This is a genomic window from Acinetobacter sp. YH12072, from assembly GCF_013419565.1.
Classification (GTDB): domain Bacteria; phylum Pseudomonadota; class Gammaproteobacteria; order Pseudomonadales; family Moraxellaceae; genus Acinetobacter.
In genome coordinates this window covers 1-57,671 of record NZ_VOZV01000019.1, presented here as the reverse complement: position 1 = coordinate 57,671, position 57,671 = coordinate 1, and the positions used below count along the sequence as shown (strand labels likewise).

Annotated in this window: 56 protein-coding genes and 1 pseudogene (1 of these 57 running past the window's edge); 25 read left to right on the top strand and 32 right to left on the bottom strand. The window is 42.3% G+C overall.

All coding sequences use genetic code 11. The features are described 5' to 3' along the window. Positions 1-184 carry the 5' portion of a hypothetical protein gene (locus FTU19_RS09795; RefSeq protein WP_159124437.1) on the bottom strand. 140 nt of this gene lie to the left of the window's left edge, so the window shows 184 of its 324 coding nt (coding positions 1-184); the start codon lies at positions 182-184; its stop codon lies off the left edge, out of view. 104 nt (positions 185-288) lie between these two features. Beyond that, the gene (locus tag FTU19_RS09790) at positions 289-651 is read right to left on the bottom strand and encodes a hypothetical protein (protein WP_081402667.1); all 363 of its coding nucleotides are present in this window, start codon (positions 649-651) and stop codon (positions 289-291) included. Between the two features lie 220 nt (positions 652-871). On the opposite strand from FTU19_RS09790, the gene FTU19_RS09785 reads away from it, so the two are divergent. The 3 genes from FTU19_RS09785 (at position 872) to FTU19_RS09775 (ending at position 2,168) form a co-directional block, all read left to right on the top strand. Further along, positions 872-1,105: a hypothetical protein gene (locus FTU19_RS09785; protein ID WP_034171084.1), complete on the top strand. Its 234-nt coding sequence runs from the start codon at positions 872-874 to the stop codon at positions 1,103-1,105. A 156-nt stretch (positions 1,106-1,261) separates the two neighbouring features. Further along, positions 1,262-1,636, top strand: coding sequence for a DUF2750 domain-containing protein (locus FTU19_RS09780; RefSeq protein WP_180130941.1), 375 nt, complete (start codon positions 1,262-1,264; stop codon positions 1,634-1,636). A 100-nt stretch (positions 1,637-1,736) separates the two neighbouring features. Continuing rightward, positions 1,737-2,168, top strand: a complete 432-nt coding sequence (locus FTU19_RS09775; RefSeq protein WP_125279146.1) for a CBS domain-containing protein — start codon at positions 1,737-1,739, stop codon at positions 2,166-2,168. A gap of 140 nt (positions 2,169-2,308) precedes the next feature. Here the strand turns inward: FTU19_RS09775 and trpB are convergent, their stop codons facing one another. The 9 genes from trpB to FTU19_RS09730 all read right to left on the bottom strand — a co-directional run bounded on the left by trpB (position 2,309) and on the right by FTU19_RS09730 (position 10,024). Beyond that, complete coding sequence (trpB, locus tag FTU19_RS09770; RefSeq protein WP_179992995.1) at positions 2,309-3,514, bottom strand: tryptophan synthase subunit beta; 1,206 nt, start codon at positions 3,512-3,514, stop codon at positions 2,309-2,311. A 107-nt stretch (positions 3,515-3,621) separates the two neighbouring features. Next, positions 3,622-4,809: a VWA domain-containing protein gene (locus tag FTU19_RS09765; RefSeq protein ID WP_159124439.1), complete on the bottom strand. Its 1,188-nt coding sequence runs from the start codon at positions 4,807-4,809 to the stop codon at positions 3,622-3,624. Between the two features lie 13 nt (positions 4,810-4,822). Continuing rightward, positions 4,823-5,674: a MoxR family ATPase gene (locus tag FTU19_RS09760; RefSeq protein WP_180130938.1), complete on the bottom strand. Its 852-nt coding sequence runs from the start codon at positions 5,672-5,674 to the stop codon at positions 4,823-4,825. 21 nt (positions 5,675-5,695) lie between these two features. Continuing rightward, complete coding sequence (locus FTU19_RS09755) at positions 5,696-6,079, bottom strand: hypothetical protein (RefSeq protein WP_180003755.1); 384 nt, start codon at positions 6,077-6,079, stop codon at positions 5,696-5,698. A 21-nt stretch (positions 6,080-6,100) separates the two neighbouring features. Beyond that, on the bottom strand, positions 6,101-6,406 hold the full coding sequence (locus FTU19_RS09750) for a YcgL domain-containing protein (protein WP_004783715.1): 306 nt from the start codon (positions 6,404-6,406) through the stop codon (positions 6,101-6,103). A 129-nt stretch (positions 6,407-6,535) separates the two neighbouring features. Continuing rightward, positions 6,536-7,678, bottom strand: coding sequence for an HRDC domain-containing protein (locus FTU19_RS09745; protein WP_179992997.1), 1,143 nt, complete (start codon positions 7,676-7,678; stop codon positions 6,536-6,538). A gap of 190 nt (positions 7,679-7,868) precedes the next feature. Continuing rightward, complete coding sequence (gene recR / locus FTU19_RS09740; RefSeq protein ID WP_125279141.1) at positions 7,869-8,465, bottom strand: recombination mediator RecR; 597 nt, start codon at positions 8,463-8,465, stop codon at positions 7,869-7,871. 13 nt (positions 8,466-8,478) lie between these two features. Further along, positions 8,479-8,808 carry a YbaB/EbfC family nucleoid-associated protein gene (locus FTU19_RS09735; protein WP_004783723.1) on the bottom strand — a complete coding sequence of 110 codons (330 nt, stop codon included), beginning with the start codon at positions 8,806-8,808 and terminating at the stop codon, positions 8,479-8,481. Between the two features lie 28 nt (positions 8,809-8,836). Beyond that, positions 8,837-10,024 (bottom strand): O-succinylhomoserine sulfhydrylase, encoded by a 1,188-nt coding sequence (locus FTU19_RS09730; protein ID WP_180012914.1) that lies wholly within the window; start codon positions 10,022-10,024, stop codon positions 8,837-8,839. 142 nt (positions 10,025-10,166) lie between these two features. On the opposite strand from FTU19_RS09730, the gene FTU19_RS09725 reads away from it, so the two are divergent. From FTU19_RS09725 to FTU19_RS09680, 10 genes are all read left to right on the top strand, one after another. Continuing rightward, positions 10,167-11,264 carry an alpha/beta fold hydrolase gene (locus FTU19_RS09725; RefSeq protein WP_034171075.1) on the top strand — a complete coding sequence of 366 codons (1,098 nt, stop codon included), beginning with the start codon at positions 10,167-10,169 and terminating at the stop codon, positions 11,262-11,264. 55 nt (positions 11,265-11,319) lie between these two features. Next, entirely contained in the window at positions 11,320-12,192 is an 873-nt protein-coding gene (locus tag FTU19_RS09720; protein WP_166134859.1) for an NAD(P)-dependent oxidoreductase, read from the top strand. 82 nt (positions 12,193-12,274) lie between these two features. Then, positions 12,275-12,541 carry a YARHG domain-containing protein gene (locus tag FTU19_RS09715; RefSeq protein ID WP_159124442.1) on the top strand — a complete coding sequence of 89 codons (267 nt, stop codon included), beginning with the start codon at positions 12,275-12,277 and terminating at the stop codon, positions 12,539-12,541. A gap of 31 nt (positions 12,542-12,572) precedes the next feature. Then, on the top strand, positions 12,573-12,986 hold the full coding sequence (locus FTU19_RS09710; RefSeq protein WP_159124443.1) for an HIT family protein: 414 nt from the start codon (positions 12,573-12,575) through the stop codon (positions 12,984-12,986). 336 nt (positions 12,987-13,322) lie between these two features. Then, complete coding sequence (locus FTU19_RS09705) at positions 13,323-14,375, top strand: porin (RefSeq protein ID WP_159124444.1); 1,053 nt, start codon at positions 13,323-13,325, stop codon at positions 14,373-14,375. Positions 14,376-14,727: 352 nt separating this feature from the next. Then, positions 14,728-14,919 (top strand): cytochrome oxidase putative small subunit CydP, encoded by a 192-nt coding sequence (gene cydP / locus FTU19_RS09700; protein WP_004783737.1) that lies wholly within the window; start codon positions 14,728-14,730, stop codon positions 14,917-14,919. Continuing rightward, positions 14,919-16,505: a cytochrome ubiquinol oxidase subunit I gene (locus tag FTU19_RS09695; protein WP_125279135.1), complete on the top strand. Its 1,587-nt coding sequence runs from the start codon at positions 14,919-14,921 to the stop codon at positions 16,503-16,505. The genes cydP and FTU19_RS09695 overlap by 1 nt, the downstream gene beginning before the upstream one ends. Then, positions 16,502-17,647, top strand: a complete 1,146-nt coding sequence (cydB, locus tag FTU19_RS09690) for a cytochrome d ubiquinol oxidase subunit II (protein ID WP_159123152.1) — start codon at positions 16,502-16,504, stop codon at positions 17,645-17,647. Before FTU19_RS09695 ends, cydB begins: the two co-directional genes overlap by 4 nt. Before the next feature lie 24 nt (positions 17,648-17,671). Next, the gene (gene cydX, locus FTU19_RS09685) at positions 17,672-17,773 is read left to right on the top strand and encodes a cytochrome bd-I oxidase subunit CydX (protein WP_004783742.1); all 102 of its coding nucleotides are present in this window, start codon (positions 17,672-17,674) and stop codon (positions 17,771-17,773) included. A 3-nt stretch (positions 17,774-17,776) separates the two neighbouring features. Then, positions 17,777-18,079 (top strand): cyd operon YbgE family protein, encoded by a 303-nt coding sequence (locus FTU19_RS09680; RefSeq protein ID WP_159123153.1) that lies wholly within the window; start codon positions 17,777-17,779, stop codon positions 18,077-18,079. A gap of 48 nt (positions 18,080-18,127) precedes the next feature. Here the strand turns inward: FTU19_RS09680 and FTU19_RS16320 are convergent, their stop codons facing one another. The 7 genes from FTU19_RS16320 to FTU19_RS09645 all read right to left on the bottom strand — a co-directional run bounded on the left by FTU19_RS16320 (position 18,128) and on the right by FTU19_RS09645 (position 24,807). After that, positions 18,128-18,487, bottom strand: coding sequence for a hypothetical protein (locus FTU19_RS16320; protein WP_257225445.1), 360 nt, complete (start codon positions 18,485-18,487; stop codon positions 18,128-18,130). A gap of 137 nt (positions 18,488-18,624) precedes the next feature. After that, a complete protein-coding gene (gene rodA, locus FTU19_RS09670; protein ID WP_125279132.1) occupies positions 18,625-19,764 on the bottom strand; it encodes a rod shape-determining protein RodA in 1,140 nt (379 codons plus the stop codon). Positions 19,765-19,864: 100 nt separating this feature from the next. After that, entirely contained in the window at positions 19,865-20,578 is a 714-nt protein-coding gene (gene ispD / locus FTU19_RS09665) for a 2-C-methyl-D-erythritol 4-phosphate cytidylyltransferase (RefSeq protein ID WP_166134870.1), read from the bottom strand. Then, positions 20,547-20,936, bottom strand: coding sequence for a septum formation initiator family protein (locus tag FTU19_RS09660; protein WP_373684944.1), 390 nt, complete (start codon positions 20,934-20,936; stop codon positions 20,547-20,549). The genes ispD and FTU19_RS09660 overlap by 32 nt, the downstream gene beginning before the upstream one ends. A 7-nt stretch (positions 20,937-20,943) precedes the next feature. Continuing rightward, on the bottom strand, positions 20,944-22,233 hold the full coding sequence (gene eno / locus FTU19_RS09655; protein ID WP_034171067.1) for a phosphopyruvate hydratase: 1,290 nt from the start codon (positions 22,231-22,233) through the stop codon (positions 20,944-20,946). Between the two features lie 44 nt (positions 22,234-22,277). Next, a complete protein-coding gene (gene kdsA / locus FTU19_RS09650; RefSeq protein WP_004783756.1) occupies positions 22,278-23,135 on the bottom strand; it encodes a 3-deoxy-8-phosphooctulonate synthase in 858 nt (285 codons plus the stop codon). Positions 23,136-23,166: 31 nt separating this feature from the next. Continuing rightward, positions 23,167-24,807, bottom strand: coding sequence for a CTP synthase (locus tag FTU19_RS09645; RefSeq protein WP_104426986.1), 1,641 nt, complete (start codon positions 24,805-24,807; stop codon positions 23,167-23,169). Between the two features lie 228 nt (positions 24,808-25,035). Here FTU19_RS09645 and FTU19_RS09640 point away from each other — a divergent pair, with 228 nt between their 5' ends. Then, positions 25,036-25,491 carry a hypothetical protein gene (locus tag FTU19_RS09640; protein WP_373684945.1) on the top strand — a complete coding sequence of 152 codons (456 nt, stop codon included), beginning with the start codon at positions 25,036-25,038 and terminating at the stop codon, positions 25,489-25,491. Positions 25,492-25,552: 61 nt separating this feature from the next. On the opposite strand, the gene FTU19_RS09635 is transcribed toward FTU19_RS09640, so the two are convergent. From FTU19_RS09635 to FTU19_RS09625, 3 genes are all read right to left on the bottom strand, one after another. Beyond that, complete coding sequence (locus FTU19_RS09635; protein WP_166134882.1) at positions 25,553-26,659, bottom strand: YheT family hydrolase; 1,107 nt, start codon at positions 26,657-26,659, stop codon at positions 25,553-25,555. Between the two features lie 69 nt (positions 26,660-26,728). After that, positions 26,729-27,139, bottom strand: coding sequence for a nuclear transport factor 2 family protein (locus FTU19_RS09630; RefSeq protein WP_180130935.1), 411 nt, complete (start codon positions 27,137-27,139; stop codon positions 26,729-26,731). 182 nt (positions 27,140-27,321) lie between these two features. Beyond that, the gene (locus FTU19_RS09625) at positions 27,322-29,346 is read right to left on the bottom strand and encodes an NADPH-dependent 2,4-dienoyl-CoA reductase (protein WP_180130932.1); all 2,025 of its coding nucleotides are present in this window, start codon (positions 29,344-29,346) and stop codon (positions 27,322-27,324) included. A 166-nt stretch (positions 29,347-29,512) separates the two neighbouring features. On the opposite strand from FTU19_RS09625, the gene FTU19_RS09620 reads away from it, so the two are divergent. The 4 genes from FTU19_RS09620 (at position 29,513) to FTU19_RS09605 (ending at position 32,719) form a co-directional block, all read left to right on the top strand. Continuing rightward, positions 29,513-30,061 carry a PadR family transcriptional regulator gene (locus FTU19_RS09620; protein WP_166134890.1) on the top strand — a complete coding sequence of 183 codons (549 nt, stop codon included), beginning with the start codon at positions 29,513-29,515 and terminating at the stop codon, positions 30,059-30,061. 14 nt (positions 30,062-30,075) lie between these two features. Continuing rightward, positions 30,076-31,008, top strand: a complete 933-nt coding sequence (locus tag FTU19_RS09615; RefSeq protein WP_180130929.1) for an alpha/beta fold hydrolase — start codon at positions 30,076-30,078, stop codon at positions 31,006-31,008. Between the two features lie 19 nt (positions 31,009-31,027). After that, on the top strand, positions 31,028-31,732 hold the full coding sequence (locus FTU19_RS09610) for a Sir2 family NAD-dependent protein deacetylase (protein ID WP_180130926.1): 705 nt from the start codon (positions 31,028-31,030) through the stop codon (positions 31,730-31,732). Positions 31,733-31,819: 87 nt separating this feature from the next. Beyond that, positions 31,820-32,719 carry a LysR substrate-binding domain-containing protein gene (locus FTU19_RS09605; RefSeq protein WP_166134896.1) on the top strand — a complete coding sequence of 300 codons (900 nt, stop codon included), beginning with the start codon at positions 31,820-31,822 and terminating at the stop codon, positions 32,717-32,719. A 295-nt stretch (positions 32,720-33,014) separates the two neighbouring features. Here the strand turns inward: FTU19_RS09605 and map are convergent, their stop codons facing one another. After that, positions 33,015-33,809 carry a type I methionyl aminopeptidase gene (map, locus tag FTU19_RS09600; protein ID WP_180130923.1) on the bottom strand — a complete coding sequence of 265 codons (795 nt, stop codon included), beginning with the start codon at positions 33,807-33,809 and terminating at the stop codon, positions 33,015-33,017. 352 nt (positions 33,810-34,161) lie between these two features. Between map and brnQ the strand changes: the two genes are divergently transcribed. Together brnQ and FTU19_RS09590 are read left to right on the top strand one after the other, a co-directional pair. Continuing rightward, positions 34,162-35,448 (top strand): branched-chain amino acid transport system II carrier protein, encoded by a 1,287-nt coding sequence (brnQ, locus tag FTU19_RS09595; protein WP_180130920.1) that lies wholly within the window; start codon positions 34,162-34,164, stop codon positions 35,446-35,448. A 593-nt stretch (positions 35,449-36,041) separates the two neighbouring features. Then, the gene (locus FTU19_RS09590; protein WP_004783783.1) at positions 36,042-36,257 is read left to right on the top strand and encodes a hypothetical protein; all 216 of its coding nucleotides are present in this window, start codon (positions 36,042-36,044) and stop codon (positions 36,255-36,257) included. Between the two features lie 108 nt (positions 36,258-36,365). Here the strand turns inward: FTU19_RS09590 and FTU19_RS09585 are convergent, their stop codons facing one another. Beyond that, positions 36,366-36,824, bottom strand: a complete 459-nt coding sequence (locus tag FTU19_RS09585; protein ID WP_166134903.1) for a hypothetical protein — start codon at positions 36,822-36,824, stop codon at positions 36,366-36,368. 117 nt (positions 36,825-36,941) lie between these two features. Here FTU19_RS09585 and FTU19_RS09580 point away from each other — a divergent pair, with 117 nt between their 5' ends. Next, complete coding sequence (locus FTU19_RS09580; protein ID WP_180130917.1) at positions 36,942-37,808, top strand: alpha/beta fold hydrolase; 867 nt, start codon at positions 36,942-36,944, stop codon at positions 37,806-37,808. Between the two features lie 152 nt (positions 37,809-37,960). Here the strand turns inward: FTU19_RS09580 and gltS are convergent, their stop codons facing one another. The 6 genes from gltS to FTU19_RS09550 all read right to left on the bottom strand — a co-directional run bounded on the left by gltS (position 37,961) and on the right by FTU19_RS09550 (position 45,735). Further along, positions 37,961-39,184 (bottom strand): sodium/glutamate symporter, encoded by a 1,224-nt coding sequence (gene gltS, locus FTU19_RS09575; protein ID WP_166134908.1) that lies wholly within the window; start codon positions 39,182-39,184, stop codon positions 37,961-37,963. Positions 39,185-39,491: 307 nt separating this feature from the next. Continuing rightward, positions 39,492-41,228, bottom strand: coding sequence for a hypothetical protein (locus FTU19_RS09570; RefSeq protein ID WP_166134911.1), 1,737 nt, complete (start codon positions 41,226-41,228; stop codon positions 39,492-39,494). A 168-nt stretch (positions 41,229-41,396) separates the two neighbouring features. Beyond that, positions 41,397-44,036 (bottom strand): bifunctional aconitate hydratase 2/2-methylisocitrate dehydratase, encoded by a 2,640-nt coding sequence (locus FTU19_RS09565; RefSeq protein WP_004783803.1) that lies wholly within the window; start codon positions 44,034-44,036, stop codon positions 41,397-41,399. Positions 44,037-44,333: 297 nt separating this feature from the next. Next, on the bottom strand, positions 44,334-44,603 hold the full coding sequence (locus FTU19_RS09560) for a hypothetical protein (RefSeq protein ID WP_180104218.1): 270 nt from the start codon (positions 44,601-44,603) through the stop codon (positions 44,334-44,336). A 213-nt stretch (positions 44,604-44,816) separates the two neighbouring features. Further along, positions 44,817-45,176 carry a hypothetical protein gene (locus FTU19_RS09555; protein ID WP_004783806.1) on the bottom strand — a complete coding sequence of 120 codons (360 nt, stop codon included), beginning with the start codon at positions 45,174-45,176 and terminating at the stop codon, positions 44,817-44,819. Between the two features lie 112 nt (positions 45,177-45,288). After that, the gene (locus tag FTU19_RS09550) at positions 45,289-45,735 is read right to left on the bottom strand and encodes an I78 family peptidase inhibitor (RefSeq protein WP_180130915.1); all 447 of its coding nucleotides are present in this window, start codon (positions 45,733-45,735) and stop codon (positions 45,289-45,291) included. Between the two features lie 453 nt (positions 45,736-46,188). Here FTU19_RS09550 and xseA point away from each other — a divergent pair, with 453 nt between their 5' ends. Then, positions 46,189-47,460 carry an exodeoxyribonuclease VII large subunit gene (xseA, locus tag FTU19_RS09545; protein WP_180130912.1) on the top strand — a complete coding sequence of 424 codons (1,272 nt, stop codon included), beginning with the start codon at positions 46,189-46,191 and terminating at the stop codon, positions 47,458-47,460. After that, on the top strand, positions 47,450-47,644 hold the full coding sequence (gene xseB / locus FTU19_RS09540) for an exodeoxyribonuclease VII small subunit (protein WP_005235956.1): 195 nt from the start codon (positions 47,450-47,452) through the stop codon (positions 47,642-47,644). The genes xseA and xseB overlap by 11 nt, the downstream gene beginning before the upstream one ends. A gap of 107 nt (positions 47,645-47,751) precedes the next feature. Here the strand turns inward: xseB and FTU19_RS09535 are convergent, their stop codons facing one another. Beyond that, on the bottom strand, positions 47,752-52,275 hold the full coding sequence (locus FTU19_RS09535) for a translocation/assembly module TamB domain-containing protein (RefSeq protein WP_180130909.1): 4,524 nt from the start codon (positions 52,273-52,275) through the stop codon (positions 47,752-47,754). Positions 52,276-52,313: 38 nt separating this feature from the next. After that, complete coding sequence (locus FTU19_RS09530; RefSeq protein WP_180130906.1) at positions 52,314-55,070, bottom strand: autotransporter assembly complex family protein; 2,757 nt, start codon at positions 55,068-55,070, stop codon at positions 52,314-52,316. Between the two features lie 174 nt (positions 55,071-55,244). Here FTU19_RS09530 and FTU19_RS09525 point away from each other — a divergent pair, with 174 nt between their 5' ends. Further along, positions 55,245-56,564, top strand: coding sequence for an MFS transporter (locus tag FTU19_RS09525; RefSeq protein ID WP_180130903.1), 1,320 nt, complete (start codon positions 55,245-55,247; stop codon positions 56,562-56,564). A 3-nt stretch (positions 56,565-56,567) separates the two neighbouring features. Further along, a complete protein-coding gene (gene coq7, locus FTU19_RS09520) occupies positions 56,568-57,203 on the top strand; it encodes a 2-polyprenyl-3-methyl-6-methoxy-1,4-benzoquinone monooxygenase (protein ID WP_004783823.1) in 636 nt (211 codons plus the stop codon). A gap of 352 nt (positions 57,204-57,555) precedes the next feature. Here coq7 and FTU19_RS09515 read toward each other — a convergent pair. Beyond that, a pseudogene (locus FTU19_RS09515) lies at positions 57,556-57,671 on the bottom strand (IS30 family transposase); the annotation flags it as partial.

Here is a 57,671-nt window from a genome sequence, read left to right as displayed (position 1 = left end):
GCAAGCTCTGCTGTTCTGCAAGTTGCAGAAGCAAATTAAATTGGGAAGTCGTCAGTGGACGATAAATGGCAAATGTGGCCAGGCATAAGATTAATGCCACAATGAAAATAACAACCGCATTATAAATCTGTTCAAGCTTAATTTTATTCAGAAAATCGCTTAATTTTTTGCTATCTATAGCCATACACTACCTCAAGTTGCAGCTAGTGTATGGCTGGGCCCCATGAAGTTCAAGTCAAAGATTGAATGACCAGTATAAATACACATCTCGATATGACTATAAATCGGTTAGGATTTCAACAATTCGTACACACTCCAGGCAATGACCATAGCCACCAGACCTAAAACCAGTAAAATTGCAAACTTGCTTAAGCCGGCTTCTGCTTCAGGTGGATGCAGTCGATCTTCATCTGCAATTCGGACCAATTCATCATTATAGTGACTATAAAACTCTGCACGCTGGGTTTCGTCCAGAGCGCGGGTAAAATCATAAACTTCTTTACGTTGAGCCAGACTGTAATCACCTAGATGGGTATATTTGTCATAAATTGCCTCATCCAGTTTTTTACGGTGTACATGCGCCAATTCTGTAATCTGACTGGCTGTTGGGGGCATATCAAAACTGAGCCCTTCAAGAGTTCTTTGCATCATGTTGTTCTCCTTTTCTTTTGTTCTATTGTTAAAATCTATACCAACCAAACTTCCAAGTGTGTATAGTTTGATCGTACAAACTATAAATTAAGTAAACAGGAAAGCTGATATAGTTGACTTTTCCATTATTCTGTAATATTAGTTTAATAATATTAAGTTATATTTGTATTTAGACTTAAAAGTCTATCCGAAATCATAATTAAAATTAAGGAGTTTTTATATTATGCAGAATATCTCTCAACATGATTTGGAACATCTGTATGCAGATGCAGTGAATACCATTCAATCGCAAATGAACTTTGTCGATGCAGTAAAACAATTAGAAGATGCAGCGCGCGCCGGTCACGGTAAAGCAGCTCTCTTTTTAGCTGAACTGTATTATCAGGGTTTTCGTGTAGAACGAGATTCACTCAAAGCACAATACTGGCAGAACATGGCCACCATGCAAGCCTGAAGAAACGTCACCTCGGTGACGTTTTTTTATGCCATTTTTTCGAAATACTGCAATTAAGACATAATTTATTACGATTGCTTGCAAAGCTGAAACAGTAATTTCACTGGAACTTTCTAGAATAGAGCTGAATTCTAATAGCACTTTATTTTAACGACAATGCGAAAAATTATTCAATACGACCCGATTTGTAAAAACTTTCTTTTGAGGCTGACCATCCTCAAATCTATGATGTATTGCGGCGTTTTGTGGGGCGTCTATCATCAGGGTTGGGCGATGATGCGCGATCAGGAAGATTATATTTTTCCATTCTGGCTTAATTCTCTGGATGCCAAAAATTATGCCAAGGAACATTGGCCAGGTTATGTACCCCGTAGAATTAACCCGGAAGATTTCGAAAACAACTTATTACCTACACTGTCCCGACTAGCCGTGACACCTACTTTATGTAGCGGCAATAGCACTAAACTAAAATTATCCATTCCACAGATGCGTCACCTGTTTTTTTCACAACAAAGACTGCACTTTGCCTAAAAACATGTTATTTATAAAGACATAAAATAGAGACCTAGAGATGTTCAGCTGGATACATACTCTAGAACTAATAATAATTAGATAAAAAGGACTCAATAGAATGACCAACGTAGCACAAGTGCTCGGTGATAAAGTACATCAGGCAGTTTATACCATCCGTCCAGACTCTACAGTTTTAGAAGCAATTAGCCTGATGGCAGAAAAAGGAATCGGGGCGCTGGTCGTTACCCACGAAGATAGTGTGGTCGGCATTTTGTCAGAGCGTGATTACACCCGTAAAATCGCATTGATGCAAAGAACCTCTTTTGATACCACGGTCAATGAAATTATGACACCTAAAGTCATAACCGTGACTTCTGCAACTTCTGTTGAAGACTGCTTAGCATTAATGACTGACCGCCATTTACGCCACTTACCTGTAGTTGAAAATGACAAACTGATTGGCCTGATTTCGATTGGTGACTTGGTCAAAGCTGCAATGGAAGATCAACGTAAGCTGATTGATCAGTTACAACAATATATTTCAGGCTAAAATTCTTTCTTAGTTGAATACGTAAATTAAGACTCAAACTCAAAATGTCATTACAAACAAATGACAATGTCATATCAAAACCAGATTAGATATAAAAAATCCCAGCCTTAAGACTGGGATTTTTTGATTATTAGATCAAATTAAAGACCGAGTTTCTCTGCGACATAGTCAGAGTCTTTATCACCACGACCTGAAAGATTCACTACAATCTTAGTCTCTTTAGGCAGTTTACCCGCTTCACGAATTGCCCAAGCCACTGCATGTGAACTTTCTAATGCTGGCACAATTCCCTCAACGCGTGACAGGGTCATAAAGGCATCCAGACACTCCTGATCTGTCGCCGTAGTGTATTCCACACGACCTAGATCTTTCAGCAGGCTGTGCTGTGGCCCTACGCCTGGATAATCCAGGCCAGAAGCAATCGAATGCACAGGTAAAGGCTCACCCTGCTCATCTTCGAGTACATAACAGGCCATACCATGCAACTGGCTTGGTTTACCCAAAGTCAGCGTTGCGGAATGCTTATCAGTATTTAAGCCATGACCTGCAGGCTCTACCCCCACCAGTTTCACTTCTGGATCATTCAGGAATGCCGTGAATGCCCCCATGGCATTTGAACCACCACCCACACATGCCACCACAAAGTCTGGGTTTGCACCGAAGCGTTCATTGGTTTGAACCTTGATTTCATCGCCAATAATGGACTGGAAATCACGCACCATCATTGGGAATGGATGCGGTCCTACCACCGAACCAATCGCATAGATATAGTTTTTCGGATCTTTCAAGTATTCTTCAAAAGCACTGTCGACTGCATCTTTAAGGGTCGCAGTACCACGCGTCACAGAAATCAGCTTAGCACCCAAGATTTTCATCTTTACGACGTTTGGATGTTCTTTTTCGATATCCACCTGGCCCATATGAATTTCACATGGAATACCCACCAAAGCACATGCAGTAGCCAATGCTACACCATGCTGACCTGCACCGGTTTCTGCAATGACTTTGGTTTTACCCATATATTTCGCCAGCAGTGCTTCACCCAGGCAGTGATTGATTTTATGTGCACCGGTATGATTCAGGTCTTCACGTTTTAAATAGATCTGTGCTCCACCTAACTGGTCAGAAAGGCGTTTAGCATGAAACAAAGGGCTAGGACGGCCGACATAGTTAGCAAACAGGTCTTTTAATTCATTTTGAAATTCTTCAGTTTGACGGATTTCCTGATAGGCAACATTGATGTCATCCATGGCCTGTTTTAGATCCGGTGGAATGAACTGACCGCCATATTGACCAAAGAAACCCTCTTCATTGGGCAACGCAATACCATTAATTTGATGAGCCATAATAATTCCTGAATATTGGAATAAGGTATAACAAGTGACTTTATACTAGAATAATTCGTTTTAAAGCACTAATAACTATAGATAAAGTCACTTATAGATAAATGGAATCAACGCGCCAGATATTTGGTCATATCCTCAATACCTTTTAAGGTCATTGGAAACATATGATCTTCAAAGATTTGCTTAATCAGGCCAATAGTATGCGTGTAATGCCAGTATTTTTCTTCTTCAGGATTGAGCCAAGCGGTTTTATCAAAATGCTGACGCAGACGCTGTAACCAGACCTGTCCTGCCTCATCATTCATATATTCGACCGAACCACCGACGGAGTTCAACTCATAGGGTGCCATGCTGGCATCACCCACTACAATCACCCGGTAATCCCGTCCATAGGTATTGAACAGATCCCAGGTATTCATGCGCGAGCTGGAACGACGGACATTATCTTTCCAGACATAGTCGTATAGACAATTATGGAAATAGAAATATTCCAGAGTCTTAAATTCGGTCTTAGCGGCGCTAAACAGTTTTTCACACTGAGCGATATGCGCATCCATTGATCCACCGATATCAAACAGCATTAGTACTTTAATACGGTTACGACGCTCCGGCACCAATTGCACATCCAGAATCCCCTGTTTGGCGGTTTCACGAATAGTACTATCAATGTCCAGTTCTTCAGCCGCACCCTGACGAGCGAACTTACGCAAACGGCGCAGTGCCATCTGCATCTGACGACTACCAAGAATCTGATCATCATCCAGATTACGGTATTGACGCTGTTCCCAGACTTTGACGGCGGAACGTTTACGCCCCGGCCCGCCAATGCGCACACCTTCAGGATGATCACCATAGGCACCAAATGGCGATGTGCCACCAGTACCAATCATCTTATTCCCGCCCTGATGTTTTTTATGCTGTTCGCGCAAGCGTTCTTCCAGCATTTTCATCAGTTCTTCCAGCGATCCGGCTTTTTTCAGTTCTTCACGCTGTTCAGGGGTTAAGTGCTTTTCCAGAAGTTCCAGATCAAACCAGTCTTTGGGTAGTTTATGCACCTGATTCAGCAGTTCATCCAGATCAAAAGTCGCGATACCATCAAAGTAATCTTTCATGGCGCGATCGAACTTGTCGAAGTAGCGCTCATCTTTGACCATCACAGTTTTAGCAAGCTGATAGAACTCGCCCTGATCAGCAAAAACCACGCCTGCCGCCACCGCTTGATTCAGATCAATCAGCTCACGGGTGGAAACTGGTACGCCATATTTTCTGAGGGTATAAAACAATCGCACAAACATGCGTGTTTCTCCCTTAGCGACGCGACATAAAGGCTAGACGTTCAAGCAGTTGTACATCCTGCTCATTTTTGATCAGCGCGCCGTACAAAGGCGGAATCGCTTTGGACTTGTCGGTATTTCTTAAAATGTCTTCCGGCATATCATCTGCCATGAGTAGGCTTAGCCAGTCGATCAGTTCTGAAGTTGAAGGTGGTTTTTTCAAGCCTGGAATCTGACGTAACTTGAAGAAGACTTGCAGAGCTTCATTCACCAGCGTTACTGAAATATTCTCAAAATGCACATCGATAATTTCACGCATGGTCGCTTCATCCGGAAACTCGATATAGTGGAAGAAACAACGGCGCAAGAAGGCATCTGGAAGTTCTTTCTCATTATTTGAAGTGATGATGACAATCGGACGCTGGGTAGCAGTAATGGTTTCACCCGTTTCATAAACGAAGAAAGACATCTTGTCGAGTTCATGCAGCAAGTCATTTGGGAACTCGATGTCTGCTTTATCGATCTCATCAATCAGCAATACACAGCGTTCTTCACTGGTAAATGCTTCCCAGAGTTTACCCGGCTTGATGTAGTTCTTGATGTCATAAACGCGATCATCACCTAACTGACTATCACGTAAGCGTGATACCGCATCATATTCATACAGGCCCTGCTGTGCCTTGGTCGTTGATTTGATATGCCAGGTAATCAGCTTCAGTCCAAGGCTTTGTGCCACCTGTTCAGCCAACAAGGTTTTACCTGTACCCGGCTCACCTTTAACCAGCAAGGGTTTTTGCAAACTACGCGCAGCTTTCACAGCCAGTTTTAAACTGTCAGTGGCAATGTACTGATCCGTACCTGAGAATTGTTGAATATCAGCAGACATGATTGAACCTTATTTTTCTATTTACAGCGGTGAACTTTTCTTGTTTGACCCAAGACCCGTTTTACTGGATGCATAGGTCGACCAGCAATAGCCAATCACAGACCCGATACCAATGACAAATAAAATAAGTGACGCATTAATCCAAACGAGTTCATATTCCTTGGTCAGAATACCAAACAGCAGCCCGAAAATAGCAGGTGCAACTGAAGCATTACTGCCTTCAGAAACGGTTGGGGTTAATAGCACGGCAAAGGCTAACAACCATAAAAAACCGCCCATTGCCTTTGGCATGCGCTTGGTCACGCCATACCAGCAGGCTAACGCAATCAGACTGCCCAGCAGATACACTGCAAACGCAATACTCTGGTCAGGAATTGAGTCCAATACAGCTACAAAACCATTCATTTCACAACTCCTGAACTGAGCTTAAGCCCCACGAAGACCTTCTGGCGCTGGCGCATTCGGGTTAATCAAACCTTCTGGTGGCATTTGCAGGAAGAAACCACGAGTAGAAATTGAATCCATCACATGTAAAACATTGGCACGTGCCAGTTTACGCGATTCACTCAATTCAAGATGCATGACAAAAGTCGCACGACCAAAAGCAACACGTACCGGTTCAGCCAATACCTCTAGTGGTTCAAATGTTTCGGCTTCGTTCTCATCTGCAGGACGCGCCACATAAAGATACATTTCATCTTTTTTGCTAGATTTGTAGATAGACACTTGCATGTTTCAAACGACTTTTCTGAAAAAACAATCGCAAGGATACATCAAAAAAACGACAGAAACATTAGCCGCCTCCAATGCATCAGTCGTGATTTTGTATAATTGCTTTATCTTTAATCAATCCAGTAAAAATCACTCAACCACTTTCATCTGGGTCGACAGATAAGACTCATCCTGATGCAATACCTTAATTAGCGGCAGAGTTAATAACTCATAGCGCCAACCGAGCAAGTAGTTTGGCAGATCCTGTTCATCCTTATGACATACTACATGCTGATATAAGGCATTCAGCCATTTCTTGCGCATCAGCACTTCTTTCGGTACGGAGATTTCATTGGATATATTCTGGATCATTGTTTCAACCTTCTCGCCAATCTCTCTGGATGAATGGCGGATTGGGCGTGCCAGACGTAATGGCCAGTCGGCTTGGTCAGGCAGGAATTTCAACAGATCCAAAATGGTCTTGCCATGTTCACGGACAATATTCGCCCGGATGTCTTTCATCTGACTGAGCTGGAAATTATTGCGCGGGAATTTCTCTACCAGATCAATCATGGTCGAGTTTTTCAGAATAAAACTACGCGGCTGATTCAACGCCTTGGCAATCTGCTCACGCCATACAGCCAGTTGTTGCAACTGCATTAATTGACGGCGTGAATGACGATAATTACCGACATCCTGATAAAGTAAGGCAGTCGGTGTTTCTTCACCAATTTCATGGGTCAGAAAACGGCAATCCTCAAGAGCGAAATCGAGCAGATATTTGCTTTCCAGATCCTGTTTGACCTTATCCGACAGTTGCACCAGATAATGCACATCATTGGCTGCATACAGTAACTGCTCAGAGCTTAAAGGCCGTGCCAGCCAGTTAGAGCGGGTCTGATCTTTTTCAATATCGACATCCAGCATCTGTTTCAAGGCATTCTGATAGCTGACCTGCAAACCATGTCCGAGGAATGACATGCCGACCTGTGTATCAAAGACATTACTCAGGGCTTTTTTCTGGGTGTAGTGATAAATCAGGTCAATATCTTCACTACAGGCATGGAAAATATTCTGTTGAGCATTAAAAATCTTGTTCAGAAATTCACTCAGATCCAGTGTTGTTCCATCCAGCAGGTAGACCTTGTTATTGACATTGATTTGAAAAACACCAAGTTTTGGCCACAAGGTGTCTACCTTAATGAATTCTGTATCCAAGCCATAGACTGGATTTTGATCCATAAGGTTCAGGACATGATTTAAGTCGTGCTGATGTTGAATAAATTGAAACATAAAGACTGAGTCTAAAATTAGATGCTCGATGAAGCTATATTACCCGATATATAGAATTTTTATATAAAAATGTGACAACCAAATCACACTTTTTGTTCCATATTTTTCGAATATAGCTTATCTAGTAAACATTTTATATTTTTACTAATATATTTTTTATATTATATATTAAGAGAATATAATTAATATTTCACTTAATTCGCATCCGGTTATGCACTGCCTGACTCAACGTATGACTATCGACATACTCCAGTTCTCCGCCTTGAGGCACCCCTTGAGCGATACGCGTCATTTGCACAGGTAAATGTTTACTGGCTTCAACCAGATAATGTGCAGTTGCCTGTCCTTCGACAGTCGCATTGGTGGCCAGAATCACTTCCTTGATCTGTCCTTGACTTAAGCGTTGCAGTAAATAGGGAATACCGATTTCTTCAGGCCCGATTCCATCTAGAGGTGACAGATGGCCGCCCAGAACATGATATTTACCGCGGAAACTGCCGCTTTGTTCAATTGCCATGACATCTGCCGGTGATTCCACGACACAAAGCAGTTCATCATCACGCTCAAGTGAGGTACAGATATTACAGACTTCATCTTCTGTCAATGAATGGCAGATTGAGCATTCATGAATGTGATCGGTTGCTTCAGTCAAGGCATGTGCCAGACCGATCGCCCCTTCACGATTTTTCATGATTAAATGCAAAGCCATACGCTGGGCCGATTTCGGCCCAACGCTTGGCAAAATGCGTAATGCTTGAACCAGTTGATCAAAACGATCACTAAACATTGCGCATACTTCCTTAGAATAAACCAGCCAGACCAGGTGGTAAGCCCATACCTGAGTTTGCAGATTTCATTTTCTCTTCAGAGATCACTTCTGCTTGACGCGCTGCATCATTCATCGCTGCTGCAATCAGATCTTCGATCATATCTGGATCGTCCTGTAACAGTTCAGGATTGATTTCGATACGTTTCACCACATTGCGGCAAGTCATGGTAACTTTCACCAGACCGCCACCAGCCTCAGCATGCACTTCAGTTTGCGCAAGCTCTTCTTTGGCTTTTTTCATGTTGTTTTCGACTTCTTTTTGCATGCGCTGTGCTTGCTGCATCAACATATTAATGTTCATAAAGATCTCCGAACATATATTTATAAAATTAGATTAGATCTAAACCGCGTGTAATGTCGCGAATAATATCATCAATCTCTTCCAAACCAACAGAAACGCGAATTAAACCTTCACGAATACCCGCTGCTGCTTTGGCTTCTGGAGACAATTTGCCATGTGTGGTTGTTGCTGGATGAGTAATCGTTGATTTCACATCACCTAAGTTACCAGTGATTGAAATGAACTGGGTATTGTCAATTACTTTCCAGGCACCTTCACGACCGCCTTTCACTTCGAAAGATACGATACCACCGAAACCGGTTTGTTGTTTTGCAGCCAGTTCATGACCGATATGCTCAGGCAAACCTGCATAGTAAACTTTTTCTACTTTCGGATGTGCATTTAAGAATTCTGCCAGTTTTTGTGCATTGGCAGAATGTTCACGCATACGTAAACGTAAAGTTTCTAGACCTTTCAGGAATACCCAGGCATTAAACGGGCTCATAGAAGGACCAGTGGTACGTACATAACCGAAGATTTCTTCAAGCAGTTTGTGGTTACCTACTACAGCGCCACCGAGTGCACGGCCTTGGCCATCCAGATATTTAGTCGCAGAATATACGACTAAGTCTGCACCAAATTTGAGTGGTTGTTGTAACACTGGTGTACAGAAGCTGTTGTCAATCGCGAGCAATGCATCATTGGCATGTGCAATATCTGCCAAAGCCTGAATATCTGCCACTTCAGCCAATGGGTTTGACGGAGATTCAACAAAGAGTAATTTGGTTTCTGGCTTGATGGCATTTTTCCATGCATCCAGATCAGTCAAGTCGACAAACTCAACTGCGACACCAAATTTAGCCACGTATTTTTCAAATAAAGAAACTGTTGAACCAAATACGGCGCGTGAACAGATGACATGATCGCCTGCTTTCAGGTAAGCCATTGCTACTGCCATAATCGCAGCCATACCAGAGCTGGTCGCAACAGCGCGTTCTGCGCCTTCTAAGGCAGCCAGACGCTTTTCAAACATGGCAACAGTTGGATTAGTAAAGCGAGAGTAAATATTACCCGGCTCCTGGCCTGAAAATTTCGCTGCGGCTTCAGCCGCATTTTCATAAACAAATGACGATGTTAGAAAAATCGGTTCACCATGCTCACCCTCGAAGCTGCGGGTGTGACCGGTACGGATGGCTAAAGTTTCTAATTGATAGTTAAAATCGTCTTGCTGGCTCATCACTTTACTTCAGCCCAAAGGCTGCCTTTTGTAAAAAATTGCCAACATTTTGAGCGTCTAAGCTATTTCAGGTCAAGGCATAATAAGCAATTATTGCTTAGACTTCGACCAATTCTCCTTTGTATACGGATAAATTATTTACATGATTCAGTTAAAACAAAATATTCAACGTCAGAAGAAAAAATTAAAACACCTGAATGCACGGTTATTTAACTCGTCTTCCCTGATTCTTTCGCAAAAAACGCCCTTTGAATATATTGCTGCGACTGAGTTCTGCAAAATTCGCTATTATGCAGCGCCTGAAAAAAAGTACCGTGAGCCGTTAGTCTTTGTTGCCCCTCTTGCGATTAATATGGATATTTATGATCTGTATCCTTACCGTTCACTAGTCAAGCATTTTCAGCATAGCGGTTTTGATGTCTATTTAGTGGAATGGAAACGTTTCCGTTATAAACACCGTCACTTGAATTTCCTGTCTTTTATCGACGGCGCGATTCCTCAGGCTATTGAACGAATCTGCTCGCATTCAGGCAGTCAGTTTATTTCCTTGCATGGCTGGAGTATGGCTGGAATTTTTGTCACGCTTTATACTGCGCTACATTCCCCTGAACATGTTAAAAACCTGATTGTACTGGGTAGCCCGATTGACAGTTATGCATCCGGTCGCGTTGGCAAGCTTTTTAGCACCACCAACAAGCTCATTTCCAAAAATAAAACCCTGCAACAGGCGATTCACCAAGGATTGATTCCTAAGGAATATATTCATTCGCCCGGCATCATCAATGCATTGGGATTTAAGCTCCTTGATCCGATTGGCTGGTTTAAAAGCCAGAAGCAGTTTTTGATGAACCTGGAAAATGTTGAAGATGTCTATGAACATGCCACCATGGGCAATTTTTTGAACAAGATGATTGATTATCCGGGTGGAATCAATCAGGACATGGTGCTGCACTTATGGCTGCAAAATCCTTTAAAAAATGGCTCAATGACTTTAAACGGCCGAACGATTGACCTAAAAAATATTAACTGTTCCTTACTGGTCGGGGCTGGGAAAACCGATCAGATTGTTACAGAACAGTCAGCTAAACCTTTGATGGAATTGACAAGTAGTACCGATAAGACGTTTACTCTTATCCCGGGTGGTCATCTTGGACTGATGTCCAATCAGAAAACAGCCAATACATTCTGGCCGAAACTGACCACCTGGCTGGCACAACGCTCAACCCGGATAGATGCTTAATTCCGGAAGAGCCGGCAATTTTCAGGTATTTATTATTTTATTCAGAGGGTATGACATGATTCAGTCAGTGGCATTTATTGGTTTAGGCGCAATGGGTTATCGCATGGCAGCGCATTTACCCAAGCATTTTGAGACAGTTTATGTCTGGAACCGTACTTTTGCCAAGGCTGAAGAACATGCTGCTGAATATGGCACCCAAGCTGTCGCTTTAGAACAGGCAGTTCAGGCAGATATTATTTTTTCCTGCCTGCCGACCAGTGCCGATGTTGAAGCATTAGTCCAAGGCCTCAGCCTTAAAGCTGGCAGTATCTGGGTAGACTGTACCAGCGGTGTTCCTGACGCTGCCCGACGCTTAGAAGAAGCACTGGCTGAACAGGGTGTGATTTTCCTGGATGCGCCTGTGAGTGGCCAGACCATTGGTGCGGAAAATGGCACATTGACTGTGATGGTCGGCGGTAATGCGGAAGGCTTTGAAAAAGCCCTGCCAGCGATGCAGGCGTTTGGCAAATTGATCAAGCATGTGGGGACATCAGGTGCCGGCTTTGCGGTAAAAGCGGTAAATAATATGTTACTGGCTGTAAACCTGTGTGCAGCAGCAGAAGGCTTTACCACGCTGAAAGCGCACGGCGTTGACCTGAATGAAGCGCTGGATTGTATCAATGCATCAAGCGGTAAAAGCAATGTGACTGAAACCGTTTTACCACAGCGTGTTTTGAACCGTAGCTTCCCTGTTACCTTTGCCCTGCCTCTTTTAGCCAAAGATACAGGCATTGCACTTGATCTTGCGCGCGATGCCAAACTGGCAGTACCACTTCTCGCTTTAGGTCAAAGTCTGGTGCAAGCTGCTAGCAATCTGTCGGATAAAAATAGTGACTTTTCCAGTGCTGTAAAAATGTATGAATCATGGAGTAATATTACCATTGAGTAATATCTCGCCATTGAATAATAATAAACAAACCTAATATTGTGACTATAGACTAGCCACATGCAGTGATACTGAGGAAACTCTTATGAATAAGTTATTTGTTGCAGCACTCGTCGGTTCTGCAACTTTGTTTGGGGCTTCAACATCGGTTCTTGCATCTGAACAGGAATGCAAAAAATTGAAAAATGACCATGATGTCATTTATGCATCAAAAGGTTTCTGTTTCAAGGATCCTGAAGCAAAAGCAAAGTTTAATGACAATTGCTACACAACCAAGCCAAAATTTTCAGAAAAAGAGCAGCAACGTCTTGACGCGATCAAAGAACGTCAGAAAGAATTGAACTGTAAATAATACAATTCAATTCTGCTCAAGGAATGCACTTATGACTTACGATGACCAAAATATTTTTGCACGAATTCTGCGTGGTGAACTTCCAGCAATTAAAGTGTATGAAGATGACCGAGTTCTTGCATTTATGGACATCATGCCACAGGCCGATGGTCATACTCTGGTCATTCCTAAAACTCCAGCAATTACCTTGCTTGACCTGGATCCTGAAGTTGCAGCCTATACCATTCAGGTGGTGCAAAAAATTGCCAAAGCGATTGAAAAAGGTTTAGGTGTAGATGGCATTGTACTCATGCAGCTCTCTGGCGCTGCGGCGGGTCAGACTGTTCCGCATGTTCATTTCCATCTGGTACCTACCTCTTTGCACAATCTCGGCAAACATGCTGCACAAATGGGTGATCAGGAAAAAATCAAACAACTGGCAGAGAAAATTAAAGCTGCTCTTTAATTCATTCTTCGTCCTTAAAAATGGAGCTTCGGCTCCATTTTTTATGCCTTATTTTTCATTTTTTATCACCATTCATAAATACAGTATTCCTCTTAAATGACTTTATTAAAACCGCATTACTCATCTACTGGATCAGCGTTAACTAAAGCAAAAAAATCCTGCACAGAATCTTAAAAATTAAAATTGCTCCCTTTTTAGATTTCATAGATCTGCAATATTTCCTTAACCATACTGACTTATTCATCCTCAATACTGAGCACCAATACAGGATGGTAGCCAAGACCGAGCTACTGCATACACCTCAAAAGACCTAAAAAAGTCTGATTGGAGCTTTATATGAAAAAATCACTTTGCATTTTCGCAATTGGGGCAAGCGTTTTTACACCGCTCATGGCAGTCGCTGCTGATGTTAAAGTCTATGGCCGTGCACATGTGTCTTTAGATTATCTAGATGATGGCCAGGATTATAATGAAATTGGAATTTCCTCCAATGCATCACGCCTTGGATTTAAAGCTGAACAAACACTTGAAAATGGCATGACCGTATTTGGCCAGATTGAGCAGGAAATTAACTTTGCCAGTGGCTCTGCAAATGATGATGTCGAGTTTGCTACTCGTGATACCTTTGTCGGTTTAAAAGGTGAGTTCGGTCAGGCACGGATCGGCCGTTTCGACAGCCCATTTAAAGTGGCGCGCAGTCCAGTTAACTTCTTTGGAGATATGGTCGGCGATGTACGTAATGTGACCCGAGTAGGGAATCTGCGTTTTGATGAACGTAATGCCAATAGCATTGAATATAAATCACCAAAATTCGGCAATGGATTTAATGTTCTGGGTGCACTTTCCCTACATGAAGCCAACAGCCCGGATGCATCTAAGGATGGTGAAAAAGATAAAGATAAGGCTTATGACCTTGCCCTTACCTACCAAAAAGATAAAGTTGATTTTGCAGCGGCATATGAACATTATGAAGAAGAAGCCAGTCGTGGTGAACGTGATGGTTTCCGGATTGCAGGTGCCTACAAAATCACGCCAGACTTGAAACTCGGTGGTCTGTATCAGTTCCTTCAGCATGACAATACCGAAGTCAATCCTGATGCTCAGGTCTTTGGCATCGCGGGTGAATATAAATTAGCAGCCAAAACCTCATTGCGTGGACAGGTCTTTCACCGTGATGTAGATGCCGATGATGCCAATGCTACTTTACTGGCGATTGGAATTGAACATCGTCTTGACCCAGCAGTCCGCATCTACAGCAATCTGGCCAGTGTATTAAATGATGAAAACTCAAATCTGACACCTTGGGCACAAGGCCGTAGCAATGCAGTGGCTGGCGCACGTGGTGAAGACAGCTTCGGACTATCGGTCGGTATGCGTTACGACTTCTGAAGCCCTCCCCAATTCCATATTAGAAAAGAGCCTGCCTGATGCGGGTTCTTTTTTATTTTTTAATTAATCCCGACTATTTTAATTAGAATAAAAACTGAATAAAAACCCCAGCAAAATAATCAGGATTAATATACTTGAAAAATAAATTCCAACCATTTTAATCAGATTAAAATAATCTATTGTTACAAAAAACAATCACAAATATTTAGAATAATTATCAAACTTTTAATTAAATATTATTAATATTTTCAATAACTTATAAATATATATTTATTTAAACTATTTGGTCTATTTATTTTTTAGTTACAATCGATTAATAATATATAACAAACCACATAATAGGCTTGTTCACATGAGCTTAGTTTCTAAAAATTTAAACCAAAAAACAGTAAGAGAGATTACTGCGATTTTAATTATCAAGATCATTCTACTTCTGGTAATTAAAAATATTTGGTTTGATGCGCCTACTATTCCAAAAGATTTTGACACTCAAGTCGCCGAGCGTATCGCCGGCAATCCTTCCCAAATCAAGGAGACACGTTGATGATTTCTGAAAGCGTGGTCGATCTTTCGCGGTTCCAGTTCGCTATGACCGCGATGTATCACTTTATTTTTGTTCCACTGACCTTAGGCCTGGCATTTCTGCTTGCCATTATGGAAACCACCTATGTGATTTCCGGCAAAGAAATTTACAAGGACATGACTAAGTTTTGGGGAAAACTGTTCGGGATTAACTTTGCCTTAGGGGTAACCACAGGCTTGACCATGGAGTTCCAGTTCGGAACCAACTGGGCATATTATTCGCATTATGTGGGTGATATTTTCGGTGCACCATTGGCTATTGAAGGTTTGATGGCCTTCTTCCTTGAATCTACTTTCATTGGTTTATTCTTCTTCGGTTGGGACCGTTTATCCAAAGTACAGCATCTGGGCGTGACCTGGTTAGTTGCACTGGGATCTAACATGTCTGCACTGTGGATTCTGGTTGCCAATGGCTGGATGCAAAACCCGGTTGGTTCAGCATTCAATTATGAAACCATGCGTATGGAAATGGTGGACTTTGCAGCACTGATCTTTAACCCGGTTGCACAGGTTAAATTCGTACATACTGTTTCTGCAGGTTATGTGACTGGTGCCATCTTCGTACTGGCGATTTCAAGTTACTATATGCTGAAAAAACGTGACTTGCCATTTGCACGCCGTTCATTTGCGATTGCTGCCATTTTCGGCTTAGCGTCAACTCTTTCTGTGATCCTGCTGGGCGATGAGTCTGGTTATGAAATTGGTGATGTACAGAAAACCAAACTGGCTGCGATTGAAGCAGAATGGGAAACTGAACCAGCACCTGCAGCATTTACTTTATTTGGCTTCCCAAATAAAGAAACCATGTCTACCGATTATGCTGTGAAAATTCCTTATGTTATGGGGATTATCGCTACACGTTCTGTAGATACGCCTGTTACCGGTATTAAAGACCTGCTGGTTGAACATGAAGGTCGTATCCGAAACGGTATGGTGGCTTATGAACAACTGGAAAAACTACGTGCTGGTGATCAGTCTCCTGAGCTGAAAGCTGCATTTGCAGAAACTCAAAAAGATTTGGGCTACGGTCTGCTTCTGAAAAAATATACTGCAAATGTTGTAGATGCTTCTGACGAGCAAATTAAGGCAGCAGCAAAAGATACTATTCCACATGTACCAAGCCTGTTCTGGGCATTTCGTGCCATGGTCGCTTCTGGCTTCCTGATGCTGGTTCTATTTGTTCTTGCAACTTTTGCGGTGGCTAAACGCAATGCAGAAAACAAACCTTGGTTATTAAAATTTGCATTATTTGCACTACCACTTCCATGGATTGCGGCACAAACTGGTTGGTTTGTTGCTGAAGTAGGTCGTCAACCTTGGACTATTGGTGAGGTTCTGCCTACACATTTATCGACTTCAAGCTTAAGCACAGGCGATGTATGGGGTTCAATCATTGCATTAGCAGCGTTCTACACTGTACTGCTGATCATTGAAATGTACTTAATGATTAAATTCTCACGCCTTGGCCCAAGTTCTCTACATACTGGTAAATACCACTTCGAGAAACTTGAAGCTGCAAAAAAGGCAAATGAGGAGGCTCAAGCATGATCGAATATGAATTACTCAAAATAATCTGGTGGGTACTGGTTGGCGTCTTGCTGATTGGTTTCGCCCTGACTGATGGCTTTGATATGGGCTCCATGGCGATCATGCCATTCGTGGGTCAGAATGATGAAGAACGTCGTGCGGCAATCAATACGATTGCCCCGCATTGGGATGGTAACCAGGTCTGGTTTATTACTGCGGGTGGTGCCCTGTTTGCTGCCTGGCCAATGGTTTATGCAACTGCCTTTTCTGGTATGTACTGGGCACTTCTGCTTGTTCTGTTTGCCTTATTCCTGCGTCCAGTAGGATTCGACTATCGCTCCAAACTGGAAAATACCAAATGGCGTAATGCCTGGGATTGGGGCCTGGCAGTTGGTGGTGCTGTGCCCGCACTGGTTTTCGGTGTCGCATTCGGCAATATGTTCCTGGGTGTTCCATTCACCCTAGATGAAACTGTACGTTCAACTTATAGCGGCAGCTTCTTTGCCCTGCTCAATCCATTTGCACTGGTATGTGGTGTTGTCAGCTTATCTATGCTGTGTGCACACGGTGGTGCATGGTTGATGCTACGTACAGATGGCGATTTACGTGAACGTTCTGCCAAAGCAACCAAAATCATGGGGATTGTTTATCTGGTAGCTTTCCTGGCTGCAGGCGCTTGGCTGTACTTTGGTGGTATTCAAGGCTACACCCTGGTTACACCTTTTGATACCAATGGTGTTGCCAACCCGCTTGCCAAAGAAGTGATGACCAATGCCAATCCAGGCTGGATGAACAACTATTCGACTTATCCAATCACAATGGCTGCTCCAATTGCCGGCATTTTGGGTGGCTTGATCATTGTACTGGCAGCAGGTAAAAATAAAGCAGGCCTGAGCTTCCTGGGTTCATCCCTGGCAGTGATCGGTGCAATTTTGACTGCCGGTTTTGCCCTGTTCCCATTCCTGATGCCTTCAAGCATTAATCCGGTTGCAAGCTTAACCATGTGGGATGCGGTCTCCAGCCAAAATACCTTAACTGTGATGACTGTGGCTGCATGCATCTTCGTTCCACTGATTCTGTGCTACACCACTTGGTGTTACTACAAGATGTGGGGCGTGATTACCAAAAAACATATTCAAGAGAATTCACACAGCCTGTACTAAGGCTGTGTCTTAGGAGATAAAATTATGTGGTATTTCGCATGGATTCTCGGCATTTTGATGGCCTGTTTCGCTGGTGTACTCAGTGCATTATATATTGAAAATCATCAAGACCTGGATGAGAAATAAGAGATGACAGACGCTGCAGTTGAACAAGTAAAGATAGAAAAAAAATCTAACCCTTTTGCAATGGTGATTTCTTGCCTATTGGCTTTTCCACTCGCAGCGGTGTTGCTGGTTCATCCTGCTGCAATGCTGGATGCCAACGGGGAATATAGCCACCGCGCCATGATGTTTATCATGATCGGCATTTCAGGTGGTTTTATTCACGGGGTTGGCTTTATCCCTCAGCACTGGTTCTGGAAATGGCTATTTAGTCCGTTTCTGGCTTGGCCGTTAATGCTATGGGGTTATTACACCTGGTTTCTTAATTAGGTATTAAACAGCCAAAAACAAAGCCCTCATTTGAGGGCTTTTTGTTCTTTATTTCTTTTGTGAAACACAGCCTGTTTCATAGGTGGTTCCCAAATCCTGAAGAGATTGAGCAAACTGATTATCCAGTGTACTCACAAACTGGAATTCATCCTGCGCTGTCACAAGATGCAGATTCTGTTCTGATAGATGCTTTAACTGCTTTAAACCGGTTGCATATTCACAGGCTTTAGCAATCATAAGTGCAGGATGCTCACGTCGGTCTACCGATGAGTTCAACACGGCAAGTTTTAGCTCTAACTCATCATATTTTTGTTTGGTTTGCGCCTTAAATTCAGCCTGACTCAGTGGTTTGGCCCAAGCTGAAACAGATAAGCCCAAAATTCCAATGGCTATAATTAATTTATGCATTTTCCCCTCAACAATAAAAATTACATACGATTTATCTAAGTTATTGAATATTTATAGCATAAAGCTACTTTTAATAAATACGAGCAATAAAAAAGCCAGAACTGGTCTGGCTTTGAAAACTTACTTCATTGAATTTTCTAACGATGGGTATGAATTGACATCACAATACCCATCCCTGCCAACATGGAAATTACGGCTGTACCACCATAACTCATCAATGGCAAAGGGTCACCCGTCACAGGTAAAATCCCACTGACCATGCCTGAGTTTAAAAATACAAAGAAGAAAAAAGTCAGTCCGATCGCACCGGCATACAAACGGCCAAAGTTATGAAAGCTATTCATGCCAATAATCAGACAGCGAATAATAATGGCCGTAAACAGGCTGAATAGCAGAAACACCCCGATAAAACCAAATTCTTCGGCATAAGTCGACATGATGAAGTCGGTATGATGTTCAGGTAAATAACCTAGATGAGACTGCGTACCTTGTGAGTAACCTTTTCCCATAATCCCGCCCGAACCGATGGCAATTTTGGACTGGATAATGTTCCAGCCTGCGCCCAAGGCATCCGATTCTGGATCGAATAAAGTCAGAATCCGTTTCTTTTGATATTCCTGCAACAAGAACATCCACAGTAGCGGCACTGCAACGGCCAAAGCAGCAAAGGCTCCAGCAATTAGACGCCATGACATGCCACTTAAGAACAGTACAAAGATTCCAGGAATCACCAGACCGATATTTAGATCGGGTTGTAATGCCACCAGTACAAAAGGTACGCCTAAAATCACCAAGGCGCCGACAATATCTAGAAATTTTGGCGGGAAAGGTTTACGGGCAAAGTACCAGGCCATCATCAGTGGCATGGCAAACTTCATCACCTCACTCGGCTGCATACTCCCCACACCCGGCAACGTAATCCAGCGGGTTGCCCCAAGACGCTTTTCACCAATCACAAAGACCAGCAGCAGCATAAAGATACCGAACATATAAAAATATGGACTGGCAGCCTGATAGACCTTGGGTGGTACTTGGGCACAGATAAACATTACCACAAAACCCACACCAAAACTGATCGCCTGGCGAATCACCATCCCCGAATCTTCAGAGGTGGCACTGTAAACCACCATCAGACCCAAGATCGCATTTAAAATCAGGAAACAAAGCAGCCATGGATCAAGGTGCAACTTGGTCCATCGGGAGGCATTCTGGGGATTAATACTACGACCATCGCGTGCGGACTGCCGCAAAAAACGATACTGCTGTGAAGGGATCATTGGCCCACGGGTAGAAAATTCATGATGGCAAAATTATAAGTTAAAGTGCTCCGGAATAAATCGCCATTGACTGATTTATTCCATTTTTATTGCAATATATTTAGCGCTGGACAGCCAGAATCAACTTCGCCAGTTCCAGATCATCTGGATAGGTAATTTTAATATTATCGGAACGCCCCTGTACTACTTGGACGGGTTCATCTATATGTTCCAGTGCACTGGCTTCATCGGTAATGGTAACACCATCTGCGAGTGCCTGCTGAATCGCACGCTTCAAAGTTCCAAGTTTCGCTATTTGTGGTGTTTGCGCCTGCCACAAAGTTGAACGATCTACTGTCATTTCAATACCATGATCCTTTACGACACGTTTTAAGGTATCCCGTACCGGAATGGCCAGAATCGCAGCCTGATCAGTTTGAATTGCTGTATTGACCAGATCAATCAGGGAGCTTTGACTCACACAAGGACGGGCTGCATCATGCACCAAAACCCAATCCTCTTCTGAAGCAATCTCAGATAAATATTCCAAGGCATTTAGTACAGAGTTGACGCGCTCTGCACCGCCCAAGCAAAAATGTGCTTTATCCAGATGAGAAAGTGGCAGAGTCTTGGCAACATCATCCTGTGCACCAATCGCAAGGACATAACCTGCTAATGGCAATTGATTCAGACGGGAAACCGTGTGTTCAAGAACGGTCCGTTCCTGAATCATCTGGTATTGTTTAAGTTCGGTTTTGGAAAATCGGCTACCGGAACCTGCAGCTGGTAAAATGACCCACAATCTATGGTGTTGTTGGAACATCAGCTGATTCATTGGTTCTCAGGTCTACTTTATTCGGATTAAGATAAATCGGTTTATATTGAGTACTAATAGTGCTCATTTGCACAAAGGTTTCATGCGGCTTGATCAAACCTAGATCGAGACGGGCATGCTCTTCGATGGCTTCAATACCATTCTTCAAATCATAAACTTCTGCGGCCAGAACGCGATTACGTTCTTTCAGTTCTTCATTCAATTCTATTTGTTGCTGAATTTTCTGGGTCAATGCCTGATGGTCATTATAACCACCCTCACCGAACCAGTATAAATATTGAAACCCTGCGATCAAAACGATCGCAAGGCCCAACAGTACTTTACTCATCAAGGAGTCGAATACATTTAACATTGACATAAATCGCTTAGTTCAAACCTTTGAACTCAGCTTTACCGCGATATGCAGCTTGAGTCAATTCTTCGATACGAAGTAATTGGTTATATTTCGCTACACGGTCAGAACGGCAAAGTGAACCAGTCTTGATTTGACCTGCTGCTGTACCTACTGCAAGATCTGCAATAGTAGAATCTTCAGTTTCGCCTGAACGGTGAGAGATTACAGTAGAGTAACCATTTGCTTTCGCAAGGTAGATTGCATCTAAAGTTTCAGTCAATGTACCGATCTGGTTGTACTTGATCAGGATTGAGTTACCTACTTTCTCGTTGATACCGCGTTGAAGAATCTTAGGATTCGTAACGAACAGGTCATCACCCACCAACTGGATTTTATCGCCAAGGATAGAAGTCAGGTAAGACCAGCCTTCCCAGTCAGATTCGTCCAGACCATCTTCAATCGAGATGATAGGGTATTGATTTACCAGACCTGCAAGGTAGTCAGCAAACTGGTTACTTGTGAACGATTTGTTGCCTTCACCAGCCAGGATATATTGACCATCTTTGTAGAATTCTGAAGATGCACAGTCAAGCGCAAGCATAATATCAGAACCAGCCTTGTAACCAGTTTGCTCGATTGCAGACAGGATCACAGTAATAGCTTCTTCGTTAGAACGAAGGTTTGGCGCAAAACCACCTTCATCACCAACTGCAGTGTTCAAACCTTGTTTCTTCAAAACTGATTTTAAAGAATGGAAGATTTCAGCACCCGCACGTAACGCTTCAGAAAATGAAGTGAAACCTACAGGCTCAATCATGAATTCCTGAATATCAACAGTGTTGTCTGCGTGAGCACCACCGTTCAGGATGTTCATCATTGGAACAGGCATAGTCAAAATCTTTTGACCACGGAGATCTGCGATGTATTGGTAAAGCGGCGTTTTCTTTTCTTCAGCAGCAGCACGCGCAGCAGCAAGAGATACTGCCAAAGTTGCGTTTGCACCTAATTTTTCTTTGTTTTCAGTACCGTCTAAAGCGATCATCGTATTGTCGATGTCTTTCTGTTCGAATACTGATTTACCCACTAACGCATCACGAATCAGAGTGTTTACGTTGTTAACCGCAGTTTTAACACCTTTACCTAGGTAACGTGCTTTATCGCCATCACGAAGTTCTAAAGCTTCACGAGAACCAGTTGAAGCACCAGATGGTGCACATGCACGGCCAACTACGCCAGATGCCAGGATAACGTCTGCTTCGATGGTTGGGTTACCACGAGAGTCCAAAATTTCACGTGCACGAATGTCAACGATTTGGCTCATGAACAATTCCTCAGTTGATTAATAACAGGATGCTTAAAACTGCATCAATGGGTATCTAATTTTTCAAATCCTTTCACTAGAGTATCCAGCTCTTTTAATTGAGCCAGGAATGGTTCTAGTTGAGATAAACGCAAGGCACAAGGACCATCACATTTTGCCACATCCGGATTTGGATGAGCTTCCAGGAACAAACCTGCAAGACCTGTTGCCATACCGGCACGCGCCAGTGTAGTAATCTGCGCACGACGACCACCGGCAGAGTCAGCACGACCGCCTGGAGTTTGTAATGCATGTGTTACATCAAAGAATACTGGCACGTTCATTTCTTTCATGATGTCGAAGCCCAGCATGTCTACAACCAGATTGTTGTAACCAAAAGCAGAACCACGCTCACAAAGAATCAGCTTGTCATTCCCTGCTTCCAGACACTTATGCAAAATGTGGCGCATTTCGTGCGGAGCAAGGAACTGGGCTTTCTTGATGTTGATAATGGCATCAGTTTTTGCCATCGCTTCAACCAGGTCAGTCTGACGACTTAAGAATGCAGGTAGCTGGATAATGTCAGCAACTTCTGCCACAGGAGCAGCCTGATACGGCTCATGTACATCAGTGATAATTGGCACATTAAAATGTTTTTTAATGTCGGCTAACCACTCGATTCCTTTTTCCAGGCCAGGCCCACGGAATGAGTTCAGGCTTGAACGGTTGGCTTTGTCAAAACTTGCTTTAAAGACATATGGAATATCTAAACGTTTGCAGATATCAACATAAGTCTCTGCAATTTCAAAAGCTAAGTCTTTCGACTCAAGTACGTTCATGCCGCCGAATAGTACAAATGGCAAGTGGTTTGCCATTTGTATATCGCCTAAACGTACAATTTCTTGTGGTTTTAATTGTGACATTTAAACTTCCTAGTTGTGTCTTAAACTCGCATTATTTAGTTTTTTGGTACTGTTTTTTCGCAGCATCAATAAAACCGGCAAATAATGGATGTCCATCACGTGGCGAGCTGGTAAATTCCGGGTGGAATTGTACTGCAATAAACCAAGGATGTGCAGGAATTTCAACAGTTTCTACCAGGTGTTGCACTGGAGAATAACCAGAAATCTTCATGCCTTTTTCTTCCAGCACTGGGATATAACGGTTGTTCATCTCGTAACGGTGACGGTGACGTTCGATAATTTCATCCGAACCATACACTTCAGCAGTCTTGGTACCCGGTACCAGTTCAGACTTCTGTGCACCTAGACGCATGGTACCGCCAAGATCAGAATCTACTGAACGCTGTTGAACTTCACCGCGCTCATCTAACCATTCAGTGATCAGACCAATCAATGGAGATTTGGTTGAACGGTTGAATTCTGTTGAAGTCGCATCAGTGATACCCGCCACATTACGTGCATATTCGATCACTGCAAGCTGCATACCTAAACAGATGCCCAGGAATGGAACACCGTTTTCACGTGCAAAACGAATTGCTTTCATTTTGCCTTCAGTACCACGTTCACCGAAACCACCTGGAACCAAGATTGCATCCGCATCTTTCAATACTTCATTGACATCTTGGCTTTCAAGCTCTTCAGCATTGACATAGTCGATCTGAACTTTCACGCGGTTTTGAATACCGGCATGTAAAAGTGCTTCGTTCACAGACTTATAGGCATCTGGAAGTTCAACATATTTACCAACCATTGCCACACGAACGGTGTATTCAGGGTTCAGTAAAGCTTCTACCACATTATCCCAGTCAGACAGGTCTGCTTCTGGAAGATTGTCATAGCCGAAACGTTCACAGATGAGATCATCAACGTTCTGTTCATAGAAAGTACGTGGAATCTGGTAGATCGTACGTGCATCTTTACACACGACCACTGCACGCGCTTCTACGTTAGTGAACAAGGCAATTTTACGCGTCGTATCTGCATCAACATCATGTTCAGTACGGCAGATCAAAATGTCTGGTTGAATACCAATAGACAGAAGTTCTTTTACTGAGTGTTGAGTTGGTTTAGTTTTTAATTCTGCTGCAGACTTAATGTATGGGAGTAACGTTAAGTGCATCAGCATCGTACGTTTATGACCAAGTTCAACCATTAACTGACGTACAGATTCCATGAATGGGAGAGATTCAATGTCACCTACAGTACCGCCGATCTCAACGATCGCAACGTCATAACCTTCGCCAGCGCGAAGTACACGTTCTTTGATGTTGTCAGTAATGTGTGGAATAACTTGTACAGTACCACCCAGGTAGTCACCACGGCGTTCTTTATTCAGAACATCCTGGTAAACACGGCCTGATGTAAAGTTATTCAGTTTGGTCATTTTCGCACGACGCAAGAAACGTTCGTAGTAACCCAAGTCTAAGTCTGTTTCAGCACCGTCTTCTGTAACAAAAACTTCACCGTGCTGGAATGGGCTCATAGTCCCTGGATCGACATTAATGTATGGATCCATTTTTACCATGGTCACTTTTAAACCACGGGCTTCTAAAAGTGCAGCAACAGAAGCAGCTGAAATACCTTTACCTAGTGATGAAACAACACCACCAGTCACGAAAATAAAATGGGTCATTGGGTTTCTCGTACAATCGAGCCTAAATCGGCCTGCAATGTTGCGCAATTTTACTTTACCTTGTACCAATAAAGCAAAGTCAATCCGCATCAAATCAAAGAACAATAAACAATTGACTATTCTAACAGCAATTCCTGAAAAAAATTACAGTAAGTTCATATGATTTATATATTGCATTTTGCTGCTATAATAGGAACATTCACACCCTACACTATTCTGTTTGATGCAATGATGATGAAGAAACTTTTAATCTGTACCCTGATCCTGACTGGCCTTACACTGACTGGTTGTGTAAAAAAAGAAGCTCCAAAAGAAGAAGAACAAACCGAAGTTACTCCAGCATCTGAAGTGGTTGCTCCGGAACCTGTACAACTTGAGCCTGTTGAACCATTAGAATCAACACCAGTTGAACCGGTTGAAGAAGCACCAGCAGCACCGACTGTTGAAATCCAGCGCGAACAAACTGCGAATACTACGACTGAAATTCGCCGTGAAGTTAAAAAACCGGAACCTGCTCAATCAGAGCCTGCGCCTGCAGCTGAAACAAATTCAAGCACTGAGCAGCCTGCAAAACCTGCAGCAACACCAGCCGCTCCTAAAAACAACTCATCTTCTGCAAACAAGTCTGAAGATGATGCAGTTGCAGATGCAATTGCTGCTGCTATGCCAGCACTTGAAAACTAATATAATCCTTCATCAAAAAAACCCAGCTTATGCTGGGTTTTTTATGGTTTAAAAATCTCTTTCAAGCTGCCGTTGGAGTATCGGAAAGTTGCAGTAAATAATCTGCCATCAGACGAGTGGCCCATGATTCTGTCTGCATTAAGCCCTGATAAAAGCCACAATGGCTACCTTTTTTAGTGGTGACGACCACAATATTTGGCATGGCTCGAATGACATCCTTATACGGTTCCAGATTCTGGATATGACAGACCGGGTCATCTTCCGAATTCAAAATCATCAATGGAATTTTGACATTTTCAAAGACATAAATTGGATTGGTGGCCTTAGTATAACTTTCATAATCTGAAAAGCCTGCCAGCTCATAGTAGCGCTGTTCAAATTCAGACAAGTCTTTCACCTCAAGCAATTGCTTCCATGAAGGATAAATCTGCCAGGTTTCCTGATAAGGATGGATAAAACGTTTGATCAGTTTTTTAGCCATGACTTTGCTATAAAACGGATGTACATAGGCAAAACCGGTTTCAGTGTTATAGCCTGGGCATAAAGCAAAGGCTGCTTTGAGTGGGGTCTGCTCGCCCTCTTCACCCAAGTAGCGAACCAACAGTCCTGTCCCCGCAGAGGAACCCACACCATAGAGATCGGATTGAGGAAACTTGTCCTGAATATAGAGCAACTGTTCACGCAGATCTTGGGTTGAACCAAACAAGTTCATTTTTGGCACAGGCATTGGCAGGTCAGCATGACCACGGCGCAAACACAGAGCAACACGCCAGCCTGTATATTTATGTAGGTCACGCACCAGCTCCCGCATGGATTCCGGAGAGCCGGTAATGGTATGCAATAGCACAATGGTAGGTGTACTTGGCGGTAAATCTAAACCATACCAGGCAATGCCAGTAATGCCGCCATCGGACATATTCAGCTGCTCAAGCACATCATATTGCAGCTTAATCGTGCGTTTTTTTATCAAGTCCAGATATAGAATGTGCGCATGCGCATTCGATAACCACGGTGTTGGACGATATTTCTGTTTTAAAAGTGGTAAACGTTCAATCACACCAGAAAATAAACCATTCGGATTATAATAAAGTGTTGGAAGATCGGCTCCGCTAAAGCGGTCCAGATATTCACTTGAAAGTTGACTCATTTTTTTAAGCCACATTTTCATCTGTATTCCCCTCTAGTTTTCTATCAGTGATGTACAAACTTCATGCCGACTTGAATCAATTTTAGGAAATTAAGTATTAGCCTGATAAGCCTGAATCCGCTGGCCCATTTCTATAGCTAAGGCTTCAAGTCCAGATTTTGGTCGTATCATTACTTCAAAATCAATGATCTGACCTTCATCATTGAACTGAATCATGTCGATTCCCTTAAGTTTCTTATCGCCGACATTGGCGGAGAACTCAAGTACAACATTGTTACCATCTTCACTAAGAAATTCGCGGTGATAACTGAAGTTTTCAAAGACCTGAACCACATTGGTCAAGATAAAAAATACAACCTGTTTCCCGGGATAAGGCTGAAAAGCCACGGGTGAGCGGAATACGACATCGTCCGCGAGGAGTTCATTCAATATGGACATGTCACGTGTTTCCAACATTTCATGCCAACGCATAATTGCAGTTTGGGTTGTTTGTAGTGTCATTATTATTTCCTTTTTGTTGTAAAGTCCCTCTTTGCAAATAGGGGGATTTAGGGGGATTCTGGTGTTTCAGAATAGAATCCTCTCCCTAACCCTCTCCTTTAACAAAGGAGAGGGAACAATCAACTTTCTTTCATGACAATTTCGCATGAAAGCAAAAACTGTCATCTTTTAAGTTTTATCAATCAAATCACCGCAGCCAATTCAGCACCCTGACGGATTGCACGTTTAGCATCCAGCTCACCTGCTTCTTTCGCACCACCAATGAGATGCACGTTTTTACCGGCAGCTTTCAGTTCATCAAACATGGCAGTATAAGATTCCTGACCAGCACAGATAATGACATTATCTACGTCTAACACTGCAGGTTGATCATTTACCATCACATGCAGACCTTGATCATCAATTTTTTCATAGCTTGCACCGGCAATCATTTTGACATTACGATGCTTTAAGCCAGCACGGTGAATCCAGCCTGTGGTTTTACCCAGACTTGAACCGACAGAAGCTGCTTTACGCTGCAATAAATAAATTTCACGTTCAGGCTGTTCTACATTGGCGGTCTTGAGTCCACCGACATTTTCATAGTTAGTATCGATTCCCCATTCATCATAGAATTTTTCCGGATTGACGCTACCACTTTCGGTCCCATGACTGAGCATCTCAGCCGTATCAAAGCCAATACCCCCTGCACCAATAATCGCTACACGCTGGCCGACTGGTTTACGCTCTCTTAGTACCTCCAGATAAGACAACACTTTAGGATGATCAATTCCAGGAATATCGAGCTGACGCGGTGTCACCCCAGTGGCAACCACAATGTCATCAAATTCGGCTGAAATCAGCTGATCAAAGGTCGCGGTGCAATTTAATTTCAATTGAATACGTGGTTGCAACTCAATCTGACGTTTGAAATAACGTAAGGTTTCATAAAACTCTTCCTTACCTGGAATGGTCTTCGCAATATTAAATTGCCCACCAATCTGCGCTGAAGCTTCGAATACAGTGACATGATGACCACGACCTGCTGCATAGATGGCAAAGCTTAAACCCGCTGGTCCTGCACCAATCACTGCAATATTTTTCGCTACATTGGTTTCTTTAAAGATCAGTTCAGTTTCATAACACGCGCGTGGATTCACCAGACAGGTAGCAATTTTCATCGAGAAAATATGATCCAGACAGGCCTGATTACAACCGATACAGGTATTAATTTCATCACTACGGCCCTGTTCTGCTTTTAAGACAAACTCAGAGTCTGCCAGCATTGGACGTGCCATTGACACCATATCGGCATCGCCTGTAGCCAGGACATATTCTGCCATTTCCGGCGTATTAATACGGTTAGAGGTAATAAGAGGAATACTCACCTGACCTTTTAGCTTGCGCGTAACCCAAGTAAAGGCCGCACGTGGCACTTTGGTAGCAATGGTCGGAATACGCGCTTCATGCCAGCCAATACCGGTATTAATAATCGTCGCGCCCGCTTTCTCAATGGCTTTGGCCAGTTGGATTACTTCTTCTAGAGTTGAACCGCCTTCAACCAGATCCAGCATGGAAAGACGATAGATAATAATAAAATTCTCACCGACCATTTCACGGGTACGGCGTACAATTTCAATCGGGAAACGGATACGGTTTTCATAACTACCACCCCATTCATCATCACGATGATTGGTACGCGCTGCGATGAACTCATTGATCAGGTAACCTTCTGAACCCATGATTTCGACACCGTCATAACCGGCGTATTGAGCCAGTCTGGCACAGTTGGCAAAGTCATCAATGGTTTGCTGCACTTCAGCAGAGCTTAAGGCATGCGGTTTGACTGGATTAATCGGTGCCTGAATTGGAGACGGCGCGACATTTTCCGCCTGATAAGAGTAACGGCCGGTATGCAGGATCTGCATGGCAATTTTCCCGCCAGCCTCATGCACGGCTTGAGTAATGATTTTATGCTTTTCAGCTTCTTCAATCGTGTCGAGCTTGGAACCGCCCTGAAAAGTGACGCCATAATCATTCGGTGAAATACCACCCGTGACGATTAAAGCCACACCGCCCTTGGCACGTTCTGCATAAAAGGCAGCCATCCGATTATAACCACCCGGTGCTTCTTCTAGACCCACATGCATAGAGCCCATCAAGACACGGTTTTTAAGCGTGGTAAAACCCAGATCCAGTGGGGCAAGTAAATTCGGATATTTAGACATTTCAACTCCCTAGCGTGCAGATGTGCTGGCTATTTTTATTCAGGCTGACTGATTTATTTCCATCAAGCATCAGCCTTATGCAACTTGTTGCACTAATTTATAGTGCAGAATTGATTTTTATGCAACATGTTGCATAATAATCCCGAGTCACTTTTTTGAGACGTTTATGTCTTTATCACATGTTTTACTCACCAGCCTGATTGAGAAACCGAGTACCGGCATTGAGCTAGCACGCCGTTTTGACCGCTCCATGGGTTTCTTCTGGAATGCCACCCATCAGCAGATCTATCGTGAATTGAATGCCATGCTGCAAAAAGGCTGGATTTCGACCATAGAAGAGGAAGATTCTCATAGCCGTAAAAAAACCTATCAGGTAGAACGACTCGGCCGGGAAGAACTGGCTAACTGGATGCTGGAGCATAGTTCTCCTGCACAGCTTCGTGAAGAATTGATGGTTCGTCTGCGTGCAGAAGCCCAGCTTGGCGGCAACAGCACCTTACCTGAACTGGAACGACATCTAGAAATACATAAAGAAAAGCTTAAAACCTATCAGCATATTTTCGCCAAAGACTTTGCTCAAGCTGACGAAAATGACCGAACCCTGTATATTCATAAAATGATTCTGCAACTGGGTATTGATCAGGAACTGGGCTGGATTGCCTGGCTGGAACAGGTTATTCCCAGACTTAAACAATTCGATGTAGAAAAATTATAAATACGGAGATATGCATGCCCTTCTATACCATGGCAGATGGCGAACAGTTATTTGTACGTGAATACGGTCAGGGTCAACCTGTACTGGTCCTATCCGGTCTGGGCATGTTGAGCTGGCAATGGGCAGCTTTTCTCTATCCACATCAGAAAAATTTCCGCTTTATCATTCCTGAATGGCGCGGTTTTGGGGCGTCTAGTCACTGCAAAATCCCGCAAGACCTGGATGCGATTTCCAGTCACTGGCTTGATGTTCAGTCGGTGATCCAGCAGCTCAATTTAGATCAATTCATTGTAATTGCTTACTCTATGGGCGCAACCACTACCATGCATGGCTTGTGCTATGGAGATTTTTCCAAACACATAGCAGCTTATTTGCATATTGATCAAACACCGAAGATTCCGGTGGATGATGCCTGGGCATTTGGACTTTTTGGTCCACGCCATCAGGAATTTATTGAAATTTTGCAGCAGCTTTCATCACTACTTGCAGAACATCAGCATATTGAATTCATTCGGGATCTGGATACTGCAGTACGTCAGCAGATTGCAGCATTATGGCTGCGCTTTATCCAGCTACAAAATGATCGTCCAGCCAGTTTGAAAGTATTTAAGTTCATCATGAATCAACCTCGTCTGCAAAGCCTGCTCCTGCCTTCTAGCCGGGTGGATTATATGACGTGGTACATCAATAATTATTTATATCATCAGGAAGATTATCGTGAAGCTCTGACGAAGCTTACTTGTCCAGTAACTTTCTTTAGCGGTGTGCAGTCAAAACTTTATCCTGTGGAAGGTCAGCGCCTAATTGCTCAAAGCCTGCCTCAGGCTAAACAGGTATTTTTCACGAAATCTGGCCATACCCCCTTACTGACCGAACCACTCAAATTTGCCAGGGAGCTCGGTATCTTTCTGAAAGAAAATTCTCAATACAGTTCTTCAGCGGCCTAAAGATTCAGGAGAAGAAATCATGAAAAAACTGGTGGTGTTTTCAGGTGCTGGCATGAGTGCGGAAAGTGGGATCAACACCTTCCGTGATAGTGATGGGCTTTGGGAACAGTATCGTATAGAAGAAGTGGCGACACCCGAAGCTTGGGCTAAAAATCCGGAACTGGTGCAACGCTTTTATAATGCCCGACGTAAAAACATTCTGGAAGCGCAGTCAAATGCAGCTCATCAACTCATTGCCGAACTTGAAGATGATTTTGATGTCCATGTGATTACTCAAAATATTGATGATCTGCATGAACGTGCTGGAAGCTCCAAGGTTATTCACCTGCATGGCAATATCCGCCTAGCCAAAACCTCAGGCCCGAATTGTCAGTACACCACCGAGTTTTATCCGATTGAAGGGACTGAATTAGATTTAACTAAACACTTCTGTAAGGAGGGCTATCCACTACGTCCACATGTAGTCTGGTTTGGCGAAGCCGTACCTGCTTATGAAGAAGCACAAGATTGTGTACAGGATGCTGACATTTTCGTGGTTATTGGAACTAGTCTGCAAGTATATCCTGTTGCTGGCTTAATCCATGAGATTACAGCTCACTGCACAGCTTATTATATTGATCCCAAAGCAGATCAACAACATTTACCCGCCCAGTTTCACAAGATTTCCCAGACAGCCACAGAAGGCATGAAGACCTTGCTTAAATTACTTGAGTCCGAGATCTAGTCATCATTCAAAATTCGTATTCTATAGTTGACAGTATGCAACAATCATTTTTTAATCAGCCTATTGTTGCAGGAATGGAATTAAACGATGCTGACTGATCTGGATGATTTTTACTGTTTTGCGCAGGTCGTTGAACATGGCGGCTTTAGTGCAGCCGAACGTGCCACCGATATTCCCAAATCCAAGCTCAGCCGCCGTGTTTATAATCTGGAAGAACGCCTTGGTGTCCGCCTGATTCAGCGTAGTTCTCGCCATTTTGCAGTCACTGATATTGGCATGAATATCTATCGACATGCACAAGTGATGCTCAGTGCAGCACAGGCCGCCCATGATCTGGTGGATCATCTCAGTACTGAACCGCGTGGTACCATTAAAATCAGCCTGCCCGTCTCCATTGCCCAGAATGAAATGGCAAAAATCCTGCCGGATTTCCTGAAAAAATATCCTGAAATTAAAGTCCAGATGATGATCACCAATCGACGTGTGGACATTATTAATGAAGGTTTTGATCTGGCCTTACGGGTACGGACCAGCCTGGATGATGATCCGAATCTGGTAATTCGTCAGTTTGAAAAAATTGAACAGCATCTGTTTGCCAGTCAGGGCTATTTAAATGAATTTGGCGATCTTAAAACACCTGAACAGCTCTCTGAACATAAAATTTTAAGCATGGCTGAGGAACATACTGAACAGTTCCTGATATTGCAGAATGAGCAGCAGCAACAGAAGAAAATCCGGATCAACCCGACCGTAATGGGATCAGACCTGAATATGCTGGCACAACTGGCAGCTTCAGGCTGTGGTATTACCTTATTGCCCGATAATGTCGTGCAGCAATATATAGAACGGGGCGAACTGGTTCGGGTACTTTCAGACTGGAAAACGGCACATGGAATTTTCCATCTGGTTTATCCTTCCCGTCGTGGTCTGTTACCAGCTGTAAGAGTATTTATTGATTATCTGGTTGAGCATCTGCATCTTGTATAAATAGACATATTTCCGGCAAAAAAAAATAGCTCATTCTTGGGGAAAAATGAGCTAATAAAAACGATTCACTACAGCATGAAGTGAACGAAAGGAAACTACTACCGCCAAGCCAAATCTAATACACAGCAATCAGACATCTAACAAAGCAAATATCAACTAACTATAAATAGATTAAGAGAATTTGGCTGGTTAAACCACTTCTTCATGTAGTATTTTGTAGGCTTTTGTCATTAATAACACGTATGCTGTAATTTATGTAAGCTACTGTATTTCAATGCATAACATGAAAAATAATTTAAATTTCCGGATATTCGCCAGTGCCTTCTGGCCACGGCGATAATAGTTCAAAACCTGTTTCAGTCACGACTACCATGTGTTCCCATTGAGCCGACCAGGATTTATCTGCAGTCACGACTGTCCAGCCGTCCTTCAACTCTTTAACACGCGCTTTACCCATGTTGACCATAGGTTCAATGGTAAAGACCATACCGGGTACCAGTTTGATGCCCTGACCTGGTTGTCCGTAATGCAGAATGTTTGGCTGTTCGTGATAAATTTTACCAATCCCATGGCCACAGTATTCACGCACAATGGTATAGCCTTCACGCTGTGCAACAGACTGGATTGCATAACCAATATCGCCTAAAGTTGCACCCGGTTTAACGGCATGAATCCCGGCAACCATAGCTTCATAAGTGGTTTCGACCAGACGTTTGGCTTCAGGAGATGGTGTACCGACATAATACATTCGGCTGGTATCGCCAAAATAACTATCTTTAATAATCGCAACGTCAATATTAATAATATCGCCGTCTTGCAAGACAGTATTCGGAGATGGAATACCATGACAAACCACTTCATTCGGTGAAATACAGGTGGTTTTGGTATAACCATAATAGCCAATATTAGCTGGCGTCACTTTTAGTGTATTGACGATAAAATCATGACAGATGTCATCCAGATATTCAGTTGTGACACCCGGCTTGACATGCTCCCCGATCATTTCCAAAACCTGTGCAGCCAAACGCCCAGATATACGTAATTTTTCGATATCTTGTTCGGTTTTCAGAGTAATCGCTGGAGCTCGCATGGATCTATCCTCAAGGTGAATCGGGAAATTATAGTCCTTTTTCAGCCAAGATGCGCATTTGTTCGCTCTGCATGACAATTCTTAAAACTTGCTCTAGAGAATCTCAATGCTGCTTATTTATACAAACAATAAGCTTAAAATGATGAAATGGAGCCTAAATGATTTATTTATTTAAAAATAAATTATAATTTTTTCAACTGAATATCAAAGATATATTTCTACCAAGCTTTTAAAGTTCATATTATCCGATCATCAAGATCAGTAAAATCAAGGCTTTCGGCATTAAATTAAACTCCAAAAATCATCATATATACACTAAAATCGCTTTCTTTTATTTATTTGTTCTCCCTCTATGACAAGTCTCCGTACAAGAGATATTGTGGCCTTAGGTTTTATGACCTTTGCACTGTTCATTGGTGCGGGCAACATTATCTTTCCACCGATTGTGGCTCAACAAGCCGGTGAGCATGTATGGTTAGCTGCCCTAGGTTTCCTGATTACGGCAGTTGGCCTACCTGTCATCACCATCGTGGCATTGTCACGTGTTGAAGGTTCCATCCAGATCTTAAGTTCTCCATTAGGTAAAGCTGCCAGTCTTTTACTGACTGTTGTGTGTTATCTGACGGTTGGACCTTTATTCGCGACACCACGTACCGCAACCGTTTCTTATGAAATCGGCTTCTCTTCATACTTTGGCAATGCACCTAGCAACCTGCTGATCTATAGTGTGATCTATTTTGCTGTAGTGACTCTGGTTTCTCTTTATCCAAATAAGATTCTGGATACGGTTGGTTACTTCCTGTCTCCGGTAAAAATTATCGCATTGATCATTTTAGGCGGTGCTGCAGTGTTGATTCCTGCCGGCAAACCACCTGCTGCAGTGGGCAACTATGTTACAAGTCCGGTCACTGAAGGCATCGTTAATGGTTATCTGACCATGGATACCTTAGGCGCATTGGTCTTTGGTATTGTGATCGTGCGTGCGATTACTTCTCGTGGCGTAACGGATCGCAAGCTGATTACCAAATATGCAGTCAATGCAGCGATTATTTCTGGTATCGGTTTGACGCTGGTGTATCTCAGCCTGTTTAAACTAGGCCTAGGTAGTCACGATGTTGCCCCTAATGCTGCGAATGGTGCGATTATTCTGCATGCCTATGTACAACATGCTTTTGGTGATATGGGTGCTTATTTCCTTGCTACCATGATCTTTGTTGCCTGCATGGTGACTGCGATTGGTTTGACCTGCGCATGTGCTGAATATTTCTCGTCTATTACCAAACTGCCTTATAAAGCCTTTGTCTTTGTACTGGTCGGCTTCTCGCTGGTGATTTCAAATCTTGGTTTGACCAAACTAATTGCCGTTTCTGTGCCTGTATTGAGCGCGATTTATCCGCCTGCGATTGCAGTGATCCTGCTAAGCTTCTGCGGTCATTTCTTTCAAAAGCCTGCTCAAGTTGTTGCACCGACCACACTGGTTGCATTTATTTTCGGTGTTTTTGATGGGCTTAAAGTTGCTGGTCTTGAATTACCTGAATTGCTACAGAACTTACCGCTTTCTGAACAAAATATGGCATGGCTGATTCCATCTCTTATTGTTCTTGTCATTGCCGCTGTGATTGACCGCATCAGAAATTAATCTTTCTAAGAGGTCATAAAAATCGTATTTTTACCCAAAATCCGGTTTTAGCGTGATCAATATCTGTCAGGTTTTACCCAAACCGGCATTTATTGTTTACACCCTAACCTTCTCATCATAGCCAAATTGTATTTTAGAAAGCTTTATAAACTTTTAATCAATTATTTTAATTAGCTTCTTTCTTACTTCCGTTTTCATTCTTTAGCAGAAGATCAATACAACTCTCTATTTTACTGTTTTTTAAACATATTGTTTCCTGATTAAACCAACTCACCTTCATCATTCTACATAGACTTACATTTTCTAGATTATCTCTACAAATCTTTGGCGTAGAATTTGCTTTTCCCTATGGTAGCAATGAATGATCGCTTGCACACTTCAGTCGAACTGCCCTCGCTGAAATGTTTAAGATGATGATTCGGATGCAATCATTGATAAGTACAGTAATACGACTAAAGAAGGCCTTTTTTAACTGTTAAAGTTCACTTAAATAGTTGCAAAGGTTGAAATTAAGAAGTACAACTGTATATTCAATTCAGACTAAATCAATAAGATTTACTCTTCAATAATACAAATAAACGGGAGGGATGGAGATGTTATCAGTACATTTCAAAAAGCAAGTCTTCATTGACGCTCTTAAGGCAAATACCAATCTGGTGACTTTCTTGAGCACCACGGTTGCGCTTATGCTGACCTTGATTGTGCATTGTTTAATTCAAGGCAATTTAAAATTTGAGTACGTCGGTTATGCCTTGATTGTCTCGGCAGCCTTTTTCTTATGGGCTGTGATCGACCAGAAATACCGATAATTTATTAATAAATTTATACCCCAGTGGATGATCTGGCCAGTCATCCATCTGGCAGAAAAGAAATAAATTGAGCTTAAAGCTCAAAAAATAAAATCAACTATTAAAAAATTAGAATAATCCGACCGCCGCCCCATAAAGAAGCACACTTGTTCCTCCTAATTCTGCAATAATTAAACCTAACATTGCCAAAGTCATAAGCACGCCCGGCAACTGAAATTTACCTAGTTGATGCGGTCGCTTAAACTGATTAGTGGTGTCTTTCAAAAACCCATGCAAGATATAAGCGCCAATCGAGAAACTGAAAAAGAGAACATTGATCAATACACAGATCAAATTAATCTGCGAAGATAGTGCTGAATAGTAAGCCAATACTGCCAGAATCAATGTCGCAGGGGCATAAAGCAGACTGCTGCGATGCGCAATATCCACATAATAATGCGCCCGTGAATTGACAGACTGGCGGATTTGCCAATACTTCCATACTCCGGTTAACATCCCCACCCATAAGAATATTCCACTAAAAATAATCGCGATCTTTACTGCCAGATCAAGTTCTATTCCCTGCATATTTTCTTTCCGTTTTTTATCATCGTACTGACTTTTTAGTCATTGTTTTAACAAGTTTCTTTGAAGAAGTCAGGTAAATTTAAGCATTCATTCTGATTCAAAAATATAGTGTAGCCCATGTCTGAATTCGAAACATTGACTCTAAAGTGCCAGGATGGCTATCAATTAAGTGCACGTTTTTATCCAGTCACTGAGACTGAAAGTAAGAAATCTCCCATATTAATCTGTCCTGCGACTGGCATTACCAAACAGTTTTATCATATTTTTAGCTGCTGGTTGCAAACTCAGGGTTATGCCGTAATGGTATTTGATTTTCGAGGTATTGGGGAATCTTTAAAAGGTTCGGTTAAACAGTCTAAAGCCAGTATTGTGCAATGGGGACAACTGGACATTCCGGCTGCGATAGATGCGCTATTAGCTAAAACTCAGGCAGCAAAGGTCATCTTACTCGGTCATAGTGCTGGTGGACAGCTTCTGGGTATTGTCCCAAGCTATGCCAAAGTGGAAAAAGTCGTGGCAATTGCCGGATCGACTGGTCATGTTAAAGGTTTAAGGGGTCGCACTAAATTACTAGCGCCAGTGATGTTCAATATCATTTTTCCATTGGCACGTATCACCAAAGGCTATGGCCCAACCCAAGCGATTGGTATGGGTGAAAACCTGCCAAAAGATGTGGCACGTGAATGGGCAGAATTTTGTAGTAAACCGGGTTATGTCATCAATGCGATTGGTAAAAAGATCTCACCGGCACATGACTATCATGCCCAGATCACCTGCTCGATCACATCAATCTGGGCTTCGGATGATGAAATCGCCACTCAAGCGAATGTCAAAGACTTGCTGCGCTTATATCCAAAAGCAGCAACAGAAATGATTGAACTAAAACCCCAAGAATATGGTCATAAAGGGATTGGCCATATGCTGATGTTCAAGAAGTCACATCAAAACTTATGGCCAGTCATTGAGCAACAGTTATCTGCCTAAAGATGATTTAAATGGCTATTAATAGGTTAATGTGCTTTAATACGCTCAGTATGAGATGAGCCTCTTACAGTATGTGCCTCAGATGTGCATACGACTAGCCCCTAACCATGGGGCTTTTTTATGTCTGTATGATTTTGAAGTCGTATTAAAATTTAACCGAAAAATGCAATGATGCTCTGAATCACCACAGCATTCACAATATCAATAAAAAATGCACCACACAGCGGTACGATCAAAAATGCTTTATGTGATGGACCATAACTATTGGTGACCGCCTGAATATTGGCAATCGCAGTTGGAGTTGCTCCCATACCAAAACCACAATGCCCCGCCACCAATACAGCTGCATCGTAATTTTTTCCCATGATTCTAAAGGTCACAATTGCGGTAAATAAAATTAGTACCGCTGTCTGCGCAAACAAAATGGTAATGAGCGGGCCTGCCAAATCGGCCAGCAGCCAGAGTTGCAGTGAAAGTAAGGCCATAGATAAATACAGGGATAATGACGCATTACCAAATACATCAATGGCACGGTCGAAAATATCGACTTTCAGTACATGCTCCAGAAAGTTACGTACAATCACCCCTGTCCCTAAGGCCCAGACAAAGGTTGGCAGTTCAAACCATCTTCCCTGACTGATTTCTGTCATCTGATTGGCGACAAAAATACATAAGGCAAACATCCCCAAAGTTGATACCGCATTACTGGCTGTGATCAGTCGGGTTTTCTTTGGATATTCGAAGGGTGCGGTGTTGATGCTAGTATCGAGTTGTTGCTCATTGGTCTCTTGCGCTACTGTCTCTGCCAATTGATTGCGTTTAATCAAGAATTTGGCAACCGGACCGCCCACAAGTCCACCAATAATCAAACCAAAAGTAGCGCTTGCCATTCCGAGGACAATTGCCCCCTGTATTCCATATTGAGTTTCAAGCACTTCACCCCAAGCACCGGCAGTACCATGTCCACCCGTTAAGGTAACAGAACCGACAATCAGACCAATCAATGGATCAAGCCCAAGTGCTGTGGCTAAACTCATGCCAACCGCATTTTGTACAACTACAAATAGAATGACACAGACCAGAAAGATCAGCAGTGATTTCCCACCTTCTTTGAGCTTGGTAAAGTCTGCACTTAAACCCACAGAGGTAAAGAACATCAGCATCAGAATGGTTTGGATTTCTGAGTCAAATGTGGCACTGATATTAAAAAATTTATAGAGAATAAAAGCTGTAATCGCTGCGATTAGACCGCCGATTACAGGCTCAGGTAAGTTATAGTTTCTAAAGAAGCCAATTTTACTAACAAGATACCGCCCAATAAAAAGAAAAAATACTGCAATCACCAAGGTGCCAAAGGCATCGATCTCATAATTCATAACATTCCCTATTGGCTTTATTTTCATACAGTTTTAGGAAAACAGTATGAAAAATCAATTTTAGAAATGTTATGCAAGTTATTGTTTCTAGTAATTGTTTAATTTGTAGCCTGAACAGAGGAAATTAATGTAGTGAAATATCATAAACCCAATTTTTGGCTTGTTGGTCTGTGGTGGTTTCGCAGACATAGTAGTCATGATCCCAAGTGTCTTGGTCAAAAATAATATTTGAGCCAAAAATATTTAGTCCAAAACAATCACCTCAGGTTTAAGCTAGTACAATTCATCTCTTTTTATAAGTTTTGAATTACCTTTTTCCTAAAAAATCGTACCAATCAATAAATTCGGAGTACCCACCAGATGTTCTATTCCCAGGATTACGCCGTATATATTTCATTTCTGTGTCTGTTTCGGTAGTGACAGCTTGAGTAAACTCCGCTTTACTTTTAAAACCTCTACTTCGAACATATTCTCTAGCCTTTTCCCAAGGCCATAAATCAAACCGAAATCTTCTACCAAAAAATTCTGCCCATGAAGTACCATAGGATTGTCTAATATCTGCAGGTGCCCCCATTGGTAGATCAGATTCTTTGTACGCCTTCTCATACTCTTTTTTCATAGTAATATTATTATTTAGACAATAATCCTTTAAGATCTCAAGTGGGATTAGATTTGCACCTATTGCGCGTTTTTTTCGACCATATTTATCATTTAATAAATTCTCTACATCCAAGCGCATTTTTCTTAATATCAGAACATTATAGAGAGAAATTTCGTTTTTTTGAAAATCTGACAACTTATCCCATCCCATTTCATCAGCATAATTAACAAAATCGTCAAGAGTCCAATCTAGACCTTTTCTACCTGTACCAAATAACAGTCTTTCATTTGAAATTAAGGGTAATTTAATTCCATAATTATTAAATACATTGAAAATATGTTCCTTATATTTTTCTATACCATCTAACCGATATATTTCAGCCTCTATAACTATTAAATTTAAGATATTTTCTCTATACTTTTTTTCTTTATATAATCTTTTCGCATAGTATCCATCTGCCCAATTTGGTAAATCTGCTCTTTTTTGAAAACTTCTTTCTGAAAACATAAAAACTTCTATATAAGTATTTATATCACTTAAATAAAAATCAGAATAATATTTTTTAGAATCAAAGATAAGTTTAGGATGACTTTTTTTGTTTATTTTAATTTCATACAACCAATTTGCTACTATTAATTCTGCTTTACTTTGATAATTTTTACCATCTAATCCATAAAGTGAAGACCAATAGCCAAGATTATACATTATATTACAAACTTTATTCCAATATTCTGTTTTGATAACTTTTGCATAAGCAGCAGAATAATCTGTATGAAATTTTTGTTTTGATTCAAACTGCTTACAAATTTCAACCCACCCTTTTATATCTAATTTTCTGTAATCACAATATATTCTTCTCCAACCTAGAGTTTTATGAACCTTTATTTTTACTTGAATTCTATCTATTCTATTTAATTCACTATATAAAACACTATCAAATTTATTTAATTTTGTTGGACTTTCATGTTTTAATTGAATAATTTCATCATATAATTCAATATCACTCATTTGACCATACTGGAATCTTTTGGGAACTTCTTTACTTTTTTTTAATATTTTTTTCTTCGTCTCTCTTCCTTTATTAATAAAATTAGCTTTTTTAGCTATATCTTTAGTTAATTGACGTGCTGTCAATATTTTATATAAAACTCCATCATATTTTCTAAGTGCATTTAATCCTTGGATTCCAATTATATTAATTAAATTTAATGCATAATTAAGTAACTCGTCATTATCTAATACACTATATTTCTCAATTTTAGTTTCTGATTTAAAAAATACATTATTCGTCAAACCTCGATGATATAGTTCTTTGGCTAAATTATTATTGCAAGATATCAGCTCTCGTATATTTTTAACCATTATAATTTTGGTTTCTTCAATTAACTGAGAGTCAGTCATTAATTGATAGTCTTTAAAACTTTTGCTGTTAACTAGTTTCATGTACTTCACCAGTACTATCTTTTAATTTATATTTTTAAAGACTATAAAATAGGTAAATACTAGGCAACCCCAATACGACACAAATTGACGTACTCTTTATTATAAAATAAAAAAGGGCTGATAAATCAGCCCTTTTTTTTAACTCAATTTAATTTATTTTTCAACAAATTAAGCTAATTGAGCAGCAGCAATTTTCTTAGTATCGATGTCTTTAGCAGCATCTGTATACTCGCTCATCTTGTCGAAGTTCAAGTATTGGTAGATGTCAGCAGACATACTGTCAATTTGAGCAGCGTACTGTTGGTATTCTTCTGGAGAAGGTAATTTACCCAATACAGCAGCAACAGAAGCAAGCTCAGCAGATGCTAGGTAAACGTTAGCACCTTGACCTAGACGGTTCGGGAAGTTACGAGTAGAAGTCGATACACAAGTAGTGTTCGGAGCTACACGTGCTTGGTTACCCATACATAATGAACAGCCTGGCATTTCAGTACGAGCGCCAGCTTTACCATAAGTATTGTAGAAACCTTCTTCCATCAATTGGTGTTCGTCCATACGAGTTGGAGGAGCCAACCATAGACGAGTAGATAAAGAACCACCAGGTACTTTGTCTAGAAGTTTACCAGCTGCACGGAAGTGACCGATGTTAGTCATACAAGAACCGATGAATACTTCATCAATTTTAACGCCTTGAACGTCAGAAAGAAGTTTTGCATCATCTGGGTCGTTCGGGCAGCAAAGAACTGGTTCTGTGATTGTAGAAAGGTCGATTTCATACACTTTAGTGTATTCAGCATCAGCATCAGCTTTAAGAAGTGATGGGTTAGCCAACCATTTTTCCATGTTCTCTACACGGCGCGCCATAGTACGAGCATCGCCATAGCCTTGTGAAATCATCCACTTCAGCATAGTGATGTTAGAACGTAGGTATTCAGCAACTTTCTCTTCAGAAAGAGTGATCGCACAACCAGCAGCAGAACGTTCAGCAGAAGCATCAGAAAGTTCGAATGCTTGCTCAACAGTCAGGTCAGTTTCCATTTCTGTCAGGTCGATCTCAAGGATACGGCCAGAGAAGATGTTTTTCTTACCTTTCTTCTCTACAGTCAGATCACCTTCTTGGATCGCTACATAAGGAATCGCATGAACTAGGTCACGTAGAGTGATACCAGGCTGCATTTTACCTTTGAACTTCACAAGAACAGACTCTGGCATATCAAGTGGCATAACACCAGTTGCTGCAGCGAATGCTACAAGACCAGAACCTGCTGGGAATGAAATACCGATTGGGAAACGAGTATGTGAGTCACCACCAGTACCAACAGTATCTGGAAGAAGCATACGGTTTAACCAAGAGTGGATAATACCGTCACCTGGACGTAGAGAAACACCACCACGGTTCATGATGAAATCAGGAAGCGTGTGTTGCATTTGAACGTCAACTGGTTTTGGATACGCAGCTGTGTGACAGAAAGATTGCATTACCAAGTCAGCAGAGAAGCCTAGGCAAGCCAAGTCTTTCAGTTCGTCACGAGTCATAGGACCAGTTGTATCTTGAGAACCAACAGTGGTCATACGTGGTTCACAGTAAGTACCTGGACGGATACCTTGACCTTCAGGAAGACCACAAGCGCGACCAACCATCTTCTGAGCAAGGGTGAAGCCTTTGCCAGTGTCAGCAGGTTGTACTGGAGTACGGAACAGAGTTGAAGGCTCAAGACCAAGCTCTTCACGTGCTTTAGTTGTCAAACCACGACCAATGATCAGGTTAATACGACCACCCGCACGAACTTCGTCTAGAAGTACTGGAGTTTTAAGGTCAGCTTCAGCGATTTGAGCACCGTCTTTGAACGCAGTTACTTTAGCAGCAGCCTTGTCGATTTTAAGAGTGATTTCATCACCCATGTTCATGTTTGCTACGTCGATTTCAACTGGTAACGCACCAGCGTCTTCCATAGTGTTGAAGAAAATCGGAGCAATTTTAGAACCTAAGCAATAACCGCCTTCTTTCTTGTTAGGAATGTGAGCGATTTCGTCACCGAAGAACCAAAGTACAGAGTTAGTTGCAGATTTACGAGAAGAACCTGTACCAACAACGTCACCTACGTAAGCAACTTTGTTGCCTTTCGCGATGAGATCTTTAATTTGGTTTAATGGACCAACTTCACCAGGAACTTCTGGGTTGATGCCATCACGTTCGTTTTTCAGCATTGCATTTGCGTGCAATGGAATGTCTGGACGGCTCCAAGCGTCTTGTGCTGGAGACAAGTCATCAGTGTTAGTTTCGCCAGTTACTTTGAAAACTGTCAGTTTGATTTCTTCTGGAACGTCTGCACGGTTTGTGAACCATTCAGCGTCAGCCCATGATTGAAGAACAGCTTTTGCATTTGCATTACCTGCACGTGCTTTATCAGCTACGTCATGGAACGCATCAAATACAAGAAGCGTTTTTTTCAAAGCTTCAGCAGCAAGACCACCAAGCTCTGCGTCTTCTAGAAGTTCAACTAAAGGAGCAACGTTATAACCACCAAGCATAGTGCCCAGTAAGTAAACCGCACGTTCTTTAGAAACTAGTGGAGAAGTCGCTTCGCCTTTTGCCAATGCAGCTAAGAACGCAGCTTTTACGTATGCAGCTTGGTCAACACCCGCTGGAACACGGTTTTCAAGCAAGTCAACTAAGTATGCTTCTTCACCAGCTGGGGGATTTTTTAATAATTCAACTAATGCAGCAGTTTGAGCATCATCAAGTGGCTTCGGTGGGACTCCGAGTGCGGCACGTTCTTCAACGTGTTGGCGGTAAGCTTCTAGCACGGTGTTATTCCTCTTTTTTAAAAAATTACCTGTGAATTCCTGCTTTATAAAAGCTTCACAAATAATATGGACTCTAAAATTTTACTAAAATTCCAGTTAAAAGTTAATGCAAGTACAGTGTTTCTTTGTGATGCTCATTATTTTATAACTAAATGATGCTTATAAAGATCATTCAATAATCAAATCATCATCGCATTGCATAATTTAAGTACAGATATGGCAACTTTTAACCAAATTCGACGCATAAAAAAGGCAACATCGATGTTGCCTGATTTACTTAGAAAAAGATACTCCACCTTAGTGGACTGTCGTCGAGTTCAAGTATTGCTGAAAAGCGTCCCGACAACCCTCAAATTTTAATTCGCATTGATCTTCATAAGTCTGACTATGGTTGTTGCTGGCAAAGGAAATCTCGACCAGACAGCGTTTTTTGTCCTGCTCCAAGATCTGCTTAATCACGACCTTGTCTCCTACACTCAGGACATAGCGTCCGCTACCGATAATAGCCAATCCTTTTTCATCTTCTAACAGCAGATCTGAGTGATATAAATACTTCACGACGTCCATATTATTGTTCTCCTCAAGGCTTTGGAGTTAAATTCATTATTCAATATAAAGATAAGCATTTCTATATTTTAGATTTAGCAATTGTCACAAATTATATTTAATATTGCTTAGGCTATTTTTATTATTAGAAGAATTTTCTTATATCTATAAACCACTATTTATTTTGAATGATGATTTCTTAGTTTGTTTATTTAAATATAAAAAAACCGTTCCTTAGAACGGTTTGTAATCTGGCATTTTATCATGCGGTGTGGCGATACATTTTTCGGTAAATTCAGCGCGGACTTTCTCACGGGCTGCATCTACATCGGTCTTAATTTCCTGTTCCGGAAGTGCATAGACTTCATCGATAATATTTAGGATAAAACCGCGAGTGATGTCATCATCGATCTTGTTGGCATGCTCAACAGCCTTTTCTTTCTCGATCGCATTCTGACGATCCAGCATAATGGTCCGTGCAGCATTCCCCACACTACGACAATAGCCATGCCACTGCTCTTCAGGGGTTAAAGGTTTTTTCTCTGCACAGCCGACCAGAGCAACCATCAGCGATAAAGCAAATAACTTTTTCATGAATTTCTCCTTCCGAGAGGCACTATAAGAGATCAGCACAGATTTGTCATTTAAAATGAAATTTCTCTCTATTCTTATTGATACTGCCTGCTCGAAAGTAGCATTTCATATCCTAACCACAACTGGCCTGAACTACTTTCTTAGTGGCTGGATCTACAGTGACCGTCACGCGCTCTTCACGATAATCCATAGTGACAGGCTGGCCAGGTGCAACCATGCGTACCATTTGAGCTTTGGTTTTCTCTTTGATTTTTGCTTCAGTTAAATTGGATTGACCCACCAGTGCAGCTGCCTGATCTGCGATACATTTAGGCTGGTTTGCTCGGAAATATTTCCATTCTTCGACCACTTGCCCATTTTTTAAATGACAATAGCCCACTTGCCCATTAGTTTCATTACGGATTTCCAGCTTTCCACCCTGATTAATACAATAGGCACTCGCTGGATTCGCTGTTCCTAATGACGCTGAGTTTGAGTCAGTCGACTGGGTCGTACTACAGCCAGCAAGGAGGATGGATACAAATAATCCAGACAAGCCAGATAAAATTATTTTTTTCATGAGCGGTATTCTTCTAAAGGAATTCGCCTTTAATGTAGCATATTCCACTTATAGCGTCAGATCTGAAAAGGCTTGAGTGTTTGTAATTCTGTAAAAAGCGGCAGGATCATTTTTTAATATCATTAGCTTTAATCCCATTTAACTTCTCACTATTTCCTATGATTTATATCAATCAATAATTAGCTTTTAAAAGTAATCTCTTTCTTAAACTAACTAAAATTTAGATCCAGTTAAATATTGGAATGGCTTCAAGATGACAATGTCATTACATTATTATACAAAGTGTTTATTACCCTTCATCAACCAAGCATTACTCTAATATTTTGTTTTTAGATCATTAAATTAATTATTTCCCAGTTTCTTTGTCCTAGCCTTTTTATGCACGAAGCTTGATGTTTGTACTAGCGGCCATATTGATTTAATATTTGATTGAATTTTAAACTTTATCTCGGCATGCAAGACGATCTCCCGCTTTCTTTAAAAGAATACCTTTCTACGGTTCAGGAAGTGGTTAAAATCACTTTCGATACACCGGTGTGGGTCAAAGCTGAGATTCGAAATTTAAATATCAAAGCTGGCCATTACTATCTGGAACTGGCAGAAAAAGATCCTGACAATGATCAGGTCATTGCCAGTTGCCGGGCCACCATCTGGAAATTTGCTGCACAGAAAATTGTGACGCAATTTGAACGTGAAAGTGGTATTGAGCTAAGCCGGGACCTTAAGGTTTTAATCAAAGTCATAGCCAGCTTTGATCCGCAATATGGGTTTTCCCTAAATATTACAGAGATTGATTCTGGATATACCTTGGGTGATATAGCCCGACGTTATCAGCAGATTGTAGAGAGACTGACAACCGAAGGTCTGATTGATCGCAATAAAAATCTGCCTACACCTTTTGACCTCAACCGAATTCTGGTGATTGCTCCGGAAAAGGCTGCAGGTCTGGGCGATTTCAAGAAAGATGCTGATGCCTTACAAAAAGCTCAGGTATGCGAATTTATCTATCACAGTGCGACCTTTCAGGGAAATACGGCAGCGCAAAGCATCATGCAAAGCTTGGCACAAGCTTTAAAGCAGTGGGCACAAACTTATCATAACGCGCCTGACCTGATCGTAATCATTCGTGGCGGTGGTGCAGTCAATGATCTGGCTTATTTAAATGACTATGCATTGGCTGCCCTGCTCTGCAAACGTTCAGTTCCCGTCTGGGTTGGTATTGGTCATGAAAAAGACAGGACGATTCTGGATGAAATTGCTCATCGTTCTTTCGACACACCAAGTAAAGTGATTGCTGGAATTCGCAATCATGTCGTCGAGCTGACGCAAGAAGTTATAAATAACCTGCAAAGTATCCAGAGACTTTCTCAACAGCAAATTCAAGCTTATCAAAGCCAGAATGAGCAATATCTAAAGCTAATCCAAAATTTGGCCAATCACCAGATTATGAATGCCTTGCAACGTTTAGAGCAGCTCAAGTCCAACACCTCTATCCTTGCCCAGCAACAGACCCAACTGATTAACCAGCAGCTAGATGCCCTGATGCGGGAAACACTGCTGCAAAATCCCAAACATGTTTTGTCCAAAGGCTATGCCATTGTGCGCCAGCAAGAACATGTGGTTCGTTCAATCCATCAAATTGATGTCCAACAACCCGTTCAGGTTGAATTACACGATGGCCTATTTTCAGCACAACTTACGCAGGTAACTCCCCATGAGTCATGATACTTTGAGCTTTCAGGAAGGCTATGACATCTTGAAAAAGAATGCTGAATTACTTGAATCTCAGCAAGAACCAGATATTGATAATCTGATGAAAATCGTTGAAGAATCTATGCAGGCGTATAAAGCCTGTAAATCTCGAGTGGAAGCCGTTCAGAATGCACTGAACGAGACCTTTAAGGATTAATTTTATTTAATACCTTAAATCAGTATAGCTTGATGATTTAAATGCTTAGGCTATTTTAAAATCTCTTGCCTATAAAAAAGCCCTCATTTAGAGGGCTTTTTATTAGCTTAGAACCGCCAGTTATAGAATAAGTCAATTGCACGCTCTAAAGACTGACTGGCTTCCAGATATAAACGCTGATTCATTTGATAACGTAAAGTCAACTTGTTTACTGGGGTAAATACGCCAACCCCATAACGGATATATAAGTCTGGCGTAATATAACCGGTTACAGACACCTGAGTATCATCCCCGGTTCCCTGTGCATCCAGTGCCAGACCGCTCAAGCCAAAGCTACGGCCAATCTGGTTGGTCAAGGCACGCGTACCGCCTAAGCCCAGACTGATCCCTGCGGCTGCAATGGTGTTATTTACATCAGATCTGAAACCTTCTGCCTGACTCAAGCCTGAAGCCCCTTCATTAATACGACCAGTAATCAGGGCATTCAACGCTTCTTGTTCAGACAGGCCAGCATCATTATAAATTTGAATGGCAGGACTTGAGGCTGTACCAGTGACACGTACACCCACCGTGCTACCTTGAATGGATTTATTGGCATCAATATCCAGGGTTGGATTCGATAATGGGCCATTGAAACGCGCAATCGCACGGTTCAGATCCAGACTTTGTCCATAGGCTTCAATTTTCACCCGTTGTGATACCCCGATCGCCCCATTGGCACGCATCGCAGATTCCAGACCACGTTGCGTCAGATTGACACGACCTAAGAGTGGTATACGGCTGTCAAAGCCCTGGAAGATCACCTGATTTCCTAACGACACTGCAACATCTGCGCGAATATCCCATGGACGTGCCGCTTTCAGAATGGCGAGCTGGTCATCTCCTTCACGTACAACACGAACATCAGAAGACAAGCCCACGACAGGTTCAGAGGCTTCAGGCATGGAAATCAGTGCACGAGGAACATCGACCTTGCCACTCAAGCTTAATTTTTTATTGAACGGATACATATCCAAGGTCAGGTCAGGCGTAACCACTGCAGTAATCAGCGGTGCCTGACGAATCAACAGATTTTCGCCCTGAAGTTTGAGCTGTACGCGTGGATCACCTTTCCAGTCTACAGAGCCGGTTAATTTACCAGCGCCACGGCCACTGTTAAATGCACCATTAATAGTCGCGGTATTTTGGCGGACTGATGAATAGAGCTGCACATTGGTCAGATTGACTGGCAATGAAATCATGCTGATCGCCCCGTCCTTAACCCGAATTTCACCTTCAAGTAATGGATCGGTTAACGTTCCACTAATTTTACCTGCATAAGACAAGGTACCATCCAGATTACGTACATCCTGAATGAATGGCTTAAAGATCTTCAGCTGAACCTGGTTAAAGGCAATCTCGCCACGCATTGGTTTATTGTCACGATATGGATCAATAATCACATTGGCATAGCCTGTACCAATATCTGGTGTTTTCACATCCAGACGAATCTGTAGTCCAGCGGCCACGCTTTTTGCGACCAGACCCACTTCATCATATTTTAAAGTCGAGCCTAAATATTCCGGATCATCAGAAGATAAGCCGATCACCCCATTGCGGGTTACCAGCCGTGCATCAATTTTCGGTTTGGCACCTTGTGCCCAAGCTGCCTTGGCATAACCATTCACTTTACCGGTTAATGCTATGCCTTCTGGCAGGAAGGCACTAAAGTCAGCCAGATCCAGATTACGGGTAATAAAAGAAGCACTGCCTCGAGTTTTATTCACTCGAATTGGTTGGTCAAAGCAAAGTTGACTTTGTTGACTCATCCAGCAATGAGCACCGACAAACAGATCCGACTGTGCAGTGTTATAAATTACAGCTGCATTTTGACGCTGCACCAGATGAGTACGCAGTGAATCGAAATCACCGCGCTGGATCTGGCCTAACCAGTTATTTTGTGCATTAAAACCACCTGCGAGCTGAACAAAGAATTTAGACAGCTTGTTTTCAGCTTGAACTTGCAGTACATGCGCAGCGCGGGTTCCAGCCAATGAAACTTCACCAAGTACAATCTGTCTATTGCCACTACGCAACTGATCCATGGTTGCAGTCAATAAAGTCGGTGTGGTTTGTGAAGTCGGCAACTGGCCACGTACCCGAATCTTGTCTACGCTAAACAGGTTCTTGAAGGCAAAATTATCTACTGCCAGATTCGCAGTTGCTTGTAAACGCGGTTGTGCCTGCATATTGATGTAGCCTTGTACCCGGCCTCTTAATCCCGGATAAAGTTCATATAATGCCGGCGCATTCACTTTAAGTTGCAGATTCTGCGCATTACCGGTGGCCTGTAACTGGTTGCTGGCATAAGACAGGAACAGGTTATTGGCTTCAAACTGCTGCGGTACAAAACCACGCTGCTTGGAGTCAATCAATACAGCCAGATTCCCCTTACCGCGTACCGGTTTATTATTCAACATACCGGCCAGATTTAAGCGTTGAATCTGGACACGCTTCACTGCATCCGACCAGACACCTTGGGTTTGCAGATTACCAGACAATTCACCTTTAAGCTTGGCATTGAAATATTGAGGTTTGAAACGCACCAGAGAGGCATTTACATTCCAGCCAATACCATTTGCTAAGTTCACCTGACCATTGGCATTAATTTTTCCAGCGACCCCATCATGACGCAGTTCCTTGATATTTAGCATATCAGGTGTACCCGACAAGCGTAGTTTCAGCAGTCCCTGACTGGCCTTGATCTGGCTGGCACTTAATGCGCCATCATAATTGACTGCATAACTTTTGAATCCGCCACCTGCTTTTTCATCATGGAACAACAAGGCAATATTACTGTTACCTGTCAGGTGAACGGTTTCATTTTGCGCAGCCAGTCGTCCGGTCAGATCTACACCGCTGAGATTAATAATTTGCTGATTCGGGCGTGCATAACCACTGGCTTTTACCCGACCATTCAAGCGGTCAATTGGTGAAGCTGCAGCCAGAGTCTGAGTATTCAGGTTCTGGGCATTTAATACTGCGGACCATCTGAGCTGACGTTTTTCTTCTGGCAGTTCAATTCGTGCATTACCTGTTAGACTGCCGGCCTGTCCATTTCCGCTATATTTAAAACTTGGAACATTCAGGATGTTATTTTTCAGGTTCAGTTGTGCCTGATATATTCCTGTCGGCAACAGCCCTTCTTCATGCTGAGCAACCTGGGTAGCGACATGGATATTTTGCTGGCCTTCGACCAGTACCAGATCAACATCGCCTGATTCACTTTTTAACCAGCCGATATAAGGCACAGCACGGTCAATATTTTTCCAGGCTACATCCAGTAACATCGGTTGAGCTTTATTGTCTTTAACCGGCTTCTGATCCAGCTTGATATTCCAGGTTTCATAGCGGTCAAAATCCACCAGTCCTGTCAAATGCAGGCCATTTTCCAAATTACCGGTAGAAGCAATATTACCGTCCAGACTTGGTGGCAGAAAGTCCTGCACTACTTGAGGAATTCGCCGATGTTTCGGATCTATCCCATTCATGCGACCTGTCAGATCCCAATCCACCCGATCAGCCCAGCCTACAGTACCTGCCAGACTTACCGAGCCTTTCATCAGCTGACCATTTAAATCAGTAATATTGAGCTGATTGACCAGATCGGTATACATCACTGCGGTATATTGCCCATCCGGGATATTTTCACCTTCAATATCGGTGCGGACATTCAAATCCAGGCGCTTGGTATTCCCATTAAACTCAGCCACACCATCTTTCGTAAACAGTTTCTGCTCTGTCAGGATTGGCCAGTGATATTGTTTAAACTGGAGTTCACCACGCATAGGTACATTAGGACGCATCGGGTGCAGAACCGCCCAGCCTGTCAGCAAATCTGGAGTGTTGGTCGCGACCCCGGCCTGAATGGTATCCAGTGTACCTCTAGCACGTACTTGAATATCATGAATATTCAGGCTTTCTCTGAGTGAAGGCAGATTTAAAATACCACGTGCATCTAGTGGATACTTGCCTTCAAACTGCATTTTCCCGGTAGCTTCGCGTACTGACAGATAGCCCATATCCATGCGGGAATCTTCGAAATTCAGCTCGGTACCTGACCATAATGCTTCATTCAGTTCGATATTATAAAAATCAACTACATTGGTCTGGGTTTTAATCACCAAGTGATCGAGAAGTAAATGATCAACCCGCAATACAAACGGTAAACGAATAGCATTGAACTTGAATGGCTCATCACTTGGCGGATTTTTATTAATAATCTGTAAATTCAGTACATCTGCTTCAGTCAGATGAATTTCTTTTTTGATAATTGCTCGCCAACCCAGCTTGACATCAGCACGATCAATTTTGACATCGACCGGTTTCAGGGTAACCAGAACATTTTTCAGGATAATCCCGCGCCACAGATTTCCGCCTTCATATTCGTAATGGATGATTTCCTGGCGCTGCATCACCTGATCAAGCAGGAATTTACTGCCTTTATCGGTAGAAAACAGGATCGCCAGTACAGACAGCAGAAAAATAAGAGAAAAAAGGACCGACAATAGAATACTTCTAAAGATACGGCGCTTTTTCGGCACAACTTCAGGTTGTTGCTCTTGTTCTGGCTGTGGTTGGTTCTCGACCATGATCTACCCAAATAACTATTTTTTAATTAATAAATGTTTTATAACTGCGAGCCAATAAAGAAGTGCAGACGAATCGGATAATTGTCATCTGACAGTCCGGTCGCCACATCTAAACGAATTGGGCCAATCGGTGAAGCCCAACGAATCCCCAGCCCCGCACCATATTCTGTTGGATTACTAAAATCCTCATTATAGGCATTTCCGGCATCCGCAAATACCGCAGCGCGCCAGCCTTCCCTGAACTGATAATTATACTCCAGTGAAGCCACACCCAAAGCCTGTCCGCCCACTTTAAAGCCTTCAATTTCTGGAGAAAGACTCTTATAGTCGAAACCACGGATACTCTGGTCACCGCCACTAAAATAACGCAGGTTATAGGGTACTTTGGCAAAATCTTCAGTAAAGATATACCCCAGATCCGCACGACCGACAAACTGGTGATCGGCATTTTCACCCAGTGAATAGATAAAACGCCAGCCTGCGTTCACAATCGCCATATCGGCATCAGACAATAGAGCTTCACTGCCCAATTCGACTTTATAGGTCTGCTTAAAACCCTTGGTCGGGTTCACCCGGCGATCACTATCGGTACGGGAAACTTCATAACCCACCAGTAGAGACTGCTGTTCATCTTCAGTATTGAATCTGAACGCTTCCGGAATCTGGCTAAAATCAACCGAACCATCCTGAGTCAGACGATCGAGGCGGTAACGTAGACCGTAAGTTTGTTGCCAGCTGCCACGCGGATTTTTAATAATCCGGTCAGCACCGAGTACCGCGGATTCAATTAGCAGGCCATCACCTTGAGCCACACCATCACGTTCTTCACGCTCATAACCACCTACGATACTGATATAGTCATTAAGTGGATGGTTGTATGGAATATTATAACGGCCATCAATTGACTGACGGATTTGTGACAATTCAAGGTTGGCATCAAATGAGTGACCACGCTTGTTTACGATCGCGCGGCGATATTGTCCACGTAAGCGTGTTCCGGTATCCGTACCATAACCCAGACCAACTTCGGCACTGTTAAGACGGTCTGCATTCAGTGTCACGATCACCGGAATTTTTTTCTCTTCACGAGCCTGAGCCTTTAAACGTTCTTCTTCGTCTTCTTTAGTCTGTTGCTGAACCCGCAAAGTTCTTAAATTTGGATTCTCTGCATCACGACTACCAGCAAACTGATCTTCATCCACCACATCCTGTGTAACTTCCTGATCGGATGCCGGTGCAGCTTTCTTGGCTACACCTATTTCATCTTCTGAAAACTTCTGTTCTTCTATCAGACTCTGAATATCCGGTGCCAGTTCCAGCTCTCGATCAATAGGATCAGGACGAATCGCATCCACCAGCGTATAGTTAAAATAACGTGAGTTCGTCAGGTTGTTGGCCAGACTATTCACACGCCAGAAGGTGTAATCAGCACCATCTTCCCAAGTAACCAGACTTTCCAGTACATCACGATTTAGCGGAAATTCTTTTTCAGGATCACTCATCCTGAACTCTACATTACCCAGTTTATAACGCTCACCTGTTTCAAAGCGCAGGTTCACATCGGCTGTATTTTCGGGTTGGGCAATGCGCACATCATGCAAGCGCCAGTACGCATCAAAATAACCATTATTGCTGGCTGCGGTATTAATCCGGTCTTTGGTTTTTTCATAATCCCCATGGTTAAAGATATCACCTTCTTCCTGTTCCGGTAGAAGACTAATAACCTGGAACTGCGGCTGTTCACCACCTGGGCCACTAAACTCAATATTATGGGTATTGATAATGACCGGCTCATTCGGAGTCACATAGACTCTAACCCGACTGTCAGATAATTTTTCAAATCTGAACTGGGCATTGTAATAACCTACAGCTTGGGCAGCCTGATTGGACAGATTACGGAGTTGCGGTAATGCAGATGAAAAATCTTCAAAGGATTCCTGGGTAAAGCTGGAAAGTTTAGCTTTTACATTATTTCTGAGATTCGTATAACCTTCTGACTGGGCTTTACGATTCAATCCGCCATTGCTTTGCGCAGTGCCATTTCCATTCACAATGACCACATCTGCACTGATCCGAGGCAAACTGGCGGTCATAATCTGGCGAGGTGGACGGATTTTATAAAACAGTCGTTTGAAAATATTCGGACGTTTGTCATTTTCAGGCGTTGTTGGTGCAGGCAATTCGGATAAGGTCGCACCCGACTCATTTCTTTGCACGATGATCTGACTATCGGCCTGAATGGACTGCATAAGCTGATCAACATTCACAGGTGCCTGATTGATTTCAACCAGTTCCTGCTGACTCATGTCATTGACTACGGTTTCAGTTTGCGCTGATTGGCGATAGGCTTGCGCTTCGCGTTTCGCTTCTTCTGCGACCTTATAAATCTCATTGGCCATGCTCTGGTCAATCGTTTGCACCGGCAGGCTTTCTAAATCATCAAACTCAATTGGCTGAAATTCACCCAGAGACGTTCCCATATTCTGCTGCTCTTGCAGCATTTGCATACTATCTACGGTCGAAGTTTCAGGTTCTAAGGCTTCTTCAACTTTTTCTGTCGCTTCAGCTTCGGTCGTAGCTACCCCTTGTCGAACGGCTTCCTGGGATAACTCTTCGATCATTTCTGCCTGAGAGAGTGCTACCGGAGTTTCGGTCTGCTCGGTCTGTGCCATGCCCTGATGCGATAACATCATGAAAAATATACTCATACATAGCCTGGCTCGGCCATGATACGGTACGAGAGACCCCATACTACGATTCAGCATCGTTTGTTTAAATTTTCTCTTTGCGGGCATAGCAAACTCTAAACGAATACATTCTTTAATTGATTATTTGACCGAAAAAGATAAGCTAAAGAACTTAAATTATTGGGTTTTGCCTTTACATGGACGAAAGTATCTTACATGATTTTTCTCAATGTTTACGTATATCTCACATTTCTTAATAAATCTTAATGTAGCACGTCTTATATGAACAACAATGAACATTTGTTAGCGAGCCGCCGCTTTTTACCCATGTTCCTGACCCAGTTTTTTGGTGCACTGAATGATAATGTTTTTAAACAGGCATTATTACTGGTGATTACCTATGGTTGGATTCAGCAACAATCAGCCAGTATTAGCACACTAAATAACCTTGCCGCATTATTGTTCATTTTGCCTTATTTTATTTTCTCTGCGACGGCAGGCCAGATTGCAGACAAATATGAACGTTCCCAGCTGATTCGCTATCTAAAGATTTTTGAAATTGTGATCATGATTCTGGGGACTGTTGGTTTCCTACTCGGTCATTTATGGATGCTATTGTTCGCCCTGTTTTTAATGGGTACTCAATCCACTTTTTTCGGCCCGATTAAATATGCCATTTTGCCTGAAGTATTAAAACCGGATGAATTGATGTCAGGTAACGCACTATTTCAGTCAGGCACTTCATTAGCGATTTTATTCGGTATGATTCTGGGTGGTGCAGTCATTGCTGCTTCTACAGGCAATCTGATCTGGATCAGCCTGACGGTGTTAAGTATTGCCGTGGTTGGCTATCTCTCCAGTCGTTATATTCTGAAGCAGAGCATTCCAGCGCCTGAAATCAACATTGACTGGAACTTTTTCCGGACCAGCTTTCAGACCATTAAATATGCCAAAAGCTTACCGCTGGTTTTTTTAATTCTGCTGGGTAACTCCTGGTACTGGTTTTATGGTGCAACTTATTTGACCCAGATTCCACAGCTTACCTTACAAAACCTGCATGCTTCTGAAAATGTTGCCAGTCTGCTTTTAACCTTTTTCTCTGTCGGGATCGGTTTAGGTTCTTATCTATGCCGTAGATTAGGTGGTACTGAGGTCAATATTAAAATGGTTCCTATTGGCGCTATTGGTCTTGTAGTTTTTGCATTGTATCTGGCAGCAAGTCTTGCCTTTGTCCCGGAACGTACTGGTGCTCTACTTGGCTTGGCAGATGTATTCCAGCAAGGCTGGAGCTATTATCATGTGATGCTGGCGGTAACTTTACTGGGCATTAGTGGCGGTTTTTATATCGTGCCGCTGTATGCCATGATGCAAGCGCATTCTCCCCGCTCACATCGTGCACGTGTGGTTGCAGCAAATAACATCCTGAATGCCGTTTTCATGGTATCTTCTGCTATATTCTCAATTATTATTTTAAGCATTTTAGAGTTTGATCTTAAAATACTTTTCTGTATTACTGCAGTGTTGAGTGGCCTGTTTACTTTATGGCTGCTTTATAGATTGAAATCGATGATCAAAACTGCAAAAGCCCCTTTGGAGGATTAATTCATGCGTCAATATACAGGTGTCGATAAGCTTATTCATTCTTTTGACCAGGCATTACGCAGTCTTGTTCCAGGAACAACTTCCTCACAACGGGAAAATCCAGCAAAACCGGTTGAAACCCAGCTTACCGTGAGTGATGCCCGTCATGTGGCTGGTTTAATGCGTGTGAATCATAGTGGTGAGGTTTGTGCCCAAGCGCTTTATCATGGACAGGCATTAACAGCGAAATTACCAAATGTACGTCGGGAAATGGAACAGGCAGCAATTGAGGAACAGGATCATCTGGCCTGGTGTGAAGACCGCTTACAAGAACTTGATAGCCATACCAGTTTACTCAATCCGGTCTGGTACGGCCTTTCCTTTGGTATGGGTGCAATTGCCGGCATTGCAGGTGACAAATACAGTCTGGGCTTTGTTGCAGAAACCGAACGCCAAGTGAGTATGCATTTACAGCATCATATTAATCAGCTGCCCGCACAGGATGAACGCTCACGTCGCATTCTGGAACAGATGAATGAAGATGAATTGCATCACCGTGATACAGCTTTGGCTGCAGGCGGCGTAGATTTACCCCTTCCAGTCAAGATTGCCATGACCGGTATTTCCAAGTTAATGACTAAAACCAGTTATTATATTTAAGTATCAAATGAAGCCCTCTTTTTTGAGGGCTTTTTTTTATTCTCATGAATTCTTAAACAAGATGACTCATTGATTTTTTTGAGTGCAGATCAATCAATTTAACCATCTATCCAATAGAATATCGGTTCACATTTTAATCAAACTCTATTCTTTTATTCAGCTGTTATAATCGAACCGGTTTCATCTCGTATTTATTAAAATTCTAGAACGATTGAGACAGGTATAACTATTAAATAGCTATGACCTATTTATCAAAAAAATAATGCTTTAAAGGTGACGTATGGAAATAGGTATTATTCTTGGTATTCTATTCGCAATTATTGTGTTGTTAGTTATTTTTTATAAGGCGGATTCAAGCGGCAAGTGCAACAGTATAAAAACCAGCCATAACTTCACTCGGTGTATACCAACCTAGTGTTTTTCTAGGACGATGGTTGAGTGCAAATTCTATCTGCTCTATTTGTTCGT

Excerpts from the sequence above, each read along its gene's own strand:
- FTU19_RS09585 (WP_166134903.1), bottom strand. The coding sequence starts at position 36,824 with ATGCAGGGAATAGAACTTGATCTGGCAGTAAAGATCGCGATTATTTTT.
- FTU19_RS09615 (WP_180130929.1), top strand. The coding sequence starts at position 30,076 with ATGCCCTTCTATACCATGGCAGATGGCGAACAGTTATTTGTACGTGAA.
- kdsA (WP_004783756.1), bottom strand. The coding sequence starts at position 23,135 with ATGTCACAATTAAAACCACAAGAAATTGTACGTTTAGGCGATATACAA.
- FTU19_RS09640 (WP_373684945.1), top strand. The coding sequence starts at position 25,036 with ATGATGATGAAGAAACTTTTAATCTGTACCCTGATCCTGACTGGCCTT.
- FTU19_RS09750 (WP_004783715.1), bottom strand. The coding sequence starts at position 6,406 with ATGCAAGTGTCTATCTACAAATCTAGCAAAAAAGATGAAATGTATCTT.
- FTU19_RS09715 (WP_159124442.1), top strand. The coding sequence starts at position 12,275 with ATGAATAAGTTATTTGTTGCAGCACTCGTCGGTTCTGCAACTTTGTTT.
- recR (WP_125279141.1), bottom strand. The coding sequence starts at position 8,465 with ATGTTTAGTGATCGTTTTGATCAACTGGTTCAAGCATTACGCATTTTG.
- FTU19_RS09610 (WP_180130926.1), top strand. The coding sequence starts at position 31,028 with ATGAAAAAACTGGTGGTGTTTTCAGGTGCTGGCATGAGTGCGGAAAGT.
- cydX (WP_004783742.1), top strand. The coding sequence starts at position 17,672 with ATGTGGTATTTCGCATGGATTCTCGGCATTTTGATGGCCTGTTTCGCT.
- FTU19_RS09695 (WP_125279135.1), top strand. The coding sequence starts at position 14,919 with ATGATTTCTGAAAGCGTGGTCGATCTTTCGCGGTTCCAGTTCGCTATG.
- FTU19_RS09625 (WP_180130932.1), bottom strand. The coding sequence starts at position 29,346 with ATGTCTAAATATCCGAATTTACTTGCCCCACTGGATCTGGGTTTTACC.
- FTU19_RS09525 (WP_180130903.1), top strand. The coding sequence starts at position 55,245 with ATGAACAACAATGAACATTTGTTAGCGAGCCGCCGCTTTTTACCCATG.
- FTU19_RS09790 (WP_081402667.1), bottom strand. The coding sequence starts at position 651 with ATGATGCAAAGAACTCTTGAAGGGCTCAGTTTTGATATGCCCCCAACA.
- FTU19_RS09775 (WP_125279146.1), top strand. The coding sequence starts at position 1,737 with ATGACCAACGTAGCACAAGTGCTCGGTGATAAAGTACATCAGGCAGTT.
- FTU19_RS16320 (WP_257225445.1), bottom strand. The coding sequence starts at position 18,487 with ATGCATAAATTAATTATAGCCATTGGAATTTTGGGCTTATCTGTTTCA.
- rodA (WP_125279132.1), bottom strand. The coding sequence starts at position 19,764 with ATGATCCCTTCACAGCAGTATCGTTTTTTGCGGCAGTCCGCACGCGAT.
- FTU19_RS09590 (WP_004783783.1), top strand. The coding sequence starts at position 36,042 with ATGTTATCAGTACATTTCAAAAAGCAAGTCTTCATTGACGCTCTTAAG.
- brnQ (WP_180130920.1), top strand. The coding sequence starts at position 34,162 with ATGACAAGTCTCCGTACAAGAGATATTGTGGCCTTAGGTTTTATGACC.
- FTU19_RS09555 (WP_004783806.1), bottom strand. The coding sequence starts at position 45,176 with ATGAAAAAGTTATTTGCTTTATCGCTGATGGTTGCTCTGGTCGGCTGT.
- FTU19_RS09765 (WP_159124439.1), bottom strand. The coding sequence starts at position 4,809 with ATGTTTGTGCGATTGTTTTATACCCTCAGAAAATATGGCGTACCAGTT.
- FTU19_RS09710 (WP_159124443.1), top strand. The coding sequence starts at position 12,573 with ATGACTTACGATGACCAAAATATTTTTGCACGAATTCTGCGTGGTGAA.
- FTU19_RS09645 (WP_104426986.1), bottom strand. The coding sequence starts at position 24,807 with ATGACCCATTTTATTTTCGTGACTGGTGGTGTTGTTTCATCACTAGGT.
- gltS (WP_166134908.1), bottom strand. The coding sequence starts at position 39,184 with ATGAATTATGAGATCGATGCCTTTGGCACCTTGGTGATTGCAGTATTT.
- FTU19_RS09760 (WP_180130938.1), bottom strand. The coding sequence starts at position 5,674 with ATGTCTGCTGATATTCAACAATTCTCAGGTACGGATCAGTACATTGCC.
- xseB (WP_005235956.1), top strand. The coding sequence starts at position 47,450 with ATGAGTCATGATACTTTGAGCTTTCAGGAAGGCTATGACATCTTGAAA.
- FTU19_RS09680 (WP_159123153.1), top strand. The coding sequence starts at position 17,777 with ATGACAGACGCTGCAGTTGAACAAGTAAAGATAGAAAAAAAATCTAAC.
- FTU19_RS09605 (WP_166134896.1), top strand. The coding sequence starts at position 31,820 with ATGCTGACTGATCTGGATGATTTTTACTGTTTTGCGCAGGTCGTTGAA.
- FTU19_RS09705 (WP_159124444.1), top strand. The coding sequence starts at position 13,323 with ATGAAAAAATCACTTTGCATTTTCGCAATTGGGGCAAGCGTTTTTACA.
- FTU19_RS09560 (WP_180104218.1), bottom strand. The coding sequence starts at position 44,603 with ATGGACGTCGTGAAGTATTTATATCACTCAGATCTGCTGTTAGAAGAT.
- trpB (WP_179992995.1), bottom strand. The coding sequence starts at position 3,514 with ATGGCTCATCAAATTAATGGTATTGCGTTGCCCAATGAAGAGGGTTTC.
- FTU19_RS09720 (WP_166134859.1), top strand. The coding sequence starts at position 11,320 with ATGATTCAGTCAGTGGCATTTATTGGTTTAGGCGCAATGGGTTATCGC.
- FTU19_RS09535 (WP_180130909.1), bottom strand. The coding sequence starts at position 52,275 with ATGGTCGAGAACCAACCACAGCCAGAACAAGAGCAACAACCTGAAGTT.
- eno (WP_034171067.1), bottom strand. The coding sequence starts at position 22,233 with ATGAGCCAAATCGTTGACATTCGTGCACGTGAAATTTTGGACTCTCGT.
- FTU19_RS09745 (WP_179992997.1), bottom strand. The coding sequence starts at position 7,678 with ATGTTTCAATTTATTCAACATCAGCACGACTTAAATCATGTCCTGAAC.
- cydB (WP_159123152.1), top strand. The coding sequence starts at position 16,502 with ATGATCGAATATGAATTACTCAAAATAATCTGGTGGGTACTGGTTGGC.
- FTU19_RS09570 (WP_166134911.1), bottom strand. The coding sequence starts at position 41,228 with ATGAAACTAGTTAACAGCAAAAGTTTTAAAGACTATCAATTAATGACT.
- cydP (WP_004783737.1), top strand. The coding sequence starts at position 14,728 with ATGAGCTTAGTTTCTAAAAATTTAAACCAAAAAACAGTAAGAGAGATT.
- FTU19_RS09755 (WP_180003755.1), bottom strand. The coding sequence starts at position 6,079 with ATGAATGGTTTTGTAGCTGTATTGGACTCAATTCCTGACCAGAGTATT.
- FTU19_RS09725 (WP_034171075.1), top strand. The coding sequence starts at position 10,167 with ATGATTCAGTTAAAACAAAATATTCAACGTCAGAAGAAAAAATTAAAA.
- ispD (WP_166134870.1), bottom strand. The coding sequence starts at position 20,578 with ATGAATCAGCTGATGTTCCAACAACACCATAGATTGTGGGTCATTTTA.
- FTU19_RS09550 (WP_180130915.1), bottom strand. The coding sequence starts at position 45,735 with ATGAAAAAAATAATTTTATCTGGCTTGTCTGGATTATTTGTATCCATC.
- FTU19_RS09660 (WP_373684944.1), bottom strand. The coding sequence starts at position 20,936 with ATGTCAATGTTAAATGTATTCGACTCCTTGATGAGTAAAGTACTGTTG.
- FTU19_RS09635 (WP_166134882.1), bottom strand. The coding sequence starts at position 26,659 with ATGAAAATGTGGCTTAAAAAAATGAGTCAACTTTCAAGTGAATATCTG.
- FTU19_RS09735 (WP_004783723.1), bottom strand. The coding sequence starts at position 8,808 with ATGAACATTAATATGTTGATGCAGCAAGCACAGCGCATGCAAAAAGAA.
- coq7 (WP_004783823.1), top strand. The coding sequence starts at position 56,568 with ATGCGTCAATATACAGGTGTCGATAAGCTTATTCATTCTTTTGACCAG.
- xseA (WP_180130912.1), top strand. The coding sequence starts at position 46,189 with ATGCAAGACGATCTCCCGCTTTCTTTAAAAGAATACCTTTCTACGGTT.
- map (WP_180130923.1), bottom strand. The coding sequence starts at position 33,809 with ATGCGAGCTCCAGCGATTACTCTGAAAACCGAACAAGATATCGAAAAA.
- FTU19_RS09530 (WP_180130906.1), bottom strand. The coding sequence starts at position 55,070 with ATGCCCGCAAAGAGAAAATTTAAACAAACGATGCTGAATCGTAGTATG.
- FTU19_RS09780 (WP_180130941.1), top strand. The coding sequence starts at position 1,262 with ATGCGAAAAATTATTCAATACGACCCGATTTGTAAAAACTTTCTTTTG.
- FTU19_RS09580 (WP_180130917.1), top strand. The coding sequence starts at position 36,942 with ATGTCTGAATTCGAAACATTGACTCTAAAGTGCCAGGATGGCTATCAA.
- FTU19_RS09620 (WP_166134890.1), top strand. The coding sequence starts at position 29,513 with ATGTCTTTATCACATGTTTTACTCACCAGCCTGATTGAGAAACCGAGT.
- FTU19_RS09630 (WP_180130935.1), bottom strand. The coding sequence starts at position 27,139 with ATGACACTACAAACAACCCAAACTGCAATTATGCGTTGGCATGAAATG.
- FTU19_RS09730 (WP_180012914.1), bottom strand. The coding sequence starts at position 10,024 with ATGAGCCAGCAAGACGATTTTAACTATCAATTAGAAACTTTAGCCATC.